At 70.9% G+C, this 56,466-nt stretch carries 48 protein-coding genes (1 of these 48 cut by a window edge); 27 read left to right on the top strand and 21 right to left on the bottom strand.

Annotated features, from left to right (window positions below):
- Positions 1–353 precede the first annotated feature (353 nt).
- The 4 genes from ACZ6QQ_RS21120 to ACZ6QQ_RS21105 all read left to right on the top strand — a co-directional run bounded on the left by ACZ6QQ_RS21120 (position 354) and on the right by ACZ6QQ_RS21105 (position 4,589).
- On the top strand, positions 354–1,766 hold the full coding sequence (locus ACZ6QQ_RS21120) for a PhoH family protein (protein WP_465878235.1): 1,413 nt from the start codon (positions 354–356) through the stop codon (positions 1,764–1,766).
- A gap of 285 nt (positions 1,767–2,051) precedes the next feature.
- Complete coding sequence (locus ACZ6QQ_RS21115; protein WP_465878233.1) at positions 2,052–2,738, top strand: aggregation-promoting factor C-terminal-like domain-containing protein; 687 nt, start codon at positions 2,052–2,054, stop codon at positions 2,736–2,738.
- A 104-nt stretch (positions 2,739–2,842) separates the two neighbouring features.
- Positions 2,843–3,493 (top strand): rhomboid family intramembrane serine protease, encoded by a 651-nt coding sequence (locus ACZ6QQ_RS21110; protein WP_465878231.1) that lies wholly within the window; start codon positions 2,843–2,845, stop codon positions 3,491–3,493.
- 127 nt (positions 3,494–3,620) lie between these two features.
- On the top strand, positions 3,621–4,589 hold the full coding sequence (locus ACZ6QQ_RS21105; RefSeq protein ID WP_465878229.1) for an NAD(P)/FAD-dependent oxidoreductase: 969 nt from the start codon (positions 3,621–3,623) through the stop codon (positions 4,587–4,589).
- Between the two features lie 72 nt (positions 4,590–4,661).
- Here the strand turns inward: ACZ6QQ_RS21105 and ACZ6QQ_RS21100 are convergent, their stop codons facing one another.
- Positions 4,662–5,654, bottom strand: a complete 993-nt coding sequence (locus tag ACZ6QQ_RS21100; RefSeq protein WP_465878227.1) for a DMT family transporter — start codon at positions 5,652–5,654, stop codon at positions 4,662–4,664.
- On the bottom strand, positions 5,651–6,682 hold the full coding sequence (gene glpX, locus ACZ6QQ_RS21095) for a class II fructose-bisphosphatase (RefSeq protein WP_465878224.1): 1,032 nt from the start codon (positions 6,680–6,682) through the stop codon (positions 5,651–5,653). The genes ACZ6QQ_RS21100 and glpX overlap by 4 nt, the downstream gene beginning before the upstream one ends.
- A 158-nt stretch (positions 6,683–6,840) precedes the next feature.
- Here glpX and ACZ6QQ_RS21090 point away from each other — a divergent pair, with 158 nt between their 5' ends.
- The 3 genes from ACZ6QQ_RS21090 to ACZ6QQ_RS21080 all read left to right on the top strand — a co-directional run bounded on the left by ACZ6QQ_RS21090 (position 6,841) and on the right by ACZ6QQ_RS21080 (position 9,368).
- The gene (locus ACZ6QQ_RS21090) at positions 6,841–7,518 is read left to right on the top strand and encodes a DUF4245 domain-containing protein (RefSeq protein ID WP_465878222.1); all 678 of its coding nucleotides are present in this window, start codon (positions 6,841–6,843) and stop codon (positions 7,516–7,518) included.
- Positions 7,519–7,587: 69 nt separating this feature from the next.
- Entirely contained in the window at positions 7,588–8,253 is a 666-nt protein-coding gene (locus ACZ6QQ_RS21085) for a GntR family transcriptional regulator (protein WP_465878219.1), read from the top strand.
- A gap of 308 nt (positions 8,254–8,561) precedes the next feature.
- Positions 8,562–9,368 (top strand): hypothetical protein, encoded by an 807-nt coding sequence (locus ACZ6QQ_RS21080; RefSeq protein WP_465878218.1) that lies wholly within the window; start codon positions 8,562–8,564, stop codon positions 9,366–9,368.
- 71 nt (positions 9,369–9,439) lie between these two features.
- On the opposite strand, the gene ACZ6QQ_RS21075 is transcribed toward ACZ6QQ_RS21080, so the two are convergent.
- Both ACZ6QQ_RS21075 and xseA read right to left on the bottom strand, forming a co-directional pair.
- Positions 9,440–9,679: an exodeoxyribonuclease VII small subunit gene (locus ACZ6QQ_RS21075; protein ID WP_465878216.1), complete on the bottom strand. Its 240-nt coding sequence runs from the start codon at positions 9,677–9,679 to the stop codon at positions 9,440–9,442.
- An 85-nt stretch (positions 9,680–9,764) separates the two neighbouring features.
- A complete protein-coding gene (xseA, locus tag ACZ6QQ_RS21070; RefSeq protein WP_465878214.1) occupies positions 9,765–10,985 on the bottom strand; it encodes an exodeoxyribonuclease VII large subunit in 1,221 nt (406 codons plus the stop codon).
- 121 nt (positions 10,986–11,106) lie between these two features.
- Here xseA and ACZ6QQ_RS21065 point away from each other — a divergent pair, with 121 nt between their 5' ends.
- On the top strand, positions 11,107–12,108 hold the full coding sequence (locus ACZ6QQ_RS21065; protein WP_465878212.1) for a 4-hydroxy-3-methylbut-2-enyl diphosphate reductase: 1,002 nt from the start codon (positions 11,107–11,109) through the stop codon (positions 12,106–12,108).
- 127 nt (positions 12,109–12,235) lie between these two features.
- Positions 12,236–12,685: a hypothetical protein gene (locus ACZ6QQ_RS21060; protein ID WP_465878211.1), complete on the top strand. Its 450-nt coding sequence runs from the start codon at positions 12,236–12,238 to the stop codon at positions 12,683–12,685.
- 85 nt (positions 12,686–12,770) lie between these two features.
- Here the strand turns inward: ACZ6QQ_RS21060 and ACZ6QQ_RS21055 are convergent, their stop codons facing one another.
- Entirely contained in the window at positions 12,771–16,028 is a 3,258-nt protein-coding gene (locus ACZ6QQ_RS21055; RefSeq protein ID WP_465878209.1) for a S8 family serine peptidase, read from the bottom strand.
- Between the two features lie 155 nt (positions 16,029–16,183).
- A complete protein-coding gene (locus tag ACZ6QQ_RS21050; protein WP_465878406.1) occupies positions 16,184–17,359 on the bottom strand; it encodes a DNA recombination protein RmuC in 1,176 nt (391 codons plus the stop codon).
- Positions 17,360–17,438: 79 nt separating this feature from the next.
- Here ACZ6QQ_RS21050 and ACZ6QQ_RS21045 point away from each other — a divergent pair, with 79 nt between their 5' ends.
- Both ACZ6QQ_RS21045 and ACZ6QQ_RS21040 read left to right on the top strand, forming a co-directional pair.
- The gene (locus ACZ6QQ_RS21045) at positions 17,439–18,311 is read left to right on the top strand and encodes a hypothetical protein (protein ID WP_465878207.1); all 873 of its coding nucleotides are present in this window, start codon (positions 17,439–17,441) and stop codon (positions 18,309–18,311) included.
- Between the two features lie 185 nt (positions 18,312–18,496).
- Entirely contained in the window at positions 18,497–19,147 is a 651-nt protein-coding gene (locus ACZ6QQ_RS21040) for a hypothetical protein (RefSeq protein WP_465878205.1), read from the top strand.
- A gap of 81 nt (positions 19,148–19,228) precedes the next feature.
- Here ACZ6QQ_RS21040 and valS read toward each other — a convergent pair whose 3' ends face one another.
- The 5 genes from valS to ACZ6QQ_RS21015 form a co-directional block, all read right to left on the bottom strand.
- Positions 19,229–21,811, bottom strand: a complete 2,583-nt coding sequence (gene valS, locus ACZ6QQ_RS21035; protein ID WP_465878202.1) for a valine--tRNA ligase — start codon at positions 21,809–21,811, stop codon at positions 19,229–19,231.
- A gap of 131 nt (positions 21,812–21,942) precedes the next feature.
- Positions 21,943–23,850 (bottom strand): ABC transporter ATP-binding protein, encoded by a 1,908-nt coding sequence (locus ACZ6QQ_RS21030; RefSeq protein ID WP_465878201.1) that lies wholly within the window; start codon positions 23,848–23,850, stop codon positions 21,943–21,945.
- Complete coding sequence (locus tag ACZ6QQ_RS21025; RefSeq protein WP_465878199.1) at positions 23,847–25,655, bottom strand: ABC transporter ATP-binding protein; 1,809 nt, start codon at positions 25,653–25,655, stop codon at positions 23,847–23,849. Before ACZ6QQ_RS21025 ends, ACZ6QQ_RS21030 begins: the two co-directional genes overlap by 4 nt.
- Before the next feature lie 37 nt (positions 25,656–25,692).
- The gene (locus ACZ6QQ_RS21020; RefSeq protein ID WP_465878198.1) at positions 25,693–26,205 is read right to left on the bottom strand and encodes a methylated-DNA--[protein]-cysteine S-methyltransferase; all 513 of its coding nucleotides are present in this window, start codon (positions 26,203–26,205) and stop codon (positions 25,693–25,695) included.
- Positions 26,202–27,647 (bottom strand): AlkA N-terminal domain-containing protein, encoded by a 1,446-nt coding sequence (locus ACZ6QQ_RS21015; protein ID WP_465878196.1) that lies wholly within the window; start codon positions 27,645–27,647, stop codon positions 26,202–26,204. The genes ACZ6QQ_RS21020 and ACZ6QQ_RS21015 overlap by 4 nt, the downstream gene beginning before the upstream one ends.
- A gap of 106 nt (positions 27,648–27,753) precedes the next feature.
- On the opposite strand from ACZ6QQ_RS21015, the gene ychF reads away from it, so the two are divergent.
- Entirely contained in the window at positions 27,754–28,839 is a 1,086-nt protein-coding gene (ychF, locus tag ACZ6QQ_RS21010; protein WP_465878194.1) for a redox-regulated ATPase YchF, read from the top strand.
- Positions 28,840–28,879: 40 nt separating this feature from the next.
- Here the strand turns inward: ychF and ACZ6QQ_RS21005 are convergent, their stop codons facing one another.
- Entirely contained in the window at positions 28,880–29,017 is a 138-nt protein-coding gene (locus ACZ6QQ_RS21005) for a hypothetical protein (RefSeq protein ID WP_465878192.1), read from the bottom strand.
- Positions 29,018–29,210: 193 nt separating this feature from the next.
- Between ACZ6QQ_RS21005 and ACZ6QQ_RS21000 the strand changes: the two genes are divergently transcribed.
- Together ACZ6QQ_RS21000 and ACZ6QQ_RS20995 are read left to right on the top strand one after the other, a co-directional pair.
- Complete coding sequence (locus ACZ6QQ_RS21000) at positions 29,211–30,047, top strand: class I SAM-dependent methyltransferase (protein WP_465878191.1); 837 nt, start codon at positions 29,211–29,213, stop codon at positions 30,045–30,047.
- A 360-nt stretch (positions 30,048–30,407) separates the two neighbouring features.
- Positions 30,408–31,475, top strand: coding sequence for a peptidoglycan-binding protein (locus tag ACZ6QQ_RS20995; RefSeq protein ID WP_465878190.1), 1,068 nt, complete (start codon positions 30,408–30,410; stop codon positions 31,473–31,475).
- 9 nt (positions 31,476–31,484) lie between these two features.
- Here the strand turns inward: ACZ6QQ_RS20995 and ACZ6QQ_RS20990 are convergent, their stop codons facing one another.
- The gene (locus ACZ6QQ_RS20990; protein WP_465878189.1) at positions 31,485–31,850 is read right to left on the bottom strand and encodes a PH domain-containing protein; all 366 of its coding nucleotides are present in this window, start codon (positions 31,848–31,850) and stop codon (positions 31,485–31,487) included.
- A gap of 80 nt (positions 31,851–31,930) precedes the next feature.
- Here ACZ6QQ_RS20990 and ACZ6QQ_RS20985 point away from each other — a divergent pair, with 80 nt between their 5' ends.
- A complete protein-coding gene (locus ACZ6QQ_RS20985; protein WP_465878187.1) occupies positions 31,931–33,166 on the top strand; it encodes an FUSC family protein in 1,236 nt (411 codons plus the stop codon).
- 28 nt (positions 33,167–33,194) lie between these two features.
- Here the strand turns inward: ACZ6QQ_RS20985 and ACZ6QQ_RS20980 are convergent, their stop codons facing one another.
- Positions 33,195–33,509 carry a 4a-hydroxytetrahydrobiopterin dehydratase gene (locus ACZ6QQ_RS20980; RefSeq protein ID WP_465878186.1) on the bottom strand — a complete coding sequence of 105 codons (315 nt, stop codon included), beginning with the start codon at positions 33,507–33,509 and terminating at the stop codon, positions 33,195–33,197.
- 181 nt (positions 33,510–33,690) lie between these two features.
- Between ACZ6QQ_RS20980 and ACZ6QQ_RS20975 the strand changes: the two genes are divergently transcribed.
- The gene (locus ACZ6QQ_RS20975; protein WP_465878184.1) at positions 33,691–34,161 is read left to right on the top strand and encodes a (deoxy)nucleoside triphosphate pyrophosphohydrolase; all 471 of its coding nucleotides are present in this window, start codon (positions 33,691–33,693) and stop codon (positions 34,159–34,161) included.
- Between the two features lie 186 nt (positions 34,162–34,347).
- Here ACZ6QQ_RS20975 and ACZ6QQ_RS20970 read toward each other — a convergent pair whose 3' ends face one another.
- From ACZ6QQ_RS20970 to ACZ6QQ_RS20950, 5 genes are all read right to left on the bottom strand, one after another.
- Entirely contained in the window at positions 34,348–35,388 is a 1,041-nt protein-coding gene (locus ACZ6QQ_RS20970) for a succinate dehydrogenase/fumarate reductase iron-sulfur subunit (protein WP_465878182.1), read from the bottom strand.
- The gene (locus tag ACZ6QQ_RS20965) at positions 35,388–37,343 is read right to left on the bottom strand and encodes a fumarate reductase/succinate dehydrogenase flavoprotein subunit (RefSeq protein WP_465878181.1); all 1,956 of its coding nucleotides are present in this window, start codon (positions 37,341–37,343) and stop codon (positions 35,388–35,390) included. Before ACZ6QQ_RS20965 ends, ACZ6QQ_RS20970 begins: the two co-directional genes overlap by 1 nt.
- A 9-nt stretch (positions 37,344–37,352) precedes the next feature.
- The gene (locus ACZ6QQ_RS20960) at positions 37,353–38,159 is read right to left on the bottom strand and encodes a hypothetical protein (RefSeq protein WP_465878180.1); all 807 of its coding nucleotides are present in this window, start codon (positions 38,157–38,159) and stop codon (positions 37,353–37,355) included.
- Between the two features lie 287 nt (positions 38,160–38,446).
- The gene (locus ACZ6QQ_RS20955) at positions 38,447–39,835 is read right to left on the bottom strand and encodes a TldD/PmbA family protein (RefSeq protein ID WP_465878178.1); all 1,389 of its coding nucleotides are present in this window, start codon (positions 39,833–39,835) and stop codon (positions 38,447–38,449) included.
- A 64-nt stretch (positions 39,836–39,899) separates the two neighbouring features.
- A complete protein-coding gene (locus ACZ6QQ_RS20950) occupies positions 39,900–41,336 on the bottom strand; it encodes a TldD/PmbA family protein (protein ID WP_465878177.1) in 1,437 nt (478 codons plus the stop codon).
- 493 nt (positions 41,337–41,829) lie between these two features.
- Here ACZ6QQ_RS20950 and ACZ6QQ_RS20945 point away from each other — a divergent pair, with 493 nt between their 5' ends.
- The 5 genes from ACZ6QQ_RS20945 (at position 41,830) to ACZ6QQ_RS20925 (ending at position 47,712) form a co-directional block, all read left to right on the top strand.
- The gene (locus ACZ6QQ_RS20945) at positions 41,830–42,894 is read left to right on the top strand and encodes an ABC transporter ATP-binding protein (RefSeq protein ID WP_465878176.1); all 1,065 of its coding nucleotides are present in this window, start codon (positions 41,830–41,832) and stop codon (positions 42,892–42,894) included.
- A complete protein-coding gene (locus ACZ6QQ_RS20940) occupies positions 42,891–43,871 on the top strand; it encodes an ABC transporter ATP-binding protein (protein ID WP_465878174.1) in 981 nt (326 codons plus the stop codon). Before ACZ6QQ_RS20945 ends, ACZ6QQ_RS20940 begins: the two co-directional genes overlap by 4 nt.
- Complete coding sequence (locus ACZ6QQ_RS20935) at positions 43,868–44,881, top strand: ABC transporter permease (protein ID WP_465878172.1); 1,014 nt, start codon at positions 43,868–43,870, stop codon at positions 44,879–44,881. Before ACZ6QQ_RS20940 ends, ACZ6QQ_RS20935 begins: the two co-directional genes overlap by 4 nt.
- 11 nt (positions 44,882–44,892) lie before the next feature.
- On the top strand, positions 44,893–45,888 hold the full coding sequence (locus ACZ6QQ_RS20930; RefSeq protein ID WP_465878170.1) for an ABC transporter permease: 996 nt from the start codon (positions 44,893–44,895) through the stop codon (positions 45,886–45,888).
- A gap of 66 nt (positions 45,889–45,954) precedes the next feature.
- Positions 45,955–47,712: an ABC transporter substrate-binding protein gene (locus ACZ6QQ_RS20925; RefSeq protein ID WP_465878169.1), complete on the top strand. Its 1,758-nt coding sequence runs from the start codon at positions 45,955–45,957 to the stop codon at positions 47,710–47,712.
- Between the two features lie 45 nt (positions 47,713–47,757).
- On the opposite strand, the gene ACZ6QQ_RS20920 is transcribed toward ACZ6QQ_RS20925, so the two are convergent.
- Positions 47,758–49,959: a S9 family peptidase gene (locus ACZ6QQ_RS20920; RefSeq protein ID WP_465878167.1), complete on the bottom strand. Its 2,202-nt coding sequence runs from the start codon at positions 49,957–49,959 to the stop codon at positions 47,758–47,760.
- A gap of 96 nt (positions 49,960–50,055) precedes the next feature.
- Between ACZ6QQ_RS20920 and mshB the strand changes: the two genes are divergently transcribed.
- The 3 genes from mshB (at position 50,056) to ACZ6QQ_RS20905 (ending at position 52,029) form a co-directional block, all read left to right on the top strand.
- The gene (gene mshB / locus ACZ6QQ_RS20915; RefSeq protein WP_465878166.1) at positions 50,056–50,994 is read left to right on the top strand and encodes an N-acetyl-1-D-myo-inositol-2-amino-2-deoxy-alpha-D-glucopyranoside deacetylase; all 939 of its coding nucleotides are present in this window, start codon (positions 50,056–50,058) and stop codon (positions 50,992–50,994) included.
- Positions 50,991–51,494 carry a hypothetical protein gene (locus tag ACZ6QQ_RS20910; protein ID WP_465878165.1) on the top strand — a complete coding sequence of 168 codons (504 nt, stop codon included), beginning with the start codon at positions 50,991–50,993 and terminating at the stop codon, positions 51,492–51,494. The genes mshB and ACZ6QQ_RS20910 overlap by 4 nt, the downstream gene beginning before the upstream one ends.
- Positions 51,495–51,564: 70 nt before the next feature.
- Complete coding sequence (locus tag ACZ6QQ_RS20905) at positions 51,565–52,029, top strand: hypothetical protein (protein WP_465878164.1); 465 nt, start codon at positions 51,565–51,567, stop codon at positions 52,027–52,029.
- A gap of 18 nt (positions 52,030–52,047) precedes the next feature.
- Here the strand turns inward: ACZ6QQ_RS20905 and ACZ6QQ_RS20900 are convergent, their stop codons facing one another.
- Positions 52,048–53,064 (bottom strand): GNAT family N-acetyltransferase, encoded by a 1,017-nt coding sequence (locus ACZ6QQ_RS20900; RefSeq protein ID WP_465878162.1) that lies wholly within the window; start codon positions 53,062–53,064, stop codon positions 52,048–52,050.
- A gap of 79 nt (positions 53,065–53,143) precedes the next feature.
- Between ACZ6QQ_RS20900 and fdxA the strand changes: the two genes are divergently transcribed.
- The 3 genes from fdxA to ACZ6QQ_RS20885 all read left to right on the top strand — a co-directional run.
- Complete coding sequence (gene fdxA / locus ACZ6QQ_RS20895) at positions 53,144–53,470, top strand: ferredoxin (RefSeq protein ID WP_170208586.1); 327 nt, start codon at positions 53,144–53,146, stop codon at positions 53,468–53,470.
- Between the two features lie 77 nt (positions 53,471–53,547).
- Complete coding sequence (dapC, locus tag ACZ6QQ_RS20890) at positions 53,548–54,633, top strand: succinyldiaminopimelate transaminase (RefSeq protein ID WP_465878404.1); 1,086 nt, start codon at positions 53,548–53,550, stop codon at positions 54,631–54,633.
- Positions 54,634–54,956: 323 nt separating this feature from the next.
- A protein-coding gene (locus ACZ6QQ_RS20885) for a ThuA domain-containing protein (protein WP_465878161.1) crosses the window boundary here: on the top strand, positions 54,957–56,466 show its 5' portion. The gene runs 2,441 nt beyond the window's last position; 1,510 of the gene's 3,951 nt are visible here — the first part of the coding sequence; it begins with the start codon at positions 54,957–54,959; the stop codon falls past the right edge of the window.

Below are 56,466 nucleotides of genomic sequence, written 5' to 3'. Positions count from 1 at the left end.
GTCTGCCCCCCCCCCCCCTCCCTCCCCCCCCGCCCCCTCCCCCCCCCCCCCCCCTCCCCCCCCCCCCCCCCCCCCCCCCCCCCCCCCCCCCCCCCCCCCCCCGACGGGCTTCCCGATCTCGTCCGGCGCCGGTGGCGACGGGTCGGCGGGCTATGGCGAGTTGCATTCCGCATGCCCTAGCCGCTGCGCCGTCGGGCAGCTAGCGTCTAGGCATGGCGAGGGGTCATCCCACGCCAGCCGGCCGGCCCGGACTCTGCGTACTGATCCATGGGGCCCGCATCCGACCCCGTGGTTCCGGGCACCGGACGAGGCGGAACGCGGGTGGACCGGGTGCACGCCCGCCGGAGCAGCCTGTGACGACTCGCCGTACCAACTCCAGGGCCGACCAGAACCCGGGCGCGACTGTCGCGACCGGCCGTGCGAAGGGCGGACGGAGGGCCACCACGGCCCCGGCCGCCGGTCTGGAGCCCGCACCAACCGGCCGTGCCTACGTTCTGGACACCTCGGTGTTGCTCTCCGACCCGGCCGCGTTCCACCGGTTCGCCGAGCACGAGGTCGTGCTCCCGCTCGTGGTGATCTCCGAGCTGGAGGGAAAGCGACACCATCCGGAGCTGGGCTGGTTCGCCCGCCAGGCCCTGCGCATGCTCGACGAACTGCGGATCAAGCACGGTCGACTGGACCAGCCGGTGCCGACGAACGACGTGGGTGGCACCCTGCGGGTCGAGCTGAACCACGCCGACGACTCGGTGCTCCCGCCCGGTTTCCGCAACGAGTCCAACGACACCCGGATCCTCTCGGTCGCGCTCAACCTGGCCGCCGAGGGTCGCGAGGTCATCCTGGTCAGCAAGGACATGCCGCTGCGGGTCAAGGCTGCCTCGGTCGGCCTCACCGCCGACGAGTACCGGCACGGCCAGGCCAGCGACCCGACCTGGACCGGCATGGCCGAGCTGGAGCTGGGGGAGGAGCAGATAAACCAGCTGTACGCCGGTGACCCGCTGGACCTGGACGAGGCGGCCGGCATGCCGTGCCACACCGGCCTGGTGCTGCACTCGCCCCGGGGCTCGGCACTGGGCCGGACCGCCCCGGACAAGACCGTACGGCTGGTGCGGGGCGACCGGGAGGCGTTCGGGCTGCGGGGCCGGTCGGCGGAGCAGCGGATCGCGCTGGACCTGCTGCTCGACGAGTCGATCGGGATCATCTCGCTCGGTGGCCGGGCCGGCACCGGCAAGTCCGCGCTGGCGCTCTGCGCCGGGCTGGAGGCGGTGATGGAGCGGCGCCGGCACAAGAAGGTGATCGTGTTCCGCCCGCTCTACGCGGTCGGTGGGCAGGAGTTGGGCTACCTGCCGGGGTCGGAGTCGGAGAAGATGTCGCCGTGGGCGCAGGCGGTCTTCGACACCCTCGGCGCGGTGGTGCACGACAACGTGATGGACGAGGTGCTCGCCCGGGGGATGCTGGAGGTGCTCCCGCTCACCCACATCCGGGGCCGGAGCCTGCACGACGCCTTCGTCATCGTGGACGAGGCGCAGTCGCTGGAGCGCGGCGTCCTGCTCACCGTGCTGTCGCGGGTGGGCCAGGGGTCCAGGGTGGTGCTCACCCACGACGTCGCCCAGCGCGACAACCTCCGGGTCGGCCGGCACGACGGGGTGACGGCGGTGATCGAGGCGCTCAAGGGGCATCCGCTCTTCGCGCACGTCACGCTGACCCGGTCGGAGCGGTCGCCGATCGCCGAGGTGGTCACCGATCTGCTGGAGGACATCCCGTTGTGACGTGCCTGACCGGGGCCTTTGTCCTAGTTTAGGGCTAAAATTTGAGTGGCCCAGGTCACAATCATGGTTGTTGGTTTCCCAGCCGACTCACTGTGCGCAATGGTGTGCTTCGAGCAACTCCTGTCCCGGGGACATCGGTAATGATCGGTATTCCGAGGGACAAACGGTACGGATGACCACGAGTCCTCCGGCCCGGAGATCCGACGGATCGGAGCTGCCCGCGGCGCAGACGCCGGCCCCGGCCGGATGCGCGCTCGTCCTTGTCCCCGACGAAGGGATCACTTCGTGAGTCGGCTGTGGAGCCGCTACGGCGTCCGGACACTCGCGGTCTCACTGCTGGTGGTGGGCGTCACCGGCGGATATTTCCTGGGCCAGGACCGGGAAACCCAGCAGGTCGGCATCAACGCCCAACTCGTCGCCGATGCCGAGCGCGCGGAGTTCCAGTTGATGCGTGAGCGCAACGCCGCGCACAAACAGGCGATGGCGGCCCAGGTGGCCGCCGAGCGGGAGGCCACCCGCAAGGCGGCGGAGACCGCGAAGGCAGCCGCCGAGCGGGCGCGCAAGGCCGATGCGGCGGCGGACCGGAAGAAGCGGGAAGCCAAGGCGGCCAGTGCGGCGGCCAACGCACCGGTCAAGCCGTACACCGGGCCGATCCCGGACTCCTGCAACGAGTACAGCGGCAACCGCGCGATCGGCTGCGCGCTGATGCTGGACGCGGGCTTCCCGCTGGCCGAGATGCCCTGCCTGGAAAAGCTCTGGACCAAGGAGAGCGGCTGGAACCCCAAGGCCGCCAACCCCTCCGGCGCGTACGGCATCCCGCAGGCCAAGCCCGGCAGCAAGATGAGCAGTGCCGGCGCGGACTGGCAGAACAGTGCCGCCACCCAGATCAAGTGGGGCCTGGGCTACATCAAGGGTCGGTACAGCACGCCCTGTGGGGCCTGGTCGTTCTTCCAGAACAAGGGCTACTACTGAGCCGCGACCGGCAGTGACGTCGAAGGGGTACGAACCGCAGGGTTCGTACCCCTAACGTCCGAGTCGGGTGGCGGTTGCCGGCGATAGCTGATAGCTACTTGAGGGTGACATTCGATTCCCGTAGCGGCGGCGACCCGTACCGGTTCGGCACCGACGCCTTCTACGCGTCCCTCGGCCGCGCGTTCGTGGCCATGTGCGCGGCCGTGCCGGTGCTCTTCGCCATCGAGGGGATCGACTACTGGCTGGGCATGGGGCTGGACGCGACGGCCGGGATCATCCCGCACCGGATCGACGGCCTGGACGGCGTCTTCTTCGCGCCGTTCCTGCACCACGGCTTCAACCACCTCTACAGCAACAGCGTGCCGCTGATCCTGCTCGGTACGTTCGTGCTCGCCGCCGGGGCCCGCCGGTTCCTCTACTCCACCCTGGTGATCATCATCGTCAGCGGGCTGGGGGTGTGGTTCACCGGATCGGCGAACTCGGTCGTGGTCGGTGCCAGCGGGGTGATCTTCGGTTACCTGGGGCTGCTGATCATGCGCGGCATCGTCGAGCGGAGCTGGTGGAACTTCGGGGTGGTCCTGCTGGTCGGGCTCCTCTACGGCGGACAGTTGTTCGGCGTACTGCCGACCGACGAGCCGATCTCCTGGCAGGGGCACCTGTTCGGTCTGATCGGCGGGCTGGTGGCGGCGATCCTGTTCCGGCGCCGACCGCAGCGCGACCCCTACTCGTCCGAGTCGACGCTGAGTTTTCCCTGACCAGCCGGGCGTGGAGCCCGCCGACGGGCGCACCCGGAATGGGATGTGTCTTGCCTCGGCCTCGCCCGGCCGCCTACGGTCGAAATCAGCAGATGTTGATCCGTAGGCGGAAGGCGACGGTGAGCACATGCGTGAGGTCGATGTCGCCATAATCGGGGCCGGTCCGACCGGTCTCTTCGCCGCCTACTACGCCGGCTTCCGGGGGCTGTCCGTCGCGCTCATCGACGCGTTGCCCGAGCCCGGTGGGCAGGTCACCGCGATGTACCCGGAGAAGGTCATCTACGACGTGGCGGGTTTCCCGTCGATCAAGGGCCGGGACCTGGTGGCCAACCTGGTGGTGCAGGCCGCCGCGTTCAACCCCGAGTACCTGCTCGGCGTACGGGCCGAGAAGCTGTCGTACCAGGCGGACCGGCCGGTGCTGGGCCTGAGCGACGGGACCGTGCTGCACTGCGGGTCGGTGCTGATCACCGGTGGCCTGGGCAGCTTCACGCCCCGGCCACTGCCGGCGGCGGACAGTTTCGTCGGCGACGGCATCGTGTTCTTCGTACCGCACCTGGCCGATCTGGCCGGCCACGACGTGTTGATCATCGGCGGTGGGGACTCGGCCTTCGACTGGGCGCTGGCGCTGGCGCCACTGGCCGAGTCGATCACCCTGGTGCACCGGCGGGACAAGTTCCGGGCACACGCCGCGACCGTGGACCGGGTACGCAAGCTGCCGGTGCGGATCGTCACCAACGCCGAGGTAACCAAGATCCACGGCGACGGTACGGTCACCGGCGCGGAGATCCTGGTCAAGGGCGGGACGGCCGAGACGGTGCCGGTCAACACCGTGGTGGCGGCACTCGGCTTCACCGCCGACCTCGGGCCGCTCGCCGAGTGGGGGCTGGCGCTGGACAAGCGGCACATCCTGGTCGACAGCACCATGCTGACCAACCTGCCGAGGGTCTTCGCCGCCGGTGACATCACCGAATATCCGGGCAAGGTCCGACTGATCGCCACCGGGTTCGGTGAGGCGGCCACCGCCGTCAACAACGCCGCCGTCGTGATCGACCCGGCCGCCCACCTGTTCCCCGGTCACTCCTCCGACGCCGGCTGACCCCCCGAGCCCCGCCGCTGAAGGACGCGCTCGCGCTCCGGGGATGATCACGTCCGGGTCCGCCGGCTCGGCCTAACCGTCCGGAGCGGCCCGTACGGTCCGGTCCCGGCGGCCGGCGACCACCACCGCGAGCAGCGTGAGTACGGCACCGAGCACGGTGAACGCCCCCGGCCGGGCGGCGGCGCCGGGGGCGGCCAGGTCGATCAGCACCGCACCGACCACCTGCCCCGCGATCGTCGCCAGGCTGAGCAGCAGGACCCCGGTGAACCGGACCAGGGCGGCGGCGACCGCGATGAACAGGATTCCGATCGGGCCGCCGAGATAGAGCCACGGCTGCGCAGGCAGCGCGCCGGACGGCCAACCCCGCAACGCGAGGCTGACCGCGAACGCGGCGAACAGCGCCGTCGCGCCGACCACGAAGTTGACGAACGTCGCGGTCAGCACGCTGCCCGAGGCGGCCCGGACCCGCCCGTTGACCGCCTGCTGCCAGGCGAGGCCCAGACCGGCCAGGGCCGGCAGCAGGGCCAGCAGCAGCCCGGCCGGGTCGTCCGGACGGTCACCGACGGCAAGGAACACCGCCGGTACGGTGAGTGCCGCCCCGGCGAGCCGGGCCGGGGTGACCCGTTGCCGGCCGCCCGGCCCGATGCCCGCCCGGTCGACCACCAGGCTGCTCGCCGACTGCCCGGCGACCACCGCGACGGTGAAGACCGCCACCCCGAGCCGGCCGACGGTCAGTCCCTGGTTCGCCACCATGAACGCGCCACAGGCGCCGCCGAGGCACTGCCACGGCCGCAGTGAGCCCTCCCGCAGGGCGGACCGGAACACCCCGAGGTGCCGCCGCCCGGCCGGGCTGGCGAAGACCAGCGCGGTGAGCACGACCAGGCCGAGGCCGAACGAGACCACTGCGGCGGCGATGCCGTCGTGCAGCCGTACGCCGAGTTCGCCGTTGATCCGCGACTGCACCGCGACGGCGCTGCCGGAGACGACGGCGAGCACGACGGCGCCGGCCCGGCGGCGGGTGTTCGGGGCGGGTGGTGCGGCGGTACGCGTGTCGAGCAGGCTCATTCCTGCTCGGCCAGGGGGCGGCCGTCGTAGTCGACGGCCGAGTAGAGGTTGAGCTTCTCCAGCCGGTGGTAGGAGTCGATCACGCGGATCGTGCCGCTCTTGGAGCGCATCACGATCGACTGCGTGTACGCCCCACCGGAGCGGTAGCTGACCCCGCGCAGCAGGTCGCCGGAGGTGACCCCGGTCGCGACGAAGAAGCAGTTGTCCCCGGTGACCAGGTCGTCGGTGAACAGCACCCGGTCGAGGTCGTGCCCGGCGGCCAGCGCCTTGGCCCGCTCCTCGTCGTCGCGCGGCCAGAGCTTCGCCTGCATCGCCCCGCCCATGCACTTGAGTGCGCACGCGGCGGTGATGCCCTCGGGGGTGCCGCCGATTCCCATCAGCACGTCGACCCCGGACTCGCCCCGGGCGGCGGCGATGGCACCGGCGATGTCGCCGTCGGAGATGAACCGGATCCCCGCGCCGACCCGGCGGATCTCCCGGATCAGCCCGTCGTGCCGGGGCCGGTCGAGGACGCAGACAGTGACGTCGGACACGTCGGTGTCCTTGATCTCGGCGATCCGGCGCAGGTTGTCGGCCACCCCGGCGTTGATGTCGATCACGTCGGCGTACGCCGGGCCGACCGCGATCTTCTCCATGTAGAAGACCGCGCTCGGGTCGAACATGGCGCCCCGTTCGGCCACCGCGAGTACGGCCAGCGCGTTCGGCATGCCCTTGCTCATCAGCGTGGTGCCGTCGACGGGGTCGACCGCGACGTCGACCTCCGGGCCGGTTCCGTCGCCCACCACCTCGCCGTTGAACAGCATCGGGGCGTTGTCCTTCTCGCCCTCGCCGATCACCACCACCCCGCGCATCGGGATCGAGTTGATCAGCTTGCGCATGGCGTCGACGGCCGCGCCGTCGCCGCCCTCCTTGTCGCCCCGACCGACCCACCGGCCGGCGGCCATCGCCGCGGCCTCGGTCACCCGGACCAGGTCCAGGGCGAGGTTACGGTCCAGGTCCTGGGGGATTCGAGTCCTGGTGACGGTCATGGCGGGGCTCCTCCTCGCGACGGTGCGGGGTGAACCGGCAGAAGGCCGAGCCTGCCGCCGGCCATGTCATAGATCCTGGCACGGGTCCGAACGTTGATCAGGTTCGGGGCGCGGGTGGTCCGGGTCGCGGCGGCCGGAGCGGCTGCCAAGATGGGTACGTGGACTCCGCTGCGCCTACCGACCGTGACTCGTTCGACGGCACCCCGACCGACCGTACCCAGAGTGACCGCGCGCCGGGCGGGCTCGGGTCAAGTGACCGCACTCCGAGTGACCAGTATCGGGCCGATCCGGCCGACCGGGCCACGGAAGAGGTTGTGGCGGCCGCCACCCGTTCCGAGCGGTCGCCGAAGGACATGGCGATCTCGCTGCTCGTCCTGCTGATCCCGATCGCGTTGCTGATCGGGTTCTACCGGGTCTTCCTCGGAGGCGACCAGGCGGCCGAGATCGACCCGTCACCGACCGTCGCGCAGGCCCGCTCGATCAACGCGTTCCCGGTCAGCGAGCCGACCGGGCTCGCCGACGGCTGGCGCAGCGTGACCGCCACCCTCCAGCGGCCGGAGGGCTCGGTGACTCTGCGGCTGGGCTACCTGAGCCCGGACGGCGGCGGCGTCCAGGTGGTGCAGAGCAACGTACCGGCGGAGCGGCTGCTGCCGACGGAGCTGACCGACCGGGGTCAGCCGCAGGGCCCGACCGAGGTCGGCGGGCGGAGCTGGCAGACCTACACGGCACGGGCGGGGGAGCGGGCCCTGGTGCTGATGGAGCCGGGACGAACGGTGATCGTGGTCGGTTCCGCCCGCGAGAGCGAGTTGCGCGACCTGGCCGGGTCACTGCGCTAGCCGGCGCCCCGGCCGGTCCGGAAAACCGGGTCGGGGGCAGATCGGGTCGGGAATGGCAGACTCATCAGGGTGAGCGACGTGGCCGCATCGCCGGTGGATGGTGAGCTGGAAAGCTTCAGCCTGGTGGAGTTGGCCGTGCTGCGGCTGAGTCGCGAGATCCTGAGCGGCAAGAGCGATCCGGGCCAGCGGCTGGTCGAGGAGCAGCTGACCCGGCGGCTGGGGATCAGCCGGGCACCGCTGCGGGAGGCGCTGAGGCTGCTGGCCCAGCAGGGGCTGGTCGAGCACGTGCCGCGCCGGGGGGCCAGGGTCGCCACCCTGTCCGACCGTGACGTGGCCGAGCTGTACGCCGTACGGGACGTGCTGGAGCGGCACGCGGTCACCTCGGCACTGCCGCTGGCCAGGGAGAGTGACCTGACCGGGCTGCGGGACGCGATCGAGCGGATGCGTACGGCGACCGCGTCCGGGGACCGGCTGGGCGTGGCGGAGGCGCACCGGGCGTTCCACGTGGCGGTGGTCGCGCTCGCCGGCAACCGGCAGCTCACCGTGATCTACGAGTCGATCCTGGTCCGGTTGCAGCTCTACATGGCGGTCAACCTGCGCCGGGAGTCGGAGAACGCGCAGCCGTCGGACGCCGTACGCCGGCACGAGCGGTTGCTCGGGGTGGTGGCGGCGGGGGATCCGGCGGCGGTGATCGCCGAGCTGGGCGCCCACGGCCCCCGCTCGTACCTCACCTGACAGTGAGGATGTAGGTGGGGTCACCCGGTCTGGTTTGACTCACCGCCTGACAGTGAAGCGCCACCAACATCGCCCCACCCTCACTCCGTTGATCTAGGGCAAATACGTGCTTGTTGATCTTTATCTGCCACCATTTGCCCTAGATCGCGGATGAGGGTGGGCGGCGGGTGTGGGGGTGGATTTATGTCAGAGCTGGGCTGGGCTTATGTAATAATTAAGGGTTCTCTGTCGGAGATGTCTAGGGGTTAGGGTACGGCGTTCAGTCAGCGGCGTGATCGACGCCGGAGACATCCTGAAGGGGATTTCACGTGAGAATTCGGCGCTCGACCGTCATCGTTCTCGTCAGCGCAGTTCTGCTCGTCCCCGGGCTCGCCGCGTGCGAGCCGGGGGGCGTCACGACCGCCGCCTCGCAGAGCCCGGCCACCTCCACCGACCCCAAGCAGGCCCTGCTCGCCTCCACCCTGGAGATCGCCAAGGGCAACTTCAGCTTCGCCATGAAGGGTGACCTCCTCGCCGGCGAGGGTGTGGTTCACCTGCCCAGCAACAGCGCGCGGGTGCAGTTGACCACCGGCGACGCCGACAGTGCGAGCTCCGTCCTGGCGATGGACATGATCTACATCGGCTCGGACAGCTGGATCAAAATCAAGGGTCAGGGGCTGGAGGCCGTGCCGGGGCTCGGACAACTCGCCAGCGGCAAGTACCACCACCTCGACAAGACCAGGATCAAGGGGATCGCCGCGCTGGACTTCGACTTCCAGGACGTCGACCCGGCCGGCGCGGCGCAACTCGTCCAGGCCGTCGTCGACGTACAGAAGGTCGGCACCGACACCTTCACCGGCACCATCGACCTGACCAAGGCGACCGATTCGCGACTGGTCGAACAGTCGATCGTCAAGAACCTCGGCCCGCAGGCGACCAAGCTGCCGTTCGAGGCGAAGGTCGACCCGCAGGGCCGCCTCGTCCAGCTGACCATCAAGGTCCCGGCGATCGGCCGGACGGCCGCGCAGGACCTCCGGGTCAGCTACGCCGACTACGGCACGGCCACCCCGCCGAGCGCCCCGCCGGCCGGCGAGGTCGTCGAAACGCCGGACTCGGTGTACGACCTGGTCAAGTAGGCCCGTACCGGGTGCTGACCGGTTCCATCCGACGGGGGCGGCCACCTGCCGTCCCCGTCGCGTACCGGCGATCAGGCGGGGCTGTTGCTCTCCCGGGCCCGCCGGGCGGCGTCGATCCGGTCGCGGGCGCCGTCCAACCAGCGCTGGCAGATCTCGGCCAGCCGCTCACCACGCTCCCAGAGCGCCAACGACTCCTCCAACGAGGTCCCGCCGGTCTCCAGCCGCTCGACCACCGACGCCAACTCGGCGCGGGCCTGCTCGTAACTGAGCCTCTCGTCCGGCGCGGCGGTCCGCTTCTTCTCGTCAGTCATGACTTCCCATCTCGGCAGGAGCAAAGCAGGTCACGGCAGGTGGCACCGGGTGACATCGGGGCACGGAGGATCGGCGGAGCACCGGTCAGCCGTTCACGGTGGCCGACAGCTCACCCTCGGCGAGGCGGATCCGGAGCAGGTCACCGTCGGCCACCTCGCCCGCCGCGCGTACGACCCGGCTGTCGGGGCGCTGCACGATGGCGTACCCCCGCTCCAGGGTCGCGGCGGGGGAGAGCGCCCGCAGCCGCGCCACGGTCTGGCGCAGCTCGCCGGTCGCGGTCCCCAGCCGGTGGTCCAGGCAGCGGCCGGCGCGGTCGCGCAGCGCCCCGAGATCGACCGCCCGCTGGTCGAGGATGACCTCCGGCCGGGCCAGCACCGGTCGGGAGCGGAGCCCGTCGAGCCGGTGCGACTCCCGGTCGAGTAGACCGCGTACGGCCCGGTCCAGCCGGTGCCGGGCCTGGCCGATGAGCCGCTGCTCCTCGCCGAGGTCGGGCACGATCCGCTTGGCGGCGTCGGTCGGCGTGGAGGCCCGCAGGTCAGCGACGTAGTCGACCAGGGGCGCGTCGCTCTCGTGCCCGATCGCGCTGACCACCGGCGTACGGCAGCCGAAGACCGCCCGGCACAGGGCCTCGTCGGAGAAGGGGAGCAGATCCTCCACCCCACCGCCACCCCGGGCGAGCACGATCACGTCGACGTTCTCGTCCGCGTCCAGCACCCGCAGCGCGTCGAGGATCTGCGGTACGGCGGTCGGCCCCTGGACCGCCACGTTGATGGTCCGGAACTCCACCGCCGGCCAGCGGCGCTGGGTGTTGAGCAGGACGTCCCGTTCCGCCGCCGAGGCCCGTCCGGTGATCAACCCGATCCGGTTCGGCAGGAACGGCAGGCGCCGCTTGCGGGCGCGGTCGAAGAGCCCCTCGGCGGCGAGCAGCTTCCTCAGCTTCTCCAGCCGGGCCAGCAACTCACCGAGCCCCACCTGGCGGATCTCGTCGGCGCGCAGGCTCAGCGTGCCGCGCCCGGCGTAGAACTCCGGTTTCGCGTGCAGGACCACCCGGGCGCCCTCGGCGAGCTCCGGCGCCCCGGCGTCGAGCACGTCCCGGCTGGCGGTGACGGTGAGGCTCAGATCGGCGGACGGGTCACGCAGGGTGAGGAAGACGGTGGCGGCGCCGGGGCGCCGACTGATCTGGGCGACCTGTCCGTCGACCCAGACCCAGCCCAGCTTGGCGATCCAGGCGCTCACCTTCTGGCTGACCACCCGGACCGGCCACGGCTCTTCGGGGGTGCTGCGTCCGGCGGCGGCCTCGGTCATCCGGTCAGCCTACGGCCGGGCGGGCCGAGCCCCACCCCGCCCCGCCCCACCACCCGGGCGCGCCGCGGGGTGCTGCGCCGGCCCGCTGCCCCGGCTCGGACGGGCACGTAGACTGAGCCCTGTGATCGAGGCTGAGGCGACTTCCCAGACCCGCAAGCGTGTGCTGCTGGCCAAGCCACGCGGTTACTGCGCCGGCGTCGACCGGGCGGTGCAGACCGTCGAGGAGGCACTCAAGCTCTACGGCGCGCCGATCTACGTACGCAAGCAGATCGTGCACAACAAGCACGTGGTCTCGACCCTGGAACGGCAGGGCGCGATCTTCGTCGAGGAGAACGACGAGGTGCCCGAGGGCGCCACCGTGATCTTCTCCGCGCACGGGGTCGCCCCGGAGGTGCACCAGCAGGCAAAGGACCGCTCGCTGCGGGCCATCGACGCCACCTGCCCGCTGGTCACCAAGGTGCACCACGAGGCCCGGCGGTTCGCCGCCGAGGATTACGACATCCTGCTGATCGGGCACGAGGGTCACGAGGAGGTCGTCGGTACGGCCGGCGAGGCGCCCGAGCACGTCCAGCTCGTCGACGGGCCGGACGGCGCCGACCAGGTGACCGTACGGGACCCGTCGAAGGTGGTCTGGCTCTCCCAGACCACGCTGTCGGTGGACGAGACGATGGAGACGGTCGCCCGGCTCAAGGCCCGGTTGCCGCTGCTCCAGTCGCCGCCCAGCGACGACATCTGCTACGCCACGTCGAACCGTCAGCACGTGGTCAAGCAGATCGCCGCCGACTGCGACGTGGTGATCGTGGTCGGCTCCCGCAACTCGTCCAACTCGATCCGGCTGGTCGAGGTCGCCGTCGACGCGGGTGCCCGCGCGGGTTACCTGGTCGACTACGCCTCGGAGATCTCCGACGAGTGGTTGACCGGCGCGACCACGGTGGGGCTGACCTCGGGGGCCAGCGTCCCGGAGGAGCTGGTCATGGAGGTGCTCGACCACCTCGCCGAGCGCGGCTTCGCCGACGTGTCCGAGATCACCACCGCCGACGAGCGGCTCACCTTCTCGCTGCCGCAGGAGCTCAAGCGCGACATGAAGGCCGCCGCGCTGGCCGCCAGCGCCGGCAACGCCTGACCGGGGTACGCGGGTGCCGGCCGACGCGTACGCGACGCGGACCGTACCGCGCCCCGCCGTGCACGCGACGCGGACCGGATCGTCCGCGCGGTGGAACGGGCCGGGATCCGGGAACGTCCCATCACCCATGAAGACGATCCGGATCGGATTCGCCGCGGTCGCCGCCTGCCTGGCACTCGGCGCCTGTGCGGAGTCCGGGAACGCCCCCTCGGTCAACCCGTCAGGAGGACCGTCGTTGTCATCCGTGAAGCCCAGTGACCCCAACGCCGAACCGCCACTGCCACCGGCCAACTCGACCGCGCCGGCCAGCCCGTCCCGGTCCGTGCCCAGAACTCCCACTCCGAGCAAGTCGCCCGCACCGCCCGCGACGGCCGGGGCACTGACCCTGACCGGCGTGATCGTGGCCGGGGTGGAACCGAACTGCCTGCTGCTCGACGGCTACCTGCTGCTGGGCGGCCCGAACCAGCAGTTGCGCAGCGGTGCGCGGGTGACGGTGACCGGTCGGGTGCAGCCCGGCATGATGACCACCTGCCAGCAGGGCACCCCGTTCATGGTGGAGAGCGTCAAGCCGGCCTGACCCGTCCCGCGCGACCATCGAAGCCGTACGCGTAGAGCCCGCCCCCAACCGGGGACGGGCTCTACGTTCTGGAGCCGTACGAGAGTTAGCTGACCGAGCCGATCGACACGTTGCCGCGGCCGACGACCGCGCCCTCGACGGTCACGACCTGGAACTCACCGAAGAGCTGCCGGCCGGCGGCCGGCGTACTCAGGGCGGTCACCGAGCCGGTGATGCCGGCGGTGGCGCCGGTCTTGGCCAGTGCCACCTCGGTACCGGAGGCCGCCACGTTGCCCAGTGCGGCCGAGTAGAACACGTCCCGGTAGTCGTACGCGGTGGTGCCGGCGGGTACGGAGTACCCGTCGATCTGGATCGTGTAGACCCCGGCGGCCGGGTTGACCAGTGACACCGATTCCTCGGAGTCACCATCGGCGGCCTGGCCGACGAGGGTGCCGTTGCGGTAGACGAACAGGTCCAGGTCGGCGGCGGGATCGCTGGTGTTGCCGATCACGGCGTTGAACCGGGTGGCACCGGACGGCACCGTCACCTCGAAGGACTGCGTCTCGTGGTGGCCGATGGTCGGACGCTCGGACACCGAGCTACCGAGCGGACCGCCCTGGCCGGTGACGGTGACCGGGCCGTAGGTGTTCGTCAGCGACCAGGTGACCGGGGTCGGCTGCCCGGCGACGGCGGTGGGCAGTTCGACCACGGCCGGCGTCACCGCGACACCCTGGATCCGGGCCCGCAGCGCGAACGGGTTCTCCAGCAGCGGAGACGTACGGCGGGACTCCACCTCGAACTCCCAGATACCCGGCAACGGGTTCTGGTACGACCGCTCGTCCGACTTGCAGGCCGCCTCGTCGGAGAAGTTGGTGAAGCACACCAGGCTCGACGTGCCCTCGATCGGAACGCCGTACGGGTTGATCGCGATGAACCGGGTCTGCGAACCGGGGGCGATCCCGCTCAGGTTTACCTGCAACGCCGGCGCGCCCTCGGGCACGGTGACGAAGAAGGACTTGGTGAGGTTGCGGTCGACCGTGCCGCTGGTGGCGAAGTCGAAGTTCGGCTTCGTCGGCACGTTGGAGACGACCACCGTGTTGAGGAAGGCGAAGTCGACGATCGACGTCGCCGGGTCGTCCACCTGCATGATCGCGCTGTGCGTGCCGAAGTCGGCGCGGGCCTCGATCGTGAAGGTCACCGTCCGGTTCAGCGGCAGGATCAGGTTCTTCGGTGCGTTGCGGAAGGTGCCGTCGTTGCCGACCCAGCGGACCGTGTGCTTGATGTCCTTCTTGGGCCCGGTGGTACGGGTGACCTTGACGGTGTAGTTCTTCGCCACGTTCGGCCGCTGGCCGCCCTCGGTCACCGCGCACCGGTTGTAGATCCCGGCGCCCTTGTCCGGCGTCGCCAGGAAGTCGGAAAGCGGGGTGCAGACCGGAGCGCTGGCCTCGTAGCCGCGAACCTCGAAGCCACCGGACAGCAGGTCCCAGGCACCCGGCACGTTGAACAGGCCGTTGCCCTGGCCCTGCGCGCTGATCCCGTCGATCCAGGTCGCGGAGGAGTAGATCGCCTTACGGAGCTTGGCCGGGGAGGCGTCCTTGCCGGTGGCCTTGGCCGCCGAGAGCAGCAGCGCGGCCGCGCCGGCCGCCTGCGGCGAGGACATCGAGGTGCCGTTGAGCATCTGGATGCCCGGCGGGAGCTGGTAGCCGGCCTCGGCGACCGGGATGCCCGGCTGCCACACCGGCGTGGTCGACAGCGCCGAACCCGGTGCGGTGATCTCCGGCTTGAACGCGCCGTCCTCACGCGGTCCACGCGAGGAGAAGTAGAACAGCTGGTACGGCGTACGGGTCACCGAGCCGTAGTTGGCCAGGTAGGTCTCCTGGCTGATGCCGGCGGCCACGCTGACCACGTCGGTCGCGGTGGACGGGTCGCCGAGGGTGTTCACGCCCGGGCCGTCGTTGCCGGCCGAGATGAACAGCTGCACGCCGTAGTCCTGGATCAGCCGGCTGTAGAGCTGGGCGCGGGCGTTGTTGCCGTCGTTCAGGGCCGGCAGGCCACCGATCGACATGTTGACCACGTCGACGCCGCGGTTGACGACCAGGTCGACCATGCCGTCGGTGAGCGCGGCTGCGGTGCAGCCGCCGCCCCAGGAGCAGGCGCGGGCGGAGACCAGCTTGGCGCCGGGGGCAGCGCCGTCGAAGTTGGCGTAGCCGAGCATGTTGTTGGCTGCGGTGATGCCGGCGACGTGCGAGCCGTGCTCGTCCTCGATGATGCCGATGTTGACGAAGTCGGCGACACCGGGCAGCCCGGCGGGGGTGACGTCGACGTCCTCGCGGTACTCGACGACGAACGGGATCTGGTCGCGGACGGCGGTGGCCGGGTTGTCGGTACCGAAGTGCCCGACGTCGTAGCGCTCGCCGTACGGCCGCATGACCGGGTCGTCGTTGAAGTCGCGGTTCTGGTTGGCGTCGACCCGGATGTCGTGGCTCACCGGGTCGTAGAGGACACCGAACGCGTCGGTGGTGTCGCCGTCCCGGTTCACGTCACCGCCGGGGGAACTGCCCGCGGTGATGTTCTCCGAGAACCGGTTGATCTTGTACGTGCCGGCCGGCGCGGTCCAGCTGGTCCCGCCGTAGTTGAAGGCCGGACCGGTCACCTCGGTCAGCATGGCCCGCCAGGTGCCGTCACCGTCGAACACCGGATCGGTGGCGGTGAACCAGTCGACGATCTTGCGTTCGCCGGTGGAGGTGGTCTGCAACGCGGGGTTGTCCAGGTCGACGCCGGAGTCCATGATGCCGATGGTCACCCCCCGGCCGTCCCACTCGGGGTGCGCCTGCTTGAAGGCGACCGCGCCGGTCTCGCCGGTCGGCATGTACGGGTTGACCGCGGCGATGTCCGCGCTCGGCCCGCTCGCCGTCACCGCTGCCTTGGTGCCCGCCTTGACGGGCTCCGGCTGCGGGAGCTGGATCGTCTCGTTCAGGTCCAGTGCGGCGACGCCGGGCAGCTTGGCGGCCTTGAGTACCGCGCTGGTGGGGATACGGGCGCGGACGTAGCCGACGCCGTCCTCCTGCTTGCCGATGATGCCGCCGAGCTTCTTCAGCTCCGCCGCGACATCCTTGGCCTCACCCTTGTCCGTTGCCACGATGACCGTGACGTCCCGCTCACGGTTGGCCTCGGCCTTCGCGAGCAGTTCATGGTCATGGGAACCCAACGTGTCCGTGGGGGTCCCCTTGAGAACGTCGGCTTCGGTCGACGGGTTGGCGCTGGCGGTGGTGACACCACCCGTCAGTGTCATGGCGCCCGCCGCCACGACTGACGCGAGGAGACCGGCGGAGGTACGCCGACTCCAGGTGCGGGGTTTGCTCACGTTCTCTTCCTCCAGAGAACAGGGCCCTTAGAAACAGGGCACGTGTGAGCGCATCCTTCGCGTCAGCAGGGATCCTGTCACTACCCCTGAGATCGTTGTGACCAGCCCGTGATATTGATCGAATCGTATTCGAATATTCGTATGCTACGATCCAACTACTCTGTGTGAGTTTTGTGCTGGTCGTTATCGGTCAGCTCCGGTGCCTGCAGTTGGCGGGTGGTCAGCTCGACCTGTGCCGGCGTGGCCAACTCCTCACCGGACACCCCAAGGTCGGCCAGCTTTCGCGCGCTGACCAACACCCGGGACTCCAGCGATCCGACGGCACGGTTGTAAGCGGTCACCGCCCCACCCAGCGAATTCCCGAGCTTGGCCACGTGTTCACCCAGAGTGGACAGTCGTCCGTAGAGTTCCCTGGCCAGCTCGTGCACCGCCACCGCGTTGCGGGCGAGCGCCTCCTGTCGCCAGGCATAGGCCACCGTACGGAGCAGGGCGACCAGGGTGGCCGGCGTCGCCAGCACGATGTTGCGGGTGAAGGCGTGCTCCAGCAGGGTCGGATCCCGCTGCAACGCGACGTCCAGGAACGGGTCGGCCGGCACGAACAGGACCACGAACTCCGGCGTCTGCGCGAACGCCGACCAGTACGCCTTCGCCGACAGCGCGTCCACGTGCGCCCGCAGGTGCCGGGCGTGGTTGTCCAGGTGCGCGTCCCGTCCCCGTTCGTCCCGCGCCTCCATCGCGGTCAGGTACGCCTCGAACGGCGCCTTCGCGTCCACCACCACCGACCGGCCACCGTGCAGCCGGACCACCAGGTCGGGGCGGACCACCCGGTCCTCCACGGTCGAGGTGACCTGCTCGGCGAAGTCGCAGTGCTCCAGCAGCCCGGCCGCCTCGACGATCCGGCGCAGCTGGTGCTCCCCCCACCGGCCCCGGACCTGGGGCGCCCGCAAGGCCGCCACCAGCTGCTTGGTCTCGGTACGCAGCTCGCCGGAGACCGCACCCATCGAGCGCACCTGCTCGCGCAGCTCGGAGTACGCGTCGACCCGGTCGCGTTCCAGCTCGTTCACCTGCCGCTCGTAGCGGCGCAGCGACTCGTGCAGCGGCGCCACCGCACGGGACACCGCCTCCTGGGACTGCGCGGTGGCCTCGTAGGAGAGCGCCCGCATCGACTGCTCCAGCCGTTGCTCCCCGTCCCGGGTAGCCCGCAGGGTGGCGTCCAACCGGGCGATGTCAGCCGCCGAGCGGGCACGGGCGGCGAGCCAGCCCAGTGCGCCGCCGGCACCGAGACAGACGATCACCACGAGCACCGTCGACAGTCCCACGCCGCTGAGCATGCCAAACGCGTACGACACCGGTGTGACCTGGATCGCCGGAAAGGCGGGCGGGTTGGTCGGCGGAGCTACCGTCGTACCCATGGTATGGCTCTTGGTTCTGCTCGTTCTGCTGGTCGGGGGCGTCACCTGGTGGCGCCGGGAGACCGGTGCCCGACAGGCGCGCGAGTTGGCCGACGCGCGGGCCGACGCGCTGCGCTGGTACGAGCGACTGGGCGGTCAGGTGCTCGGACTGCGGGGCGACGAGCCGGCGATCCGGCAGGCGCTCAGCGACGCCGGGGAGCGCTACAACGCGGCCGGCGGCCAACTCCAGCAGGCCCACAGCATGAAGCAGTACGAGCTGGCCCGGGAGACCGCGCTGGAGGGGCTGGCGTACGTCCGCGCGGCCCGGACCGCACTCGGTCTCGACCCCGGCCCGGAGCTGCCGCCGCTGGCCGCCGCCCGGGGTGCCGGCTCGCTGACCCGCGAGCGTGAGGTCAACGTCCAGGGGCAGACATTCCGGGCCGGCCCGCAGCCGGGTGCCGGCACGCCGTACTACTACCCGGGTGGTCGCTACCAGGGCCGGCCGGTGCCGTCGGGCTGGTACTCGACGCCCTGGTGGAAGACCGGCCTGGCGGCCGGGGCGGGTGTGATCGGCGGCATGCTGATCGCCGACGCGCTCTTCTCGCCCGCGTTCGCCGACCCCGGTTACGGCTACGACGCCGGTTACCAGGAGGGATTTACCGACGGCGCGGACTACGACAACGGCGCCGACCCCGGTGCCGGTGGGGACGGCGGTGCCGGTGACGCCGGCTACACCGACGTCGGCTACACCGGCGGTGCCGACTACAGCGCCGCCGACTACCCCGCCGACTCCGGCTTCGGCACCCCCGATTCCAACGACTGGTCCAACGGCGGCGACTGGAGCGGCGGCGACTGGGGCGGCGGCGGCGACTTCGGCGGCGGCGACTTCTGACCCCACCCCACCCCACCCCACCCCACCCCACCCGAATCTGTTGTTGATCATGAAGTTAGCGCCCCTCCAAGGCGCCCGAAGGTGCACTAACTTCATGATCAACGGGGTGGTGGGGGTTAGCCCGTCCGGGGATGGTAGGGCTGGCGGGATGGTTTGTGGGCTTGTCAGGGGGCAGAGTCGGCGAGGTGAGTACAGACATCCGTACCGTGACGTCGGGTCGGCCGGGAGTGGCGGCGAGCTGGTTGGGGAGCGTGGCGGTGGCCGCGCTCGCCGTGGCGGCGGTCACCGTGACCGCCCAGTCGGTTGATCGGTTCCACTGGTGGGCCGGTTTCGTGCTGGTACCCGGAGCGCTGATCGCCGCGAGCGGCGGGCCACTGCTGCTGCGGGGCGGCGGGCGGGCGTTCGGCGGCTACCTGGTCGCCTGCATCGGCGTACTGGTCTTCACGGTGGGCGCGCTGCTCATGTTCGGTGCCATGGGGCAGGGCTGGCCGTTGATGATCATCCTGCCGTCGTTCGCCGTCGCCGGCACGTACGGCTGGCACCCGGTGCACCCGCTGGCCCGCGCCGCCCACCGTACGGTCGCCATGCTGGCGCTCGGCGGGGTGGCGCTCGGGGTCACGTTCCTGCTGCTCCGGGCCGGTCGGGTCGACTTCGGCGGGACCGACTGGTGGGGCGGCTTCATGATGCTCGCCGGCGTGATCGTCTTCCTGAACGCGGTCGAGCTGACCCGGCACCGGATCCCGTACCGGTTGCAGGCGATCACCCTGCTGCTCGGACCAGCGGTGATCACGTTCCTGCTCGGCCTGCGCTTCCTGCGCGGCGACTGGCCCTACTGACCCCGGCCCTACTGACCCTGCCCGACGGCCCTGCCGACCCCCGCCGGAACGCGGAGAGAGTCGGCAGGGCCGGCCGCACGGTCAGAAGGCGCAGGCGATCACCAGCTCGGGGGCGCGGTCGGGCAGGAAGTCGAGCTTCGCGATCCGGCCGGCCGCCCGCAGGTCGTCGCCGACCAGGGCCAGTTGCTCCAGCGCCTCGGCCGGGCCGAGCGCCTCGGCCAGCGGCACGTCGGTCCGCATCGACAGCTTCCGGTCCGACTTGGCCCGGCGTACCTGGGTCAGCGCCGCTCCGGCGAGCCGGAGCAGCTCCGGATCGCCGTCGGCCGCCACCGAGCCGAGCTCGTACGTCGTCGGCCACGGCGCCTGGTGCACCGAGCCGTACCGCCACCAGGACCAGACCTCCTCGGTGACGTACGGCAGGAACGGGGCGAACAGGCGCAGTTGGACCGAGAGGGCGGTGGCCAGGGCGGCCCGTGCCGAGTCGGCGGCCGGACCGGAGCCGTACGCCCGTTCCTTCACCAACTCGATGTAGTCGTCGCAGAAGGTCCAGAAGAAGGACTCGGTGGCCTGGAGGGCGGCCGTGTGGTCGTACGCGTCGAAGGCGGACGTGGCGGTGCCGACGACCGTGCGCAGCCCGGCCAGCATGGCCCGGTCCAACGGCTCGGTGACCTCGGCCCGCAGCGCGTCGGCGGCGCCCAGCCCGAGCGCGAACTTGGACGCGTTGAGCAGCTTGGTGGCGAGCCGCCGGCCGACCTTGATCTGGGCCGGGTCGAACGCCAGATCGGTGCCGGGACGCCCGTTCGCCGCCCAGTAGCGCACCGCGTCGGCGCCGCTTTCCTCCAGCAGGGCCATCGGGGTGACGACGTTCCCCTTGGACTTGGACATCTTCTTCCGGTCGGGGTCGAGGATCCAGCCGGAGAGCACCGCGTCCCGCCAGGGCAGCACGCCGTGCTCCAGGTGCGCCCGGACCACGGAGGAGAACAACCAGGTACGGATGATCTCCTGGCCCTGTGGCCGCAGGTCCATCGGGAAGACCCGGTCGAACAGGTCCGGATCGGTTTCCCAACCGCCGACGATCTGCGGGCTGAGTGAGGAGGTGGCCCACGTGTCCATGACGTCCGGGTCTGCGGCGAAACCGCCCGGCTTGCCGCGCTGTGCCTCGTCGTAGCCGGCCGGCGTCTCGCTCGATGGGTCGATAGGGAGCGCGGACTCGTCCGGCGTGAGAGGGTGGCGGTAGTCCGGCTCGCCAGCGTCGTCGAGCCGGTACCAGACCGGGATCGGCACCCCGAAGAAGCGCTGCCGGCTGACCAGCCAGTCACCGGTGAGGCCGCCCACCCAGTGCTCGTACCGGTGCCGCATGTGTTCCGGCACCCAGTGGAGTTCACCGCCCCGGGCCAGCAACTCGGCCCGCAGCTCGGCATCCCGGCCACCGTTGCGCAGGTACCACTGCCGGCTGGAAATGATCTCCAACGGGCTGTCGCCGCGCTCGTAGAACTTCACCGGGTGGGTGACCGGCCTCGGCTCGCCGACCAGGTCACCGGAGGCGGTCAGCAGGGCGACCAGCTCGCGTCGGGCCGCGTTCACCGTCCTGCCGGCCAGCGGCTGGTAGCGCACCGGGTCGACCCCGTCCGGCGGCTCGGGCAGCAGCCGTCCGGTGCGCCCGATCACCACGCGGGTGTCCAGGTGCAGATCCCGCCACCAGGTCACGTCGGTCAGGTCGCCGAAGGTGCAGACCATCACCAGGCCGGTGCCCTTGGCCGGGTCGGCCAGCGAATGCGCGTGCACCGGCACCTCGACCCCGAAGACCGGTGACCGTACGGTGCCGCCGACCAGGTGGGCGTACCGCTCGTCGTCCGGGTGGCAGACCAGCGCCACGCAGGCCGGCAGCAGCTCCGGCCGGGTCGTGTCGATCTCCACGTGGCCGTCGGCCACCGCCCCGGTGCCGTCGGCCACCAACGCGAAGCGGAGCCGGTGGTACGCCCCCGACCGCTCCCGGTCCTCCAACTCCGCCTGGGCGACCGCGGTGGCGAACCCGACGTCCCAGAGCGTCGGAGCCTCGGCCTGGTACGCCTCGCCCCGGGCCAGGTTGCGCAGGAACGCCCGCTGCGAGGTGGCGCGGGCGTGCGCGCCGATCGTCGTGTACGTCAGCGACCAGTCCACCGACAACCCGAGCCGCCGCCACAGCGCCTCGAAGACCTGCTCGTCCTCACCGGTGAGCTTCTCGCACAACTCCACGAAGTTGCGCCGCGAGATCGGGATCGGGTTCTTCCGCGCGTCGGCGGTGATCGGCGGCGTCGGCGGCTGCCAGTCCGGGTCGTACGGCAGCGTCGGTTCGCAGCTGACGCCGTACACGTTCTGCACCCGACGCTCGGTGGGCAGGCCGTTGTCGTCCCAGCCCATCGGGTAGAAGACGGTCCGGCCGCGCATCCGCTGGAACCGGGCCACGGTGTCGGTGTGGGTGTACGAGAAGACGTGACCCATGTGCAGTTCGCCGGATACGGTCGGTGGCGGAGTGTCGATGGCATATACGCTCGCCCGCTCCTTGGAACGGTCGAACGCGTACGTGCCCTCCTCCTGCCAACGGCGCGACCAGGTCTCCTCAAGTCCGTCCAGGGTGGGACGCTCGGGGACACCGGCGCGCTGGTTCCTCGCCGTATCAGTCATGACCTCGATGCTACCGAGGCGGCGGATCCGACCGGGGCCGCAGATACCGACATCCGGGACGAAGGTCGGTCACCGGCGGTAACCGCCGGCCCGTCGGCCGTGCCCCGGCGGTCCGCCCTCCCGGCGGTCGCTCAGACCAGCGAGTCGCGCCACTGGCGGTGCAGGAGCGCGTACCGGCCGCCGTCCCGGACCAGGCCGGCCGGGGGGCCGTCCTCGACGATCCGCCCGGCGTCCACCACCAGTACCCGGTCGGCGATCTCCACCGTGGAGAGCCGGTGCGCGATCACCAGCGCGGTGCGGCCGCGCAGGATCGTGCGCAGTGCCCGCTGCACCAGCCGTTCGCTCGGTACGTCCAGCGACGAGGTCGCCTCGTCCAGGATCAGCACGGTCGGGTCGGCGAGGAAGGCGCGGGCGAACGCGACGAGCTGGCGCTGCCCGGCGGAGAGCCGACCGCCGCGCCGGTGCACGTCGGTGTCGTACCCGTCCGGCAGGGCGGTGATGAAGTCGTGCGCGCCGATCGCCCGCGCCGCCGCCTCGATCTCCGACCGGCCGGCGCCGGGGCGACCGAACCGGATGTTGTCGGCGATCGAGCCGGCGAACAGGTGGTTCTCCTGGGTCACCATCACCACCGCCCGGCGCAACCGGGCGTCGTCGATCTGCCGCAGGTCGACCCCGTCCAGGCTGACCGTGCCGGCGCTCGGGTCGTAGAATCGGGCGACCAGCTTGGCCACGGTGGACTTGCCGGCCCCGGTCGCCCCGACCAGGGCCACGATCTGCCCCGCCGGGATCCGCAGGCTCAACTCCGGCAGCACCGGGGTCCCGTCCCGGTAGCTGAAGGTCACCCCCCGGAACTCGATCGCACCGCCGCCGGCCGGCAGCACCGCCGGCTGCTTCGGCTCCGGTACGCCGGGCTGCTCGTCGAGCACTCCGGAGAGCTTCTCCAGCGCCGCCGTGGCCGACTGGAGCGCGTTGTAGAACTGGCTCAGCTCCTGCATCGGCTCGAAGAACCGGCGCAGGTAGAGCAGGAACGCCGCGAGTACGCCGATCTCCGCGTCGCCGCCCAGCACCCGCCAGCCGCCGTACGTCAGCACCACCGCCACGGTCACGTTGCCGATCACCTTGATGCCGGGTGAGTAGGTGGCGATGAGCCGGAAGGCACGCAGGTTCGCCCGCCGGTACTCGTCGTTGACGGTGGCGAAGATGTGCTGGTTGCGCGGCTCGCGGCGGAACGCCTGCACCGCCCGGATCCCGCCGAGCGACTCCACGAAGTGCACGATCACCAGGGCGACCGCCTCCCGCGTACGGCGGTAGGCCAGCCCGGAGGCGCGGGCGAACCAGCGGGAGATGACCAGCAGGAACGGGAACGCGAGCAGGGTCACCGCCGCGAGTGGCGGATCGAGCCAGAGCAGTACTCCGGCGACCGAGACGATGGAGAGTCCGGCCAGTACCAGGTCGTCGATGCCGCCGTCGACGAGTTCCGCGATCGAGTCCATGTCGCTGGTCAGCCGGGAGATCACCCGGCCGGAGGTGTACCGCTCGTGGAAGCCGACCGACAGGCGCAGGAAGTGGTCGTACACCCGCTGGCGCAGGTTGATCAGGACGGCCTGGCCGATCCGCGAGGAGAGGGTGAGGAAGCCGCGCTTGCCCGCGTACTCGCCGGCGGTCGCGGCGACGAACGCGACCGCGATCCCGATCAGCAGCATCGGGTTCCCCTCGCGCAGGGGTCCGATGGCCCGGTCGATGCCGAGCATCACCAGGTACGGGCCGGCCATTCCGGCGGCGTTCTGGAGCAGGAGCAGCAGCACCGCCAGCCCGATCAGCCGGCGGTGCGGCCGGAGCAGGGAGCCGAGCAGCGCCCGGCTGCGGGACCGGAGCCGGGCGAGCGCACGGGAACTGCCCTGCTCGGCGACGGTCCGCTCGGCGTCCGGGTCGGTGGCGATGCCCCGCCAGTCGGCCAGCCCACCGTCGGCGGCGGTCGCGGGGGCGGTCGCGGCGGCGCCCGGACGGTCCCGGCCGCTCTCGGGCTTCGTGGCCCTCACGAGCGGACCAGGCCGGAGTCGTCGGGATCCCCGGCGGCGGAGAGGACCGCCCGGTACTCCGGCACGGTGGCGAGCAGTTCCGAGTGGGTGCCGACGGCGGCGATCCGGCCGTCGGCGAGCAACGCCACCCGGTCGGCCAGCGCCACGGTCGACGGCCGGTGCACCACCAGCAGCGCGGTGGTGTCGCTCAGCACCCGGGCCAGCGCCGCCTCCACCAGCGCCTCGGTGTGTACGTCGAGCGCGGAGAGTGGATCGTCGAGCACCAGCACCCCCGGTCGTCCGAGTACGGCGCGGGCCAGGGCGAGTCGCTGCCGTTGCCCGCCGGAGAGGGAGAGCCCCTGTTCGCCGACCCGGGTCGCCAGCCCCCACGGCAGGTCGTACACGAAGTCGGCCTGGGCCACCGCGAGCGCGTCGCGGACCTCGTCGTCGGTGGCGTCGGGCCGGCCCAGGGTGAGGTTCTCCCGGACCGACATGGAGAACAGCGTCGGTTCCTCGAACGCCACCCCGACAACCCGGCGCAGCCCGGTCAGCCGGATGTCGCGGATGTCCCGTCCGTCCAGCGTGACCCGGCCGGTGGTGACGTCGTAGAGCCTCGGCACCAGGGAGAGCAGGGTGGTCTTGCCGGATCCGGTGGCGCCGACGATCGCCATCGTCTCGCCCGGTTCCACCTCCAGGGTGACGTCGCGCAGCACCGGTCGGGCGACCCCCGGGTAGCCGAAGCCGACCCCGTCGAACCGGAGCCGGCCGCGCACCGCCGACCGGTCCAGCGCGACCGCGTGCGGGCGGTCCACGATGGTCGGGGTGGTGTCGAGCACCTCGTGGATCCGGTCGGCGGCGGTGATCGCCTCCTGCCCGTTGGCGATGATCCAGCCGAGGGACTCGATCGGCCAGATCAGCATCAGTTGCAGGGTGACGAAGGCGACCAGTTCGCCGATGGTCAGCGCGTCCCGGGCCACCGCGACCGCCCCGGCGACCAGCACCACCGCCAGGGTCAGGTTCGGCACCAGGTCGAACTCCGCCGACGTACGGGCCAGCAGCCGGCCCTTGCCGGTGGCGGTGTCGTGCAGCTGCCGGGCCCGTACGGCGAACCGGTGCGCCATGTCCGGGCGCCGCCCGAACGACTTGATGGTGCGCAGCCCCTGGGTCGACTCCTCGACCAGGGTGGCCAGGTCGCCCTGTTCGTCCTGGAGTTGCCGGGAGGCGGCCAGGTAGGAGCGGGTGAACCGGCGGCTGATCAGGAACAGTGGCACCGCGCTCGCCGCGACCAGCAGCCCGAGCGGCCAGTGCAGGTGGATCAGGAGCGCCACCACGGCGAGGTAGGTGCCGGTGTTGACGATCAGGAAGAGCAGCCCGAAGGAGAGGAACCGCCGGATCACCGAGAGGTCGGTGGTGACCCGGGAGAGCAGTTGGCCGGACTGCCAGCGGTCGTGGAAGCCCACCTGAAGCTGTTGCAGGTGGGCGTAGATGTCGTTGCGGATGGCCGACTCGATGCCGAGGGCGGTGGACGACTGCACCCAGCGCCGGACGAAGATCAGCGCGGCCTCGGCCAGACCGAACAGCAGGGCCACGGCGCCGAGCCGGAACAGGCCCTCGGGGTCGTGCCGCGCGATCGGCCCGTCGACCACCTCCCGGATGACCAGCGGTACGGCGAGGCTCGCCGCGGTGCCGGCGAACGCGACGACCAGCAGCCAGCCGAGCTGTCCGGCGTACGGGCGCACGTAGCGCCGCAGGCGCCACAGGTTGCGCGGGAAGTGCGGACCGGTGCCCGCTCGGAACGTAGGGGAACGATCACTTTCCGGAGGCACCCAGCAACGGTATCGGTAACTGCCGATTTGGTGGGAGTCAGCTTGCCGTCAACTGCCGCTCATGACCGAGAAGCCACTTCTTCACCTCCAGCCCCCAGCGGAACCCGCCCAGGCCACCGTCGGTGCGCAGCACCCGGTGGCACGGCACGAAGAGCGCGGCGGCGTTGCGGGCGCACGCGGCCGCCGCCGCCCGGACCGCCCGCGGCCGGCCGGAAAGCTCGGCGAACCCGGTGTACGTCACCGGCTCACCCGGCTTGACCTCGCGCAGGGTCCGCCAGGCGTGGGCCATGAACTCGCCGCCGGTGTACTGCTCCACCGGCACCTCGTCGATCGCGGCCAGCTCACCGTCCAGGTAGGACCGGACCGCGACGGTCACCGCCCCCAGGTCGGCGCGGGGCCGCACCGGGGCACGCAGGCTCGGGTGTACGACCGCCAGCAGCGGCTCGACGTCGGCGGTGAAACCGGCCGCGCGTACCCGCCCGTCGGCGTCGGTGAGGATGGTCAGCGGCCCGGTCGGCGTGGCCAGGGTGCTGCTGTTCAGCTCGTTCATGCTGCTCTCCAGAGTCGGATCGTGGCGTAGGAACGCCAGGGACGCCACCGGGTGGCGTACTCGGCGAGGGTCGATGGTGTGTCGGGCAGGCCGAGCGCGGTCGCGCCGTGGCGTACGCCGAGGTCGGTGGGGAGGAACGCGTCCGGGTCGCCGACCGCGCGCAGCAGGACGTACGCGGCGGTCCACGGGCCGATGCCGGGCAACCCGGTCAGTTCGGCGGTGAGCTGCTCCCGATCCGCCCCCGGATCGAGGTCGAGGCTGCCGTCGGCGACCGCGCGGGCCACCGTACGGATCGTCTCCCGCCGGGCGGCCGGCATGGCGTACGCGGAGTCCGGCAGGGCGAGCACGTGCTCCGCCGACGGGAACGCCCGCAGCGCTGTCGTTTCCGGCTGTTCCCCGTCGGCCGGGTGGGCGTCGATCAGCCGACCCAGCACGGTCCGGGCACCGGCGACGGAGACCTGCTGGCCGACGATCGCCCGAACCGCCATCTCGAAGCCGTCGACGGCACGCGGCACCCGTACACCGGGTTCCTTCGCCACCGACGCGGTGAGCGCGGGGTCGGCGGCGAGGGTGCCGTCCACCGCCTCCGGATCGGCGTCCAGGTCGAGCAGGCGCCGGCAACGGGCCACCGCGGGCGCCAGGTCGCGTACGTCGGTCAGGCGCAGCGTCGCCGCCACGTATCCGGGCTGCGGGGTCAGGGTCACCTCGGCCGGGCCGTGCGGCAACCGCAGCGCACGGGCGTACGAGCCGTCGCCGACCCGTTCCACCCCCGGCAGCGCCCGCAGGGCGAAGAAGTCGAGCAGCGCGTCGACGTGCAACGGCGCCCGGTACGCGAGCCGCAGCGCGACCGTACCCGCGCCCGTACCGGTGGCCGGGCGGTTGCGTGCGGTGGCGCGCAGTTGCGACGGGACCGCCGCGTACACCTCCCGGATCGTGTCGTTGAACTGCCGCACGCTGCCGAACCCGGCGGCGAACGCGATCTCGGCCAGGCCGAGGTCGGTCGTCTCGATCAGGATCCGGGCGGTCTGCGCGCGTTGGGCGCGGGCCAGGGCCAGCGGCCCGGCGCCGACCTGTGCGGTGAGCATCCGGTGCAGGTGCCGTTCGGTGTAACCGAGCCGGGCGGCCAGTCCCGGCACCCCGTCCCGGTCGACCACCCCGTCGGCGATCAGCCGCATCGCCCGGCCGACCACGTCCGCCCGGACGTCCCAGTCCGGTGAGCCGGGTGCCGCGTCGGGTCGGCACCGGCGGCAGGCCCGCAGTCCGGTCCGCTGGGCGGCGGCGGCCGACGGGAAGAAGTCGACGTTCTCCCGCTTCGGGGTGACGGCCGGGCAGGACGGCCGGCAGTAGATCCCGGTGGTCCGTACGCCGGTGTAGAACCAGCCGTCGAACCGCTGGTCACGGCTGTCGACCGCCCGGTAGCACCGCTCGAAGTCCAACTCCACGTCACCGATCGTGCCCCGCGGTCCGGCCCCGTGCTAGCGGGATTCGGACGTCACCGTGCGGCCGTCCCGGCGGGGGCACCGGGACCCCTGCGTATGCTGGTCTGTCGTGGCTATCTCGCTAGGCATCGTCGGCCTGCCCAACGTCGGCAAGAGCACGCTCTTCAACGCCCTGACCAAGAACGACGTGTTGGCCGCGAACTACCCGTTCGCGACGATCGAGCCCAACACGGGCGTCGTCGGGCTGCCGGACGCGCGGCTGGACAAGCTCGCCGAGATCCACGGCTCGCAGAAGATCCTTCCCGCGCCGGTGACCTTCGTCGACATCGCCGGCCTGGTCCGGGGCGCCTCCAAGGGGCAGGGCCGGGGCAACGCGTTCCTCGCCAACATCCGCGAGGCCGCCGCGATCTGCCAGGTCGTCCGGGCCTTCTCCGACCCGAACGTGGTGCACGTCGACGGCAAGGTCTCGCCGGCCGACGACATCGAGACGATCAACACCGAGCTGATCCTCGCCGACCTGCAAACCCTGGAGAAGGCGCTGCCCCGGCTGGAGAAGGAAGCCCGGATGCGCAAGGACCGGGCGGCGGCGGTCGAGGCGGCCAAGAAGGCGTCCGAACTGCTCAACACCGGCGTGACCCTCTACGCCGGCGCGGCCCGCGCCGGCATCGAGGTGGAGCACCTGCGCGAGCTGCACCTGCTCACGACCAAGCCCTTCCTGTACGTCTTCAACGTCGACGAGGCCGAGCTCGGCAACGCCGAGTTCCTCGACGAACTGCGCCTGCTCGTCGCCCCCGCCGAGGCCGTGTTCATGGACGCCAAGGTCGAGTCCGAACTGATCGACCTGCCGGCGGAGGAGGCCCGCGAGCTGCTGGAGTCGATCGGGCAGTCGGAGCCGGGGCTGGACCAGCTGATCCGGATCGGCTTCCGTACGCTCGGGCTCCAGACGTACCTGACCGCCGGGCCGAAGGAGGCGCGTGCCTGGACCATCCCGGTCGGGGCGACCGCACCCGAGGCAGCCGGGGTGATCCACACCGACTTCCAGCGCGGCTTCATCAAGGCCGAGATCGTCTCGTACGACGATCTGGTCACCGCCGGTTCGATGGCGGCGGCGAAGGCGGCCGGCCGGGTCCGGCTGGAGGGCAAGGACTACGTCATGCAGGACGGCGACGTGGTCGAGTTCAGGTTCAACGTGTAGTGACGTTCCGGTTCAACCTCCGACGGAGTCGGCGCCCGGCTCAGCCCTTGCGTGCAGGCAGCAGCCCATTCAGATCAAGCGTGATCGTGAACGGTGTCGTGGTGCGCAGCTCGCTTCGATGAATCGCGCTCGGCACGTACGACCGGGTGGGCCCGTCGAGTTCATAGGCGTGGACCACGGGTGATCCATCCTCGGTGCGCTGGCGCTGCCAGCCCGTCCCTGGTGGCGTTGAGCGACTGGCAGAGGTCGACGGCGGCTCGGATTGCGGTCAATGGGTAAATGGTTGTGTGACTACGGCATCGCGTCGAGTTCAGGTTCGAGGTCCGGAGTCCAGGCGCCCGTCGGCAAGTGCAACGTTCGAGGAGGCCCGCGTGCCCCAGGGATGGAAGTGGGACGAGACCCTGTTCCGGGGTAGCGCCCCCTACTACGAGGCGGGCCGACTTCCGTACGCCCCCGGTGTGGTCGCCGCGCTGACCGACGTCCTGGCGCTCGACGGCACCGGGCGGCTGCTCGACGTGGGCTGCGGGCCCGGCACCGCCACCCTGCCGCTGGCCGGCTCGTTCGAGGAGGCCGTGGGGGTCGACCCGGACACCGACATGCTCGCCGAGGCCCGGCGGCGGGCCGAGCGCGCCGGCGTCGGCAACGTCCGTTGGGTACGTGCCCGCGCGGAGGACCTGCCCGCCGGTCTCGGTACCTTCCGGATGGCGTTGTTCGCACAGTCCTTCCACTGGATGGCGCGCGACCGGGTGGCCGCGACGATCCGCGGCATGCTGCAACCGGGTGGCGCCTTCGTCCAGATGAGCGACGTCAAGGAGCCGGTGCCGACCACCGATCTTCCGTTCCCGGTGCCGCCGTACGCCGCCATCGCGGACCTGGTCCGCGACTACCTGGGTCCGGTACGCCGAGCCGGCCAGGGCGTGCTGCCGCACGGTACGCCCGGCGACGAGGCCGCCGTGCTGAGCCGGGCCGGTTTTGCCGAGCCGCAGCGGTTGCGGGTGCCGGCCGGAGCCGTCCTGGAGCGGACGGTCGACGACGTGGTTGCCACGGTCTACTCCCTCTCGTTCTCCGCGCCGCACCTGTTCGGTGAGCGCCGGGGCCGGTTCGAGGACGACCTTCGCGGCCTGCTGCACCGCTGCGCCGACCACGGCATCTTCGCCGAGCGGGTGCCCGACACCGAACTTTTCGTCTGGCGCGGTACGGGCGGCTGACCGTACGGGCCCGGGGAATGGTTCCGGCGCCCCCGTCAGTCGCCGGAACCATTACCCCTCGTGGCCGGTGCTGGACCCCGCAGCACCACGGCCCGGCAGTCGGTCGCCCCGCCCTTCGCCCCGCCGGCGTTGCCCCGCTGCTGGAACCAGCTTGGCCAACGGGCCCGGTTTCCGGAACCGGCATCGCCTGTCCCGGACATACCGCCACCTGTCCGGCCTGCTCAGGACGGGTCCGGGGGTCCTGTCCGGGACGGTCGGGGAGGCGCGCGGGAGGGCGTGCGGTTGCGTCGGCACCGGATATCGACGTGTACTGGTGCAGAAAGGTTTGTGTGGAAGTGACCACTGCCTCGGGGGGAACGTGTGCCGGACGACGACCCCAACCGGGCCGATGTCACCTCGGTCCGCACGGCCGGCGACTATGTCGCGCTGCTGCGAGAGGTCCGGGAACAGTCCGGCCTGAGCTACCGGGAGATCGAACGCCGCTCCGCCGCCGCCGGGCACTGGTTGCCCCGCAGCACGCTCGCCACCATGCTCGGCCGCGCCACCCTGCCCCGCGAGGATCTGGTCGTCGCGCTGCTGACGGTCTGCGGCCGGAGGCCGCCGGAGGTGGAGCGCTGGCTGTCGGCTCGGCAGCGGATCGCGGCGGGGCAGGTCGAGCCACCGACGCCGGCCTCCCCGGAGTCGACAGTCACGCCGGAGTCGACAGCCGAGCCGGAGGTGCCGGGCGAGCCGGAGGTGCCGGGCTTCGTTGCCGGGCGCGGCGGAGGGTTGCAGTGGCTGGGTCGTACCCGTCGGGCGATGGCCGTCGTGACAGGGGTCGTGGTCGCCGCTCTGCTGGGCGTCCTTGTCGTCACGATCGGGCCGACGGCGGACGCCCGGCGTACGGAGGCCGGCGCCCGGCCGCTGCTGTCCGGCGACTGCCCGGCGACCCTGGTGATGGGGGAGAACAGCCACTGTGTGCAGGAGTTGCAGGAGCGGTTGCAGGCCCACGGCTTCGACCTGCCGGCGGATGCCTGGTTCGGGCCGTACACCAGGACCCGGGTGATGGCGTTCCAGGTCATGTCCGGCCTGCCGTCGACCGCGATCGTGGACGAGCAGGTGAAACGCGCGCTGTACGCCGACTCGATCAACGCCCCCTTCTGGCCGAGAGCCGAGGTCAAGCGGACCCTGCGGGAGGCGTTCCCGGAGGACCCGGCGGGAGCCGTACAGCTCGCCACCTGCCTGTCACAACTCGATCCGTACTGGATCACGAGTGCGCTGGACGGGTCGCGCCGATGGGGTCTGTTCCAGTTCTCCGACCGGGAACTGATCGCCTTCGGGGTCGAGTCACGTGTCGCCCTGGACCTGCCGTGGAACGTACGGGCCGCCCGGTCCGTCTGGAGCCGCACCGGGGACTTCCGCCACTGGACGTGCGCCCCTCCGGTCTGAGTCGGCCACTCACGAGATGAAGTGCAGGATGACGTTGTGTACGTGGTGGCTCTTCTGGTCGCCGCGGAACTCGACCTCGTAGGTGTGCGTACCGACGTGGATGGCGATCGCGCCGGTGGAGAAGAACGAGCCGCCCCATGACTTGTTGCTCACCACGCTGACGCTGGTGATCTTCGAGTACGGGATGCTGGTGATGGCGACCTTCCTGCCCACGAACGACTTGTCCTGGATGATCACGCGGCGGTTGGTGAGGCCGACGAAACCTGTGCCGGCGCCGATCGCGTCGTAGACAGCGATGATCTGTTCGCCCTCGAGCAGGCCGCTCTGGACCTGCTGGAACTGTTCGTGCCGGTCATACGTGACGTTGTTGGCCATACCGCCGAGGGTAGGGACGGTACGCCACCCGACCGGTCGGTGCCGGGGCCACGTCGGTTGTGATCTGCACCAGAACCTCGGTGACGGCGTCATCGGTGTGTTTCACCCAGGAGCGGGTAATTCGCGCCGTGATCTCGGTCCGGATCGGCTCGGTCCGGCAGCGCGTTCCTGCGCTGCCGGCCGACTCGATCACGAAACGGGTCGACGCGATCCTCAGCGGGTGGGCCGAGGCGAGCCGGACCAAGGTGCGCGACCGGTTCCGGCAGATCGAGATCAACATCGTGGTCGCGCTCCAGGCCGGAGTCGCGGCGGCACTCGCCTGGGGGATCGCGCACGAGATCCTGAACACCCCGCAGCCGGTGTTCGCGCCCGCCGCGGCGGTGGGCACGATCGCCTCGTCGGTGGGCCAGCGGCTGCACCGGACGATCGCGTTGATCCTCGGGGTCGCCATCGGCATCGGCATCGGTGACGTGCTGATGCTGTTCGCCGGCAACGGCCCGTGGCAGTTGGGGGTGATCGTCGCGCTGGCCGTGATCGGGGCGATCCTGGTCAGCGGTCGGGGTGTGCTGGTGGCCCAGGCGGGCGGTACGGCGGTGCTGATCGCGGCCCTCTCGCCGGAGGTGGGTGAGCTTGAGTACCCCCGGTTCGTGGACGCGCTCATCGGCGGCGGGGTGGGGTTGGTGGTTGTCCTGCTGCTCCTGCCGCTGAATCCTCGCCGGGTGGTGCAACGGGCGGCCAGCTATCCGATCGAGGAACTCGCCCGACAGTTGAAGGTGACCGCGCAGGCGATGACCGCCCGGGACAGCGCCCGGCTCGGGAAGGCGGTCGAGGGCCTCGGAGCAATCGAGTCCGACCTGGAGAACCTCAAGACGGCGGTCGAGGGGGCGAAGGAGGTCGTACAGCTCTCGCCGGCCCGCTGGCACCGCCGCCAGATCCTGGCCCTGTTCGCCCAGGGCGCCGAGCACATGGATCACGCGGTGTGGAGCAGTCGGGGACTGGCCCGCCGCGCCGTCGGTCTGATCGAGGACAACGAACCGCTCCCGCCGGGGCTGTCCATCGCGGTGGAGCGTCTCTCCGAGGGCGTACTCATGCTGCACGACGAGTTCCGCCACGGCAGGGTTCCGGAGGATGCGCGCAGGCGGGTGCTCCGGGCGGTGCACGAGGCGACCCTGGGGTACGAGGAGGGGGTGGGTCTGTCGGGTGCGGCGGTCGTGGCGCAGGTCAGATCCGCCGCCATAGACCTGCTCAGGGCCACCGGGATCGAACGGGAGGACGCCAACCGGCTGGTTCACCAGGCGGCCGAGGCGGCCACCTGACCGTGCGGGTGGCCGGGCTGCCGGAGGGTCAGTCGTCGCTGGTCAGGCTGCGGTAGACATCCTCGATCCGGGCGGCGAGGGTGACCACGTTCTCGGTGATCGCGTCCTCGTCGGGCGCGCCGATCTTGATTTGGGTGTGGCCGTCGAGCCGGCGGAGTTCCGGCCGGATGTGTACGGCGTCCGCGGCGATCTTGATGCGTTCGGTCAGCGCCGAGTGCTGGGTATCGTCGAGGATGAGGGTGCGTTTGAGCTGACGCCCCTCCCGGTGCCAGCCGGGCAGTAGGGTGAGCGCGTCGGTCAGGTAGTCGCGCTGGGATCGACTGCGCCAGAGCGCGCGTCTCACGATGCCTCCCAAGCGTCGTTGCCGGCTTGTGGCCAAATCGTCGCTATCCCGTGTCCTAGTTGGTGTCCCCTAGTCTGTCGCCGCCCGGCTGGTGTGTCCACGTCCACAGTTCCGTGTTCTTTTGCCCTACGGTCTACCCAGGGCACCCGAACCGCCGATTGTTCTGGCACCGTTGATGCCCGTGCAGACCGAACGGGCGAGTGAAGACAGCGGTGTCGGCTACGGTGCCGAGTCAACTGATCACGCAACGCGAAAAATCAGGGTTATTGTCGGGGCCGCCATCATCGAGGACGGTCGGGTGCTCGGTTGCGCTCGGGCAAAGCCGCCCGAGGCAGCTGGAAAGTGGGAGTTTCCCGGCGGGAAAGTCGAACCCGGCGAAACCGAGACTGCCGCCCTGGTACGGGAGTGCGCCGAGGAACTGGCCGTCCGGATCGAGGTCGGAGAGCGCGTCGGTACGGACGTACCGCTCGCCAACGGTTGGGCGGTGCTCCGGGTCTACCGGGCCCGGCTACTCGGCCCTGACCAGCCGCAACGGCTGGAGCACGCCGAGTTGCGCTGGCTCGCGGCCGACGAGCTCGACCAGGTGCCCTGGCTCCCCGCCGACGAGCCCATCGTCCTCGCCCTCCACCCCATCCTGACCACCCCCCACTAGACCGCCCACACCTGCCCCGCCCCTGCCCGCGATCCAGGGCAAATGCGTACTGGTCAATCTTCGGGCACCACCATCTGCCCTGGATCGCGGAGTGGGGGAATCGCGGGGGGGTGGGTGAATGGGCCGAGGGATCGGCGGAGAAACCGCCGATCCCTCGGTGACGTGCGTGGGGGGTGAAGGGCCGGATCAGTCCTTCTGGTCGGGGTGGGCGTAATTGAGGTGATCGGCCGGCAATGGGAAGGTCACGTCGTCGCCGAACGGCGACGGAGCGGCCGGCCGGTCGAAGGTGAACTCGCTGAGCGGCATCCGCCCGCGCTCGTCGACCACCGGGGTGGTCGGGTGCGGCACCTGCCGGTGCCAGTTCACCCCGCGCAGTCCCTGCTCCTCGGCGGCCACGTCACCGGACGCGCCCCCGTGGGAGTGCGCCTCGGGGACGGCCGGATCGGTGCGCGCACCGCTCTCGTTGCCGTCCGTCTGACCCCGTCGGAAGATCTTGCTACCTAGCCACACAAGAGGATCGTACCTGCGATCGACCACGCGTTCCTTCATCGGGATGATCGCGTTGTCGGTGATCTTGATGTGCTCGGGGCACACCTCCGAGCAGCACTTGGTGATGTTGCAGTAGCCGAGGCCCTGGGACGCCTGGGCGTACTCCTTGCGGTCGGTCTTGGCGTCGAGCGGGTGCATGTCCAGCTCCGCCGCCCGGATGAAGAACCGGGGACCGGCGAACGCCTTCTTGTTCTCCTCGTGGTCACGTACCACGTGGCAGGTGTTCTGGCACAGGAAGCACTCGATGCACTTGCGGAACTCCTGCGACCGCTCGACGTCGACCTGCTTCATCCGGTACTCGCCGGGGGCGAGGTCGGCCGGCGGGGCGAACGCGGGGGTCTCCCGGGCCTTCTCGTAGTTGAACGAGACGTCCGTGACCAGGTCCCGGATCACCGGGAACGTACGCAGCGGGGTGACCGTGACCGTGTCGGTCTCCTCGAACGTCGACATCCGGGTCATGCAGCCCAGCCGGGGCATGCCGTTGATCTCCATCGAGCAGGAGCCGCACTTGCCGGCCTTGCAGTTCCAGCGGCAGGCCAGGTCGGGCGCCTCGGTGGCCTGGAGCCGGTGGATGACGTCGAGGACCACCTCGCCCTCGTTCACCTCGATCTGGTAGTCCTGCAGGTCACCGCCGGTCTCGTCGCCCCGCCAGACCTTGAAGTGGCGCTTCGTGCCCATTACTTGCCCGCCTCCTGCGCGTGCACGCCGCCGGTGCTGACACCCTCGCTGAGGGCGTCGAAGTCGGCCAGCTCGTCTTCGGTCAGGTACTTCGACAACTCCGTGCGGTCGAAGAGCTGGATCAGCTCGGCCCGCATCTTCGGCAGGGGCTTGTGCTCCAGCCGTACCTTGTCGCCGTCGAGCGAGCAGACCAGGTTGACCATGCGCCAGTCCGGCGCCATCTTCGGGAAGTCCTCCCGGGTGTGCCCGCCGCGCGACTCCTCGCGCTCCAGCGCCGCCTTCGCGGTGCACTCCGAGACGATCAGCATGTTGCGCAGGTCGAGCGCCAGGTGCCAGCCCGGGTTGTACCGCCGGCCGCCGGTCGCGCCCACCTTCGCCACCCGCTCCCGCAGGTCGGCGAGGCGGACCAGGGCGTCCTCCAGCTCGCCCTTGCGCCGGATGATGCCGACCAGGTCGCCCATCACCGCCTGGAGGTCCTGCTGCAACGTGTACGGGTTCTCGCCGTCCGGCCGCTCCAGCGGGGCCAGGGCCCGGTCCACCGAGGCCGCGACGTCGGTCGCCGACACCTTCGGGCGCGCGGTCAGCCCGTCGGCGTACGCGGCCGCGTGGCCGCCCGCGCGTCGGCCGAAGACCAGCAGGTCGGACAGGGAGTTGCCGCCGAGCCGGTTGGACCCGTGCATGCCACCGGAGACCTCACCGGCGGCGAACAGCCCCTGGATGTGGCCGTGTGCCGCCGCGGTGTCCGGGTCGACCTCGACCCCGCCCATCACGTAGTGGCAGGTCGGTCCGACCTCCATCGGCTGCTTGGTGATGTCGACGTCGGCCAACTCCTTGAACTGGTGGTACATCGACGGCAGTCGGCGCTTGACCTCCTCGGCCGGCAACCGGCTGGCGATGTCCAGGTAGACGCCGCCGGCCGGGGTGCCGCGACCGGCCTTCACCTCGCTGTTGATGGCGCGGGCGACCTCGTCGCGGGGGAGCAGCTCCGGCGGGCGCCGGTTGTTGTCCGGGTCGGAGTACCAGCGGTCCGCCTCCTCCTCGGTCTCCGCGTACTGCTTGCGGAAGACGTCGGGGACGTAGTCGAACATGAACCGCTTGCCGTCGGAGTTCTTCAGTACGCCACCGTCACCCCGGACCGACTCGGTGACCAGGATCCCCTTCACCGAGGGCGGCCAGACCATGCCGGTCGGGTGGAACTGGAGGAACTCCATGTTGATCAGGGTGGCGCCGGCCCGCAGGGCGAGCGCGTGCCCGTCGCCGGTGTACTCCCAGGAGTTCGAGGTGACCTTGTACGACTTGCCGACCCCGCCCGTCGCGAGCACCACCGACGGCGCCTCGAACAGGACGAACTCGCCGGACTCCCGGTAGTAACCGAAGGCGCCGGCGACCCGGGGGCCGTCCGGGCCGGAGGAGTCCAGCAGCAGTTCGGTGATGGTGGTCTCGGCGAACACCCTGATCCGGGCGTCGTAGTCGCCGAACTCCCGCTTGTCCTCCTGCTGCAACGAGACGATCTTCTGTTGCAGGGTACGGATCAGTTCCAGCCCGGTCCGGTCGCCGACGTGCGCCAGCCGCGGGTACTCGTGGCCACCGAAGTTGCGCTGGGAGATCTTGCCGTCCTTGGTGCGGTCGAAGAGCGCACCGTACGTCTCCAGCTCCCAGATCCGCTGCGGCGACTCCTTCGCGTGCAGTTCGGCCATCCGGAAGTTGTTCAGGAACTTGCCGCCGCGCATGGTGTCCCGGAAGTGGACCTGCCAGTTGTCCCGGCTGTTCACGTTTCCCATCGCCGCCGCCGCGCCGCCCTCGGCCATCACCGTGTGGGCCTTGCCGAACAGGGACTTGGAGATGATGGCGGTGCGCTTGCCTGCCATCCGGGCTTCGATCGCCGCCCGCAGGCCGGCGCCGCCGGCCCCGATCACGACGACATCGTAGTGGTGCCGTTCGATTCGCGTAGTCATGTCAGGCCCTCAGTTGATGAACCGCAGGTCGCCGAACCAGCCGGCGGACAGCGCCATGATGTAGAAGTCGGTGAACGCCAGCGTGCCCAGCGTGATCCAGGCGAGTTGCATGTGCCGGGTGTTCAGCTTGGACACGAAGGTCCAGAAGCGGTAGCGCACCGGGTGCTTGGAGAAGTGCTTCAGCCGCCCACCGGCGATGTGCCGGCAGGAGTGGCAGGAAAGCGTGTACGCCCACAGCATGATCACGTTTACCCAGAGGATCACGTTGCCCAGACCGAAACCGAAGCCCTCGGGGCTGCGGAAGGCGAGTACGGCATCCCAGGTATTGATCAGCGAGATGACTCCGGCGGCGTAGAACGCGTACCGGTGCGCGTTCTGGAAAATCAGCGGGAACCGGGTCTCGCCGCTGTAGGTCTGGTGTCCGTCCGGGACGGCGCAGGCCGGCGGGGAAAGCCAGAAGGCCCGGTAGTAGGCCTTGCGGTAGTAGTAACAGGTGAGCCGGAACAGCAACAGGAACGGCAGGGTCAGCGCGGCGTCCGGGATGATCCACCAGCCCGGCAGCACCCGGCCGAAGTGCGCGGCCTCGGGGATGCAGGTCTGGGTCACGCAGGGCGAGTAGAACGGGGTCAGATAGTGATAATCCTCGACCCAGTAGAAGCCGTGCATGAACACCCGGACCGTGGCGTAGGTGACCCAGGCGCCGAGCCCGATGACCGTGATCAGCGGCGCGAGCCACCAGCGGTCGGTACGCAACGTCCTCGCCGCAATGGCGGCGCGCGGTCGCGCACCCCTCGGCCTCGTTGCCGTCGTAGTCATTCCTATGTCTCCCTGACAGGGCCCTGTCTGGCTGACGGGCACGGATGGTGTTCCGGCGGGGCGCGCGGAGGCAGCGACGCCAACCCACAGCCGCGCCACCCGCGCTTAGTACACCAGGACCTATGCCTTCCGGCGCAGTTCGGCGTACACGTTACGCCGCGCGCCGGGCGCACGATGCGCAAGGGAGTCTCGCGTGTGTCCTACCGGTTACGAAAGCCCCAGCACCTATTCCGGGCGTGGTTGTGCAGAACTTCACTCATGGTCGTGAGCGCGGGTGACGTCGGTTGTCAGCCGGAGGCACCGCCGGTGAAGTTCCACGACGCGAGCCGCAGCGCCGGTGCCGACCACCAGGAGGCGTCCCAACTGTCCGGCAGCAGCGACGCGTACCGGCCGACGCCGAGCACCCCGCCGGCCGCGAGCGCCTGCGGGTACGACTGGGTGAAGCGGAAGTTCTGCACCGCCGTGGTCACCTCGCCGTCCTCGACCAGCCACACCCCGTTGCGGGTCAGTCCGGTGATGACCAGGGACTTCGGGTCCAGGACCCGGGTGTACCAGAAGTCGGTGACCAACAGTCCACGCCGTACTCCGGCGACCAGGGCGGCGGTGTCGGAGTCGACGACGGGCCCGGTCACCTCGGCCGGTCCGGCGCCGTTCTCGCCGTGCCCGTCCGGCAGCAGCCGCAGGTTGGTCGGCACCGCACCGAAGGACGCCCCACCGGCGACCGCGTGCCCGGTCGAGGTGGCGCCGGCCTCGGCGGCGGTCCGGCGGTCGTGGGCGACCGTACGGGTGACTCCCCGCTCGACCAGCGTGACCCGGCGCTTCGGGGTGCCCTCGGCGTCGTACGGCAGGCCGAGCGTGCCGAGCGTGTCGTCGACCAGCGTGATCGCCGGGTCGAACTGCGCCACACCCGGTTGCGCGAAGGACCGGCGTTCGTTGTACGCCTTGCCGTTGAAGCCGAAGAGCGCGAAATTCTGCAGGATGTCGACGACCGCGGTCGGTTCCAGCACCACCTCGTAGCGTCCCGGTGCCAGTTCCACCGGTGCCGCCCCGGCGCGTACCTTCGCCGCGGCCCGCGCGCCGAGCACCGCGCCGTCCAGATCGGCGAGGCGGCCGGTGTTGCGCCTGGCCACCCCGTCGACACCGCCGGCGCGGGCGATCCCGTCCATCGCCGCCTCGGCCGACCGTCCGGTCACCGCCTGCCCGGCGCTGTTCGCGAACGCACCGGCCCAGTTGACCGTACGGCAGTAGCCGGCCGTCTCCAGCCCGCCGGCCGCGTCGACGAACGCCCGGACCCGATCGGCCCGCTCGTCCGGTGACGCGCTCGCGGTGGCCTCGTCCCAGTTGCCCGCCGCGGTGACCGGGGACGCCGGCGCCAGTCCGGGCCAGGCCGGGTCGGGCGGGCAGAGCCGGGCGGCGGCGACGGTCCGCTCGACCAGGCCGCGCAGTCCCTCGTCGGTGACGACGGTGCTGGAGCCGGCGGCGGTCCGACCGTCCACGTGCAGCCGCAACCGCAGCCCGGTGGTCTCCTCGGCCACGTTCTGGTGGATGGCCGAGTTGGCGAACCGGGTCAGCGACTGCCCGGTGTACGTGGCGGCGGCTTCCGCCTCGGCGGCCGGGCCGGCGATCTCCCGGACCAGTTCCACCACCCGACCGGCGAGATCGAGTTCCCGGCTCATCGAGACAGTTCCCTTCGCTTGTCGCGTACCGCCAGCCTGTCGCGTACCGCCGCTGCCGTGCCGGTCATCCGCGCACCCCGACCCGTACGTTGGCGAAGCGGGCCGGTGCGGCCGGGTGGCCGGTGTGGCCGACCTGGCCGGGCTGGCCCTTGCCGCAGTTGGGGGTGCCCCAGGCGACCGACTCGCCGGAGAGCATGTCCATCGAGCGCCAGAACTGCGGCCCGATGCCGGTGTAGGTGGGGTTGCGCAGCATCCGACCCCGCCGACCGTTCTTGATCTCCCAGCCGACCTCGCAGCCGAACTGGAAGTTGAGCCGCTTGTCGTCGATCGACCAGGACCGGTTGATGTCCATCAGGATGCCGTCGTCGGTGGCGTCGACGATCTCGTCGAGGGTGTGCGGTCCCGGCTCCAGGCCGACGTTGGTCATCCGTACCATCGGCAGCCGCGACCAGCCGTCGGAGCGCACGCTGCCGGCGTAGTCGAGGCCGGCGACGGCGGCCGAGTCACGTCCGGCCAGGACACCGACCCAGCGGCCCTCGCGGACCGCGTCGCGCTTGGTTGCCGGGGTGCCCTCGTCGTCGAAGCCGAAGCTGCCCAGGGCGCCGGGGATGGTCGGGTCGATGGTGATGTTCATCAGCTCGGAGCCGTACCGCAGGCTGCCGAGCTGGTTGAGGTCGAGCCACGAGGTGCCGGCGAAGGCGGCCTCCCAGCCGAGGATCCGGTCGAGTTCGATGGCGTGCCCGACCGACTCGTGGATCTGCAACGCGAGCTGTTCGCCGCCGAGGATCAGGGTGGTCTCGCCGGAGGGGCAGATCGGCGCGGTGAGCAGTTCGCGGGCCTCCTGCGCGATCCGGACCGCGTGGGCGCCGAGGTCGAGCGAGTCGACCAGTTCCCAGCCGCTGGTGCCGTACTGGCCACGGTAGCTGGGGTAGGAGCGGCGCTGGGTCTCCCCGTCCCCGATCACGGTGGCCGAGATGCCCGCGCCGCACTCGCGTACGTGCTGGTCGATCCGGTGTCCCTCGCTGGAGACGAACCACTTGCTGGTGTCCCAGATCTGGTAGAGCCCCTCGGCGATGTCGGCGCCGCTGTCGTGCGACAGCTTGGTCGCGTGCACCAGCAGGTCGCCCTTGTCGGAGAGGGCGACCGACAGCGGGTCCACCGCGCAGTCCGACGCCCAGGTGCCGCTCTGCCCGCCGGTCGGGACCAGGTCGACGGCGGGACCGGGCACGCGGGCGCTGGCGGCGGCGATCCGCGCGGCGCGGGTGCCGGCCGCGCGGGCGGCGGCGTCGGAGAGATCGGGTACGGCGAAGAAGCCCCAGCTGGAGCCGACCAGTGCCCGTACGCCGATGCCGGCGTCCTCGTTCTGCGAGAGTTGCTCGATCTCACCGTTGCGGGCGGACATCGACTCGTAGCGCCGGTGCATCACCCGCGCGTCGGCGTAGCGCGCGCCCGCGTCGAGTGCTGCCTGCACCGCGGCCGTGGCCACGTCGAAGTGGGTCATGACCCGACCCTAAACGAGATCGGCGGTCAGTGGCGGGGCAGCAGGGCGGTCGGGATGATCTCGGCGGTCACCGGTTCGGTGAAGTGCAGGGCAGCGCTGTCCTGCTCCACGCGGCGCTGTGGGTAGGCGCCGTGGGTCACGCAGGGTAGCGGAGATGTGAGTGGTGGAGAGGGGTGTGGTGGAGGGGCGGGAGCGATTCGACCGGGGTGGCGCGATCCGGTTTACGGGTTGTCCGGTGGTCGGTTCGGTCGAGGGTTGTCAACGCGTCAGCCAGTTATGTTAACGGTTCAATCGCGGTGGAATCGGGACACCGGGCTGAGACCTTCCTCGATGCGGAGTCGTTACTGTTTGCCGGCTGACACGTCCGTTTTTGTGGCTTAGTTTCGCCATCTACCCCCATCGCGGGTTCTCCTCGTTGACGCGCACCGGGTTCACCGGTTGTGACGAATGGAGATCGGGTTCCGGCGGGGGTGGAGGAAGGCGGTCGAAGAGCATGTCCGGAGCACCCCGGCAGCGCGCGGACGACGGGCCGTACCTGCGGGTCCATGACCTTGAGGTGAGTTTCGATACCCCGGATGGTGTGGTCCGTGCCGTGGACCGTGTCTCGTTCACCGTCGATCGTGGCCGTACGCTCGGCATCGTCGGCGAGTCGGGTTCCGGCAAGAGCGTGACCAGCCTGGCCGTACTCGGGCTGCACGATCCGCGGCGGACCACGGTCGGCGGTGCGATCCGGGTCGGTGGGCGGGACGTCGTCGGCCGACCAGAGGAGGAGATCCGCCGGCTGCGCGGGCGGGACATGGCGATGATCTTCCAGGATCCGCTTTCCGCGCTCCATCCCTACTATTCGATCGGGCGGCAGATCGGCGAGGCGTACCGGATCCACCATCCGGACGCGAGTCGGAGACAGGCCCGCCAGCGGTCGATCGACATGCTGGGCCGGGTCGGGATTCCGCAGCCGGAAAAGCGGATCGACCAGTATCCACATGAATTCTCCGGTGGTATGCGGCAACGGGCGATGATCGCGATGGCGTTGATCAATGATCCAGACCTGCTGATCGCGGACGAGCCGACCACCGCGCTCGACGTCACCGTGCAGGCCCAGATCCTCGACCTGCTGGCCGATCTCCAGGCCGAGTTCAACTCCGCCATCATCCTGATCACCCACGACCTCGGCGTGGTCAGCCAGGTGGCCCACGAGGTGCTGGTGATGTACGGCGGACGCGCGGTCGAGCACGGCGGCGTCGAACAGGTGCTCCGCCGACCGCAGCACCCGTACACCTGGGGTCTGCTGGCCAGCGTGCCGTCGTTGCGCGGTGCGGCGGACGCGGACCTGGTGCCGATCGGCGGCAACCCGCCGAGTCTGATCAACCTGCCGCCGGGCTGCGCCTTCCATCCGCGCTGCCGCTACGCCGACCGCACCGGCGACCGGTCCCGCACCGACGTCCCCGAGCTGCGACAGGTGGTCGAGCGCGGCCACCTGGTCGCCTGTCACCTGACCGAGCCCGAGCGCACCCGGCTGCGCGCCGAACAGGTCGCGGGCGCGGGGGTGGACCGGTGAGCGAGCCGTTGTTGCGGGTGGAGGGACTGGTCAAGCACTTCCCGGTCCGCGGCGGGTGGCGCTCCCCGGCGCTGGTCCGCGCGGTCGACGGCGTCGACTTCGAGGTACGGGCCGGCGAGACACTCGGCCTGGTCGGCGAGTCCGGCTGCGGCAAGACCACCACCGGCCGGATGCTGGTCCGGCTGCTCGAACCGAGCGGCGGGCGGATCACCTTCGAGGGGCGGGACATCACCCACGCCCGGCGCGGGGCGCTGCGCCCGCTCCGCCAGGACCTCCAGATCATCTTCCAGGATCCGTTCGCCTCGCTGAACCCGCGCCACACGGTCGGCCGGATCGTGGCGATGCCGTTGCAGGTCAACCGGATCACCCCGCCCGGCGGGGTCAGGGCACGGGTACGCGAACTGCTGGAACTGGTCGGCCTGAACCCGGAGCACTACAACCGCTACCCGCACGAGTTCTCCGGTGGGCAACGGCAACGGATCGGGATCGCGCGGGCGCTGGCCCTGCGACCGAAGCTGATCGTCGCCGACGAGCCGGTCTCCGCGCTCGACGTGTCGATCCAGGCCCAGGTGATCAACCTGCTCCGGCAGGTGCAGCGGGAACTGGACCTGGGCTTCGTCTTCATCGCGCACGACCTCGCCGTGGTCCGGCACTTCTGCCAGCGGGTCGCGGTGATGTACCTCGGGAAGATCGTCGAGATCGGCGACCGGGCCGACATATACACCCGGCCGCAGCACCCGTACACGCGGGCGCTGCTCTCGGCCATCCCGGACGTCACCCGGCTCGGCCCGAGCGGGCGGATCCGGCTCACCGGCGACGTGCCGACCCCGCTCGACCCGCCGTCCGGGTGCCGGTTCCGGACCCGCTGCTGGAAGGCGCGGGAGATCTGCGCCTCGACCGAACCCGAACTCGTCGCGCGCGACGGTGGCCGGCAGTTGACCGCCTGCCACTTCCCGGAGCAGGGGGACCCGGAATGAGCGAGCAACAGGTGGTCGCGCAGGCGGCGGTGGTCGACGGCGCCGGTGGCCCGCAACCGGGTGCCGTACCGGTGGGCGCGACCGGATTCGTCGGCCGCTCGCCGGGGCAACTCGCCTGGCTGCGGCTGCGTCGCGATCGGGTCGGCATGGTCAGCGGCGGCGTGCTGCTCTTCTTCGTCCTGCTGGCGCTCGCCGCGCCGCTGGTCGAACGGCTGTACGGCAAGGGGCCGCTGGAGCGCTTCCCGGAACGGCTGGACCGCAACGGCTTCCCGCTCGGCTACGCCGGGGTGAGCACCGAACACTGGCTCGGGATTCAACCCAACGTGGGCCGGGACGTCTTCATCCAACTCGTCTACGGGCTGCGTACGTCGCTGCTGGTGGCGTTCACGGCGGCGCTGCTCACCATCGCGCTCGGCATCGTGGTCGGGGTGGTCGCCGGTTACCTGGGCGGCCGGGTCGACGCCGTACTGACCTGGTTGGTCGACCTGACGATGGCGTTCCCGTTCTTCATCTTCTGCTTCGCGTTCATCCCGGTCGCGGTCAACCAGTTCTACGGCGTACGCGACGCCGAGGCGGCCTGGTTCCGGCCGATGCTGCTGATCGCCATCTTCGTGCTGTTCAACTGGACCTACACCGCCCGGCTGGTCCGGGGGCAGGTGCTGTCGCTGCGCGAGCGGGAGTTCGTCGAGGCGGCCCGCGCGGCCGGGGCGGGACTCGGGCACATCCTGTTCCGGCAGTTGCTGCCGAACCTGTGGGCGCCGATCCTGGTCACCTTCTCGCTGAACGTACCGGCGTTGATCACCGCCGAGGCGGCGCTGTCGTTCCTCGGCATCGGCATCCTCGAACCCACCCCGGACCTGGGTCGGCTGATCAGCGACAGCGTCGACTTCATCCGGGAGGTGCCGACCTTCACCATCGTCGGCGGCACCACGCTCTTCCTGCTCGTGCTCTCCTTCAACCTCTTCGGCGACGCGCTGCGCGACGCGCTCGACCCGAAGTCGACCCGGTAGGGGGCGACGGGATGTTCCGATTCTTCGTCCGGAAGCTGCTGCTCGCGGTGAGCACACTCTTCGCGGTCAGCGTGCTGACGTTCGGTCTCTTCTTCGCCGTACCGAGCAACCCGGCGGAGCTGATGTGCGGCAACGGCAAGGTGTGCAGTCCGGAACGGCTGGAGATGATCGAGCGCCGGATGGGGCTGGACGTGCCGGTGCCGCAGCAGTACGCCGCCTTCATGAAGGGAATCTTCGCCGGTCGGACGATCGGCGAGGGCGCGGCGGCCCGCGAGTGCCCCCGCCCCTGCCTCGGGTTCTCCTTCCGCAACGACGAGCCGGTGTCGCGGATCGTCGGGCGTACCCTGCCGGTGACGTTGAGCCTGGTCGCCGGGGCGGCGGTGGTCTGGCTGCTGATCGGGATCTCGGTCGGGATGATCTCGGCACTGCGCCGGGGAACCGTGTTCGACCGGCTCGCGGTCGGCTTCTCGCTGGTCGGCGCGTCCATGCCGATCCTGCTGTTCGGGCCGCTGCTGCTGATCCTCTTCGTCTACGAGACCGGTTGGCTGAGCTACCCGCGCTACGTGCCGATCACCGAGAACCCGTTGGCCTGGGCGGGTGCGTTGATCCTGCCCTGGATCGCGCTGGGCTTCCTCAACTCGGCCGCGTACGCCCGGATGTCCCGGGCCCAGATGTTGGAGACGCTGACCGAGGACTTCGTCCGTACGGCCAGGGCCAAGGGCCTGCCCAGGACCACCGTGTACGGCCGGCACGCGCTCCGGGCGGCGATCACCCCGATCGTCACCATCGCCGGGCTGGACCTCGGCACCTACCTCGGCGGGACGGTGATCACCGAGACCATCTTCGGTTTCACCGGCCTGGGCAAGGCGTCGCTGAACGCCGCGATCAACCTCGACATGCCGGTGGTGATGGCCACCGTGCTGCTCGCCGCGGTCTTCATCGTCGCCGCGAACGTGCTGGTCGACGCGCTCTACGCGGTGATCGACCCGCGAGTACGGCTGGGCTGAAGTTCTGTCAACCAACGGTGGGGGCGCGGTTGTCCTCCGCCGGAGTCGAAACGGGAGGACCGACTGATGCGAACAGGACGTGCGGTAGCCGTGACGGGAGTCGCGCTGCTGTTGGCCTCGGCGCTGGCGGCGTGCTCGGAGAACACCGGGGACACCGACGCCGGGCCCGATGGCGGCAACACCCGGCAGCAGACCGGCGCGATCGCCACCGACCCGAAGGAGTCACAGGGCCCGGCCCCGGCGATCGCCGGAGCCAAGCGCGGCGGCACCATCCGCACCATCGTGCAGGCCGACTTCGAACACCTCGACCCGCAGCGCACGTACACCGTCGGGGCGATGGCCGCCGAACACCTGCTGGTCCGGACGCTCACCCAGTTCCGCGAGGACGGCCAGGGCCGGCTGACCCTGGTCGGGGACCTGGCCGAGACGCCCGGCAGGGACGTCAACGGCGACTGCAAGGTCTGGGAGTACAAGCTCAAGCAGGGCGTGAAGTACGAGGACGGCAGCGACGTCAGGGCGGCCGACGTCGCGTACGGCATCGCCCGCTCGTTCGAGGAGTCGATCGACGGCGGCCCGACCTACATCCAGGAGTGGCTGGCCGACAACCAGGCGTACAACGCGACCTACAAGGGTCCGTACACCTCCGGCAGTGCCGCCGTGCCGGGGTTGACCACCCCGGACGACCACACCCTGGTCTTCACGTTCGCCAGGGCGCACTGCGACCTGCCGTTCGCGCTCTCGTTGCCCACCACGGCACCGGTGCCACCCGCCAAGGACACCAGGACCGAGTACGACCGCCGGATCTTCTCCTCCGGCCCGTACAAGATCAAGGAGTACCTGAAGGACACCCGGCTGGTGCTGGAGCGCAACCCGCACTGGAAGGCCGAGACCGATCCGCTCCGGCACGACTACCCGGACAGTTTCGTCTGGGAGATCGGCCCGGACGACACCGCGCAGACCGAGCGGATCATCGCCGACGCCGGTGACGACGCGTACGCGATCAGCACCGACGGCGCCCCGCAGGCGCTGGTCAACCAGGTGCTGAACAACCCCGCCCTGAAGGAGCGGACGATCAGCGCGCCGCAGCCGTTCGTGCACTACCTCAGCATCAACAACGAACGGATCACCGACATCAACGTCCGCAAGGCCATCGCGTACGCGATCGACAAGCAGGGCATCGTGCTCACCCAGGGCGGCGACGCCGGTGGCAAGGTCACCCACACCCTGCTCGCCGACAGCACGATCGGCTGGAAGAACTACCCCAACCCGTGGGACGGCGGCCCCAACGGCAACCCGGAGAAGGCCAGGGAACTGCTCGGCGGCAAAAAGGTCAAGCTCGTTTTCATGGCCCGCAGCAGCGCGTTCGGGCAGGTCACCGCGCCGGTGGTGAAGGAGAGCCTGGAGAAGGCCGGCTTCGAGGTGGTGGTCAAGACGGTGGAGACGCCGCAGCACAACCCGACCGCCCGCACCCGGGGCAACGAGTACGACATCTACATCTCCAACTGGGCGGCCGACTGGCCCAGCGCCGCCTCCACCATCCCGGTCCTCTGGGACGGTCGCAGCCTCGGCCCGAAGGGCAACTCGAACGTGTCGTACTTCAACTCCGACGAGGTCAACCAGCGCATCGACGAGGTGAGCGCGCTGCCGGCCGGCGAGGCCGGACCGAGGTGGGCCGAGATCGACCAGCTGATCAACGAGAAGTACGTGCCGGTGGTGCCGCTGTTCCAGGCGTACTTCACCGGCGTGGTGGGTTCGAAGGTCGGCGGGGTCTTCTTCTCCGACGTCATCGGCACCCACGTCCTCTACAACGCCCACGCCAAGTAGGCACACCCGGAAGGGGGAGGAGCCCGGTGCTCCTTCCCCCACCGGTCACAGGTGCCGGCGGAGGAAGTCCAGTTCCAGCCGGAGCAGACGCTCGGCCGTGCCGCCCGCCGCCTGGTGGGTGGCGCCGGTCAGCGGGATCACCGCGTGCGGGCGCCCGGTGGCGAGCATCGCCGCCGACAGCCGCAGCGTGTGCGCGGCCACCACGTTGTCGTCGGCCATCCCGTGCACCAGCAGCATCGGCCGGGCGTCGTCCGGCGTGACCGGCGGCTCACCGGCGATCTCCAGCAGGCAGTGGTGGGCGTACACCTCCGGGCTGTCGTCGGGCAGCCCGAGGTAACGCTCGGCGTACGCGGTGTCGTAGAGGGACCAGTCGGTCACCGGCGCCCCGACGATGGCGCACCGGAACAGGTCGGGGCGGCAGAGCGCGGCCAGCCCGGCCAGCCAGCCCCCGAACGACCAGCCCCGGATCGCCACCCGGCCCAGATCCAGGTCCGGGTGCTTGCCGGCGAGCGCGGTCAGCGCGTCCACCTGGTCGAGCAGGATCACGTCGGCGACCCGCCGGTGGATCACCTTCTCGAACGAGGGCGCCACGCCCGGCGTACCCCGGTTGTCGATCGTCACCACGGCGAACCCGGCATCGGCCCACCACTGCCGCTCCAGCCACCGGGACCGGGCGGCCAGCACCTCCTGGTGCCCCGGCCCGCCGTAGACGTCGACCAGCACCGGCAGCCGCCGGCCGGCGACGTGGCTGCGCGGGTACAGCACCGCGGTCGGCAACCTGCGGTCGGTGACCCGTTCCAGCACCGGACGCGGCGCGTACGGCGGTTTCGCCGCCAACGAGCCGAGCAGACCCAGCTCACGGTCGCCCTGCCAGACGGCCCAACGGGTCCCGGCGTGGTCCAGCGAGGCGGTGCCGACCACCAGCACGTCGCCGCCGACCACACCGGTGTGCCAGCCCGGATCGGCGGTCAACCGGCGCGACTCGACCCCGCCGCCGATCGCCGTCCGGACCCGGAACAGGTGCTGCTGGCTCGGCTCCCCGTCGCTCGCCTCGACCAGCAGGTCGGTCGTGCCCGGCCCGGCCGGCAGCGGGCCGACCACCCGGCGGACGTAGAGCGACGGCGGAGTGAGCAGGGTGCCGTCGGCGAACAGGCAGCGCGCGTCGTAACCGTCGTGGGCCAGCTCGCCGCCGACCAGCACCCGACCGTCGGGCAGGTGCCTCGGAGTGCCGGCGACCGGCTCCACCCAGCGCGGATCGGCCAGCTCCGCGTGCACCTGGGTCTCCCCGGTACGCGGGTCGACGGCCAGCACCAGACCGTGCTGTTGCAGCCGGCGCAGCACCGTGATCAGCGGTCCGGTGTCGGCCCAGCGCACCGACACCAGGTACGGGTACGTCTCCCGGTCCCAGTGCACGTCGACCCAGCCGCCGTCGAGGTCCAGCAGGTGCAGGCTGACCTCGGCGTTCGGCCCCCCGGCCCGCGGGTACGCGACACTGCTCGGCGGGCTGGCCGGGTCGCCCGGATCGTGCAGGTGCCACCGGGGCAGCCGGGACTCGTCGACCCGGGCGGCGAGGATCGACCGCCCGTCCGGGGCCCACCAGTAGCCCCGGTAGCGGGCGAACTCCTCGGCCGCGATGAACTCGGCCAACCCCCAGCTCACCCCGGCCTCCTCACCGGCGAGCAGGTTGTCGGTGCCGTCCGCCTCGATCACCCGCAACTGCCCGCCGGGGCGGTCACCGCTGCCGGCGTACGCGCCGGGTGGGCGGCCGGGGCGGTCCGGGACGGCGGGGCCCTCGGTGACGTACGCCAGCCGTTCCCCGGTCGGATCGGGGCGGGGGTCGATCACCGGACCGCTGACCGCCACCTCCACCACGTCACCATGCAGCAGGTCGGCCCGGAACAGCCGGCCGGCCAGCGGGAAGACCGCCACCCGGGCGGCCGGGTCGGTGGCGTACCCGCCGATGCCGCCGGCCTGGAGCCGCTGCCGCTCGCGCAGGGCCCGTTCGGCGGCCGGCAGCGGCACCGTACCGGCCGGGGTCGCCGGGTCGTGGTCGAGCAGCATGGCCGGGTCGGCGACCAGCCGTTCCGTCGCCGTGGCGACGTCGAACAGCCAGAGCGCGTCGGCCGGGTCCTCGGGGCCGGCGGACCGGAGGAAGACCACCCGGGAGCCGTCACCGGCGACCGTCACCGCCCGTGGCGCGCCGTGGCTGAACCGGCGGGTACGGGCGGCCAGTTCCGGATAGTCCACATCGCCGATCGTAGAGTGGCGCGATCGATGATGGGGCTGAGCTGGTTATCGTGTCCGGTCCTCGACTCGCTCGGCCCGTCGGAACGGACGCGTAGAGTGACCTGCGTGACGAACCCGGCCGCGCGGCGGCTTCTCCTGGTCCACGCACACCCCGACGACGAGGCGATCGGGACCGGCTCGACGATGGCACGTTACGCCGCGGCCGGGGCCCACGTGACCCTGGTGACCTGCACGCTCGGCGAAGAGGGCGAGATCCACGTGCCGGCGCTGGCCGGACTGGCCGCCGACGCCGCCGACCAGCTCGGCGGCTACCGGGTCGCCGAACTCGCCGCCGCCTGTGCGGCGCTCGGCGTGACCGACCACCGGTTCCTCGGCGGCGCGGGCCGGTACCGCGACTCCGGGATGATGGGGCTGTCGACCAACGACCACCCCCGGGCGTTCTGGCAGGCGGACCTGGACGAGGCCGCCGGGCACCTGGTCGAGATCATGCGGGAGGTGCGGCCGCAGGTGGTCGTCACGTACGACCCGAACGGCTTCTACGGACATCCGGACCACATCCAGGCACACCGGGTGGCGATGCGCGCGGCCGAGCTGGCCACGGCGGAGGGATTCGGACCGGCCAAGATCTACTGGACGGCGATCCCGAAGAGCGTGCTGGAGGCGGGCATGGTCGCGTTCGGGGAGTCCTCGGACAACCCGTTCGCCGGCATCGAGTCGTTCGAGGAGCTGCCCTTCGGCACCCCGGACGACGACGTCGCGGCCCGGATCGACGGCACCGACTCGCACGCCGCCAAGGAGGCGGCGATGCGCGCCCACGCCACCCAGATCCCGGACAACTCGTGGCTGTACGCGATCGCCGGCAATTTCGGCAGCGAGTTCATGGGGGTGGAGTACTACACCCTGGCGGTCGGCGAGCGCGGCCCCGGCAGCGGCCCCAACGGCTGGGAGGACGACCTCTTCGCCGGCCTGACCCCCGAACCCGTCGACCCGACCGGTACGGGCACCGACGCGCTGGCGGAGAGCGGAGCGCGGTGACACTGTCCAGTCCACCGGTGTCCGAGTCCCCGCAGTTGTCGCCCGAGCCGCAGCCACCGCGCCGGGCGGCGCTCGCCGGGATCGTCGACCGGCTGCTCCGGGTCGCCGGTGGCGTGGTGGCGGTGGTCGCCGCGGTGGTGACCGCCACGCTGGAACTGCTGCTCTCCACGCTGCGGGTCGGAGGCCACCTGATCGGCGCGTCGGTGCTGGTCGCGGTGCTGGCCAATCTGGCGCTGGCCTGGTTCGCGCATGCGACCGTGGGCCGGCGGTGGGCGGTGGCGCTGCCGGCCGTGCCGTGGTTCGGGCTGATGGTGGTGGCGGCCGGCAAGACCAGCGAGGGGGATGTTCTGCTCGCCGGGGACAACTGGGTCGGCATCGTCATGATCTTCGCCGGCTCGATGGCCTTCGCCGTGATCGCGTTCCGGTTGATGCTCGCCCCGCGCCCCGGCACTCTCCCGCGTCCGGGCAACCTTCCGCCACCGAGCCGCCCGGCCGGCTGATGGAACCTCCCAGGTCGGGATGGTAAATATCTGTCAGCGGTACGGGTTCGGCTGTTTCTGGAGGCGTGCGATGAAGGATCGTTGGCTGCCGGTCGGGGTGCTCGCGGCGGTGCTCTTCCTGATCAACGTGGTCGCCCGACTGGTGATCCGGTTCGGGTTCGACGACGATGTCGAGACCTCCGACCGGCTCTCGTTGGGCATGTTCGCGCTGATCGGGCTGATCCTGGCGACGATCGCGTTCGTCCGGGGACGCCGGGAGCCGGTGGCCCGCTGGGGCGGGGACGTCGCGGTCGCGGTGCTGAGCGCGATGGCGCTGACCGTGATCGTCGGGCCGTTCGTCAGCGGGAGCTACCCGTTCGCCAACGGCGCGGGGGAGTTCTTCTCCCAGATCTGGCTCTATGCCGGGTTCGCCGGGGCCGGCACCCTGCTCGGGTTCCTGCTGCTGACCGCGTTCGGCCTGGACTACCGCTCCCAGTCCCTCAAGCGGTACGCCGAGACCAAGCTCGCCAAGCCGCGCCGGGTGGTCCGCCGCTGAACCGTGCGGCAGGCCCGGTCAGCCGGTGGGCTGCACCCGGGTCAGGTAGGTGTGGTGGGTGGTGAAGCCGAGCCGCCGGTAGAGCGCCACCGCGGCGGTGTTGCGCTCCTCGACCTGGAGGAACGCGTCGGTCGCGTCGAGTTCGCCGGCCCACTGCGTCAGTGCCCGGATCACCTGCTGGGCGAGCCCCTGCCGGCGCGCGTCGGGCACCACCTCGATGCTGGTCAGGCCGAGCCATCGGCCGTTGCCGGTGACCGTGCCCCGGCCGGCGGCGAGCAGCGTCCGGCCGGTGTCGCCGGTCGGCCCGTACAGGTGGGCGAAGCGGATCTGGTCCACGGCGGTGAGCAGGTGCCGGGCGGCGGCCGGGAGGCGCTCCAGCGGGTTCGCGCCGGGGTCGATGCCGGCGTGGGTGGCCTTGCGGGCGGCGGCCAGGGCGAGCCAGTCGTCCGACGGGGCGACGGCCAGCTCCACCGGGGGCAGGTCGGCCCGGTCGGGGTTCCGGTCCCGGAGGGTGGCCAGCGTGGTGGTCTGCGTCAGGGTCGGCGGTCGGGTGGTCCAGCCGCGTGTGTCGAGCGCCACGCCGACCGGTGCGGCCAGCGGCAGCGGCGTGTTGACGATCGCGGGTTGGCCGTGGTCGGCGTACCAGCGTTCGACGGCGTCGATCGCGGCCTCCAGGGGCCGGTCCGGGTCGCCGATCGGCAGGGCGGAGTTGCCCCGCCCGGTCCATCCGTCGGCGGAGCGCAGCAGCCAGCCGCCCAGCCGGTCCTGGACCGGTGCCGGCCAGGCCTCGTTGGCGGCGAGTTCGAGGGCGACGACCGCCGCCGCGTTCGGCCGCCGGGCCGGTGGGACCCGCTTGGCTCGGTGCACCTCGGTCAGCGGCACCTGGAGCTTGCCCCGCTCGGTGGCGAGGGTGAGATGGGTCTCGGTGAGGTCGACCAGTTCACCAAGAGCATCCGTGAAGAGCTGTCGGTCGCCACGAACCCCTACAATTCGACGGACTACCACCCGGTGTCCCACATCCTGCCGTCGGAGCACGATCGCCCCCCTCCTCGGCGAGATACTAGGCTCTAACCCGCCGCGGTTGATCGCGGCGTAGCTTGCGGAGGAGAGATCGGTGACCTACATCATCGCCGAGCCGTGCGTCGATGTGCTCGACAAGGCATGTATCGAGGAATGCCCGGTCGACTGCATCTACGAAGGCAACCGGATGCTCTACATTCACCCCGATGAGTGCGTCGACTGCGGGGCCTGCGAGCCGGTCTGCCCCGTGGAGGCCATCTTCTACGAGGACGACGTGCCGGAGCAGTGGAAGGACTACACCTCGGCGAACTACGAGTTCTTCGAGGACCTGGGCTCGCCCGGCGGCGCCTCCAAGATCGGCAAGGTGGAGAAGGACGCGACCTTCGTCGCGGCACAGGAGCGGCGCGGAGAGGGACACTGAGCGGCGTACCGACCGGTGGGGGCTCGGCCCCCGGTGGTGGTAGCGGTGGCGGGCCGTCGGGTTCGGCGAGGAGCCGGATCGACGGTCTGCCCGACTTCCCCTGGGATCTGCTGGCGCCCGCCAAGGTGGTCGCCAGCAGCCACCCCGACGGGATCGTCGATCTTTCCATCGGCACGCCGGTCGACCCGGTGCCGGAGCTGATCCGGACCGCGCTGGCGAGCGGGTCGGACGCGCCGGGCTACCCGCTCACCGCGGGCACGCCCGCGTTGCGGCGGGCGATCGCCGACTGGGTGGGGCGCAACTGCGGGGCCGACCCGGCCGGGATCGGCGTACTGCCCACGCTCGGGTCCAAGGAACTGGTCGCCTGGCTGCCCACCCTGCTCGGGATCGGGCCGGGGGACGTGGTGGTCATCCCGCAGGTCTGCTACCCGACCTACGAGGTCGGTGCCCGGCTCGCCGGGGCCACCGTGGTGCGGGCCGACTCGATGACCGCGGTCGGTCCGACCTCGCGGGTACGCCTGGTCTGGGTCAACTCCCCGTCCAACCCGACCGGTCAGGTGCTGCCGCAGGCGCACCTGCGCAAGGTGGTCGACTGGGCCCGTGAGCGCGGTGCGGTGGTGGCCAGCGACGAGTGTTACCTGACCCTGGGCTGGGAGTCCGAGCCGGTCTCGGTGCTTTCGCCGGAGGTCTGCGACGGAGCGTACGACGGGCTGCTGGCGGTGCACTCGCTCTCCAAGCGGTCCAACCTGGCCGGCTACCGGGCCGGGTTCGTGGCCGGTGATCCGGCCCTGGTGAGCGGGCTGCTGGCGGTACGCAAGCACGCCGGCATGATCGTGCCGGAGCCGGTCCAGGCGGCCATGGTCGCCGCGCTGGGCGACGAGTCGCACGTGGCGACCCAGCGGGACCGCTATGCGGCCCGGCGCGAGGTGCTGCGGCCGGCGCTGCTGAAGGCGGGTTTCACGATCGGCCACTCGGTGGCCGGGCTCTACTTCTGGGCGAGTCGGGACGAGGACTGCTGGACCACCGTCGACTGGCTGGCCGAGCGCGGCATCCTCGCCGCTCCGGGCGTCTTCTACGGCCCCTCGGGTGAACGTCACGTCCGGTTCGCGGTGACCGCGACCGACGAGCGGATCGCCGCCGCGGCCGAGCGCCTCGCCGGCTGATCCGTCGCCGGTGGGGCGCCTCGGCGCGTCCTCGTTCGCCCGTCCGGTCCGAACTTCGGCCGCCGTCAATTCGGGCCCGGAAAATCTGTAATCGGGTACGGGTTCCCGGGTCCATCTCGACCCTCTGGGAGAGCGCTCTCAGGATTGCCGAAACAATCCTTGACGAGCCCGCAATCCAACCGTAACGATGTATGCGCATACCTCGCTCAGCCACCGACCGTCGGCGTGTCGGTCTCGGGCGGGAGAGCGCTCTCGACGGCACCACCCCCGGCAAGGGCGTGATCGGCGCACGCCGTCCTCATCGCACCAGGAAGGGACTCTCCGTGCGTAGATCACTGCGATCGTGGCTCGGCGCTGTGCTGAGTGCGGTCCTCGTGGTGGGCGGCATCGTCGCCATACCACCGGCGGCCAGCGCAGCCGCGTTCAGCGTTCTCGTGTTCTCCAAGACCGCCGGCTTCCGGCACGGCTCGATCACCCCCGGCATCGCCGCCATCCAGGCGCTCGGCGCGGCCAACGACTTCACCGTCGAGGCCACCGAGGACTCGGCCCAGTTCACCGACGCCAACCTGGCCCGGTTCCGGGCGGTCATCTGGCTCTCCACCACCGGCGACGTACTCAACGCGGCGCAGCAGTCCGCGTTCGAGCGGTACATCGCGGCCGGCGGCGGGTACGTCGGCGTACACGCCGCCAGCGACACCGAGTACGACTGGCCCTGGTACGGCGGGCTGGTCGGCGCCTACTTCGCCTCGCACCCGGCCGAGCAGACCGCGACGGTCAAGGTCGCCGACCAGGTGCACACGTCCACCGCCGGCCTGCCGCAGCGCTGGTCCCGGTTCGACGAGTGGTACAACTACCGGACCAACCCGCGCGGCACCGTGCACGTGCTCGCCACGCTGGACGAGACCACGTACACCGGTGGCAGCAACGGGTCCGACCACCCGATCAGCTGGTGCCACAACTACGGCGGCGGCCGGTCCTGGTACACCGGCATGGGACACACCGACGCGTCGTACGCGGACGCGAACTTCCGCAAGCACCTGCTCGGCGGCATCCTCGGCGCCTCCGGCACCGTGGCCACCGACTGCGGCGGCACCGTCACCAGCAACTTCCAGCGGGTCGAGCTGGCCAAGGGGGTGGCCGAGACCGGTGAGCCGATGACCCTCACCGTCCTGCCCGACCGGGGCGTGCTGCACACCTCCCGCAACGGCGTGGTCCGGCACACCGACGTCGCCGGCAACACCAAGGTCGCCGGCACCCTGCCGGTCTACACCGGCGACGAGGAGGGGCTCCAGGGCATCAAGGCCGACCCCAACTTCGCCACCAACCGCTGGGTGTACCTCTACTACGCCCCGCCGCTGTCCACCCCCGGCGGCGGCGCGCCGGCCACCGGCACCCCGGCGCAGTTCGCCCCGTGGGACGGCGTCAACCGGCTCACCCGGGTCACCCTCAACGCCGACAACACCCTCAACCTGGCCAGCGAGACGCTGATCCTGGAGGTCCCGACCAGCCGGGGCATGTGCTGCCACGTCGGCGGTGACATGGACTTCGACGCCGCCGGCAACCTCTACCTCTCCACCGGCGACGACACCAACCCGTTCGACTCGGCCGGGTTCAGCCCGATCGACGAGCGGCCCGACCGCAACCCGGCGTTCGACGCCCAGCGCACCTCGGGCAACACGAACGACCTGCGCGGCAAGGTGCTCCGGATCAAGCCGAGCGCGGCCGGCGGCTACACCATCCCGGCCGGCAACATGTTCGCGCCGGGCACCGCGCGGACCCGTCCCGAGATCTACGCGATGGGCTTCCGCAACCCGTTCCGGATGAGCGTCGACA

It is taken from the genome of Micromonospora sp. NPDC049529 (genome assembly GCF_055586685.1).
This window is presented reverse-complemented; position numbering and strand designations above follow the sequence as displayed.

Coding starts and splice junctions, on each gene's coding strand:
- ACZ6QQ_RS21105 (WP_465878229.1), top strand. CDS start 3,621: ATGCGTGAGGTCGATGTCGCCATAATCGGGGCCGGTCCGACCGGTCTC.
- ACZ6QQ_RS21100 (WP_465878227.1), bottom strand. CDS start 5,654: ATGAGCCTGCTCGACACGCGTACCGCCGCACCACCCGCCCCGAACACC.
- glpX (WP_465878224.1), bottom strand. CDS start 6,682: ATGACCGTCACCAGGACTCGAATCCCCCAGGACCTGGACCGTAACCTC.
- ACZ6QQ_RS21075 (WP_465878216.1), bottom strand. CDS start 9,679: ATGACTGACGAGAAGAAGCGGACCGCCGCGCCGGACGAGAGGCTCAGT.
- xseA (WP_465878214.1), bottom strand. CDS start 10,985: ATGACCGAGGCCGCCGCCGGACGCAGCACCCCCGAAGAGCCGTGGCCG.
- ACZ6QQ_RS21060 (WP_465878211.1), top strand. CDS start 12,236: ATGAAGACGATCCGGATCGGATTCGCCGCGGTCGCCGCCTGCCTGGCA.
- ACZ6QQ_RS21050 (WP_465878406.1), bottom strand. CDS start 17,359: ATGCTCAGCGGCGTGGGACTGTCGACGGTGCTCGTGGTGATCGTCTGT.
- ACZ6QQ_RS21045 (WP_465878207.1), top strand. CDS start 17,439: ATGGTATGGCTCTTGGTTCTGCTCGTTCTGCTGGTCGGGGGCGTCACC.
- valS (WP_465878202.1), bottom strand. CDS start 21,811: ATGACTGATACGGCGAGGAACCAGCGCGCCGGTGTCCCCGAGCGTCCC.
- ACZ6QQ_RS21020 (WP_465878198.1), bottom strand. CDS start 26,205: ATGAACGAGCTGAACAGCAGCACCCTGGCCACGCCGACCGGGCCGCTG.
- ACZ6QQ_RS20990 (WP_465878189.1), bottom strand. CDS start 31,850: ATGGCCAACAACGTCACGTATGACCGGCACGAACAGTTCCAGCAGGTC.
- ACZ6QQ_RS20970 (WP_465878182.1), bottom strand. CDS start 35,388: ATGGGCACGAAGCGCCACTTCAAGGTCTGGCGGGGCGACGAGACCGGC.
- ACZ6QQ_RS20965 (WP_465878181.1), bottom strand. CDS start 37,343: ATGACTACGCGAATCGAACGGCACCACTACGATGTCGTCGTGATCGGG.
- ACZ6QQ_RS20960 (WP_465878180.1), bottom strand. CDS start 38,159: ATGACTACGACGGCAACGAGGCCGAGGGGTGCGCGACCGCGCGCCGCC.
- ACZ6QQ_RS20955 (WP_465878178.1), bottom strand. CDS start 39,835: ATGAGCCGGGAACTCGATCTCGCCGGTCGGGTGGTGGAACTGGTCCGG.
- ACZ6QQ_RS20950 (WP_465878177.1), bottom strand. CDS start 41,336: ATGACCCACTTCGACGTGGCCACGGCCGCGGTGCAGGCAGCACTCGAC.
- ACZ6QQ_RS20945 (WP_465878176.1), top strand. CDS start 41,830: ATGTCCGGAGCACCCCGGCAGCGCGCGGACGACGGGCCGTACCTGCGG.
- ACZ6QQ_RS20935 (WP_465878172.1), top strand. CDS start 43,868: ATGAGCGAGCAACAGGTGGTCGCGCAGGCGGCGGTGGTCGACGGCGCC.
- ACZ6QQ_RS20930 (WP_465878170.1), top strand. CDS start 44,893: ATGTTCCGATTCTTCGTCCGGAAGCTGCTGCTCGCGGTGAGCACACTC.
- ACZ6QQ_RS20925 (WP_465878169.1), top strand. CDS start 45,955: ATGCGAACAGGACGTGCGGTAGCCGTGACGGGAGTCGCGCTGCTGTTG.
- ACZ6QQ_RS20905 (WP_465878164.1), top strand. CDS start 51,565: ATGAAGGATCGTTGGCTGCCGGTCGGGGTGCTCGCGGCGGTGCTCTTC.